The 54,421-nt window shown below is 72.4% G+C and carries 56 protein-coding genes and 4 pseudogenes; 28 read left to right on the top strand and 32 right to left on the bottom strand.

Features of this window, described 5'->3' with window-relative positions:
* Window positions 1–164: 164 nt before the first annotated feature.
* On the top strand, window positions 165–1,385 hold the full coding sequence (gene thrS / locus G3I77_RS11515; RefSeq protein WP_248502842.1) for a threonine--tRNA ligase: 1,221 nt from the start codon (window positions 165–167) through the stop codon (window positions 1,383–1,385).
* 26 nt (window positions 1,386–1,411) lie between these two features.
* Here the strand turns inward: thrS and G3I77_RS11510 are convergent, their stop codons facing one another.
* Window positions 1,412–1,957 (bottom strand): pyridoxamine 5'-phosphate oxidase family protein, encoded by a 546-nt coding sequence (locus G3I77_RS11510; protein ID WP_248502840.1) that lies wholly within the window; start codon window positions 1,955–1,957, stop codon window positions 1,412–1,414.
* Between the two features lie 229 nt (window positions 1,958–2,186).
* Between G3I77_RS11510 and G3I77_RS11505 the strand changes: the two genes are divergently transcribed.
* Together G3I77_RS11505 and G3I77_RS40635 are read left to right on the top strand one after the other, a co-directional pair.
* Window positions 2,187–3,161 carry a nucleoside hydrolase gene (locus tag G3I77_RS11505; RefSeq protein ID WP_248502839.1) on the top strand — a complete coding sequence of 325 codons (975 nt, stop codon included), beginning with the start codon at window positions 2,187–2,189 and terminating at the stop codon, window positions 3,159–3,161.
* A gap of 13 nt (window positions 3,162–3,174) precedes the next feature.
* On the top strand, window positions 3,175–3,303 hold the full coding sequence (locus G3I77_RS40635; RefSeq protein WP_282572819.1) for a hypothetical protein: 129 nt from the start codon (window positions 3,175–3,177) through the stop codon (window positions 3,301–3,303).
* A gap of 75 nt (window positions 3,304–3,378) precedes the next feature.
* On the opposite strand, the gene G3I77_RS11500 is transcribed toward G3I77_RS40635, so the two are convergent.
* Window positions 3,379–4,314 (bottom strand): LAETG motif-containing sortase-dependent surface protein, encoded by a 936-nt coding sequence (locus tag G3I77_RS11500; RefSeq protein ID WP_248502837.1) that lies wholly within the window; start codon window positions 4,312–4,314, stop codon window positions 3,379–3,381.
* 314 nt (window positions 4,315–4,628) lie between these two features.
* On the opposite strand from G3I77_RS11500, the gene G3I77_RS11495 reads away from it, so the two are divergent.
* Complete coding sequence (locus G3I77_RS11495) at window positions 4,629–6,290, top strand: glycoside hydrolase family 13 protein (protein WP_248502835.1); 1,662 nt, start codon at window positions 4,629–4,631, stop codon at window positions 6,288–6,290.
* Window positions 6,291–6,492: 202 nt separating this feature from the next.
* Window positions 6,493–7,212 carry a carboxypeptidase regulatory-like domain-containing protein gene (locus G3I77_RS11490; RefSeq protein WP_248502833.1) on the top strand — a complete coding sequence of 240 codons (720 nt, stop codon included), beginning with the start codon at window positions 6,493–6,495 and terminating at the stop codon, window positions 7,210–7,212.
* On the opposite strand, the gene G3I77_RS11485 is transcribed toward G3I77_RS11490, so the two are convergent.
* Both G3I77_RS11485 and G3I77_RS11480 read right to left on the bottom strand, forming a co-directional pair.
* A complete protein-coding gene (locus G3I77_RS11485; RefSeq protein WP_248502831.1) occupies window positions 7,206–7,691 on the bottom strand; it encodes a hypothetical protein in 486 nt (161 codons plus the stop codon). The two genes, G3I77_RS11490 and G3I77_RS11485, sit on opposite strands and share 7 nt — an antisense overlap.
* A 42-nt stretch (window positions 7,692–7,733) precedes the next feature.
* Window positions 7,734–8,108 carry a DUF6479 family protein gene (locus tag G3I77_RS11480; protein WP_248502829.1) on the bottom strand — a complete coding sequence of 125 codons (375 nt, stop codon included), beginning with the start codon at window positions 8,106–8,108 and terminating at the stop codon, window positions 7,734–7,736.
* A 293-nt stretch (window positions 8,109–8,401) separates the two neighbouring features.
* Between G3I77_RS11480 and G3I77_RS11475 the strand changes: the two genes are divergently transcribed.
* On the top strand, window positions 8,402–8,815 hold the full coding sequence (locus G3I77_RS11475; RefSeq protein WP_248502827.1) for a DUF5994 family protein: 414 nt from the start codon (window positions 8,402–8,404) through the stop codon (window positions 8,813–8,815).
* 1 nt (window position 8,816) lies between these two features.
* On the opposite strand, the gene G3I77_RS11470 is transcribed toward G3I77_RS11475, so the two are convergent.
* On the bottom strand, window positions 8,817–9,179 hold the full coding sequence (locus G3I77_RS11470) for a DUF1304 domain-containing protein (protein ID WP_248502825.1): 363 nt from the start codon (window positions 9,177–9,179) through the stop codon (window positions 8,817–8,819).
* A 996-nt stretch (window positions 9,180–10,175) separates the two neighbouring features.
* On the opposite strand from G3I77_RS11470, the gene G3I77_RS11465 reads away from it, so the two are divergent.
* From G3I77_RS11465 to G3I77_RS11445, 5 genes are all read left to right on the top strand, one after another.
* The gene (locus G3I77_RS11465; RefSeq protein ID WP_248502824.1) at window positions 10,176–11,432 is read left to right on the top strand and encodes a serine hydrolase; all 1,257 of its coding nucleotides are present in this window, start codon (window positions 10,176–10,178) and stop codon (window positions 11,430–11,432) included.
* A gap of 54 nt (window positions 11,433–11,486) precedes the next feature.
* On the top strand, window positions 11,487–11,936 hold the full coding sequence (locus G3I77_RS11460) for a hypothetical protein (RefSeq protein ID WP_248502821.1): 450 nt from the start codon (window positions 11,487–11,489) through the stop codon (window positions 11,934–11,936).
* 178 nt (window positions 11,937–12,114) lie between these two features.
* Entirely contained in the window at window positions 12,115–12,666 is a 552-nt protein-coding gene (locus G3I77_RS11455) for a tellurite resistance TerB family protein (RefSeq protein WP_248502819.1), read from the top strand.
* 239 nt (window positions 12,667–12,905) lie between these two features.
* Window positions 12,906–13,268, top strand: a complete 363-nt coding sequence (locus G3I77_RS11450) for a DUF952 domain-containing protein (protein WP_248502817.1) — start codon at window positions 12,906–12,908, stop codon at window positions 13,266–13,268.
* Between the two features lie 4 nt (window positions 13,269–13,272).
* Window positions 13,273–13,953 carry a DUF4328 domain-containing protein gene (locus G3I77_RS11445; RefSeq protein WP_248502815.1) on the top strand — a complete coding sequence of 227 codons (681 nt, stop codon included), beginning with the start codon at window positions 13,273–13,275 and terminating at the stop codon, window positions 13,951–13,953.
* A 3-nt stretch (window positions 13,954–13,956) separates the two neighbouring features.
* Here the strand turns inward: G3I77_RS11445 and G3I77_RS11440 are convergent, their stop codons facing one another.
* From G3I77_RS11440 to G3I77_RS11420, 5 genes are all read right to left on the bottom strand, one after another.
* The gene (locus G3I77_RS11440; protein WP_248502814.1) at window positions 13,957–14,796 is read right to left on the bottom strand and encodes a putative RNA methyltransferase; all 840 of its coding nucleotides are present in this window, start codon (window positions 14,794–14,796) and stop codon (window positions 13,957–13,959) included.
* A gap of 242 nt (window positions 14,797–15,038) precedes the next feature.
* On the bottom strand, window positions 15,039–15,578 hold the full coding sequence (locus G3I77_RS11435) for a hypothetical protein (protein WP_248502813.1): 540 nt from the start codon (window positions 15,576–15,578) through the stop codon (window positions 15,039–15,041).
* Window positions 15,562–16,053, bottom strand: a complete 492-nt coding sequence (locus G3I77_RS11430; protein WP_107456362.1) for an RNA polymerase sigma factor — start codon at window positions 16,051–16,053, stop codon at window positions 15,562–15,564. The genes G3I77_RS11435 and G3I77_RS11430 overlap by 17 nt, the downstream gene beginning before the upstream one ends.
* Window positions 16,050–16,664 carry a class F sortase gene (locus tag G3I77_RS11425; protein ID WP_248502812.1) on the bottom strand — a complete coding sequence of 205 codons (615 nt, stop codon included), beginning with the start codon at window positions 16,662–16,664 and terminating at the stop codon, window positions 16,050–16,052. The genes G3I77_RS11430 and G3I77_RS11425 overlap by 4 nt, the downstream gene beginning before the upstream one ends.
* A complete protein-coding gene (locus G3I77_RS11420; protein WP_248502811.1) occupies window positions 16,661–17,038 on the bottom strand; it encodes a Tat pathway signal sequence domain protein in 378 nt (125 codons plus the stop codon). Before G3I77_RS11420 ends, G3I77_RS11425 begins: the two co-directional genes overlap by 4 nt.
* A 145-nt stretch (window positions 17,039–17,183) precedes the next feature.
* On the opposite strand from G3I77_RS11420, the pseudogene G3I77_RS11415 reads away from it, so the two are divergent.
* Together G3I77_RS11415 and G3I77_RS11410 are read left to right on the top strand one after the other, a co-directional pair.
* Window positions 17,184–17,609: pseudogene (locus G3I77_RS11415) on the top strand (AAA family ATPase); the annotation flags it as partial.
* Window positions 17,606–18,952 (top strand): VWA-like domain-containing protein, encoded by a 1,347-nt coding sequence (locus G3I77_RS11410; RefSeq protein WP_248502810.1) that lies wholly within the window; start codon window positions 17,606–17,608, stop codon window positions 18,950–18,952. The pseudogene G3I77_RS11415 and the gene G3I77_RS11410, both read left to right, overlap by 4 nt.
* A 105-nt stretch (window positions 18,953–19,057) precedes the next feature.
* Here the strand turns inward: G3I77_RS11410 and G3I77_RS11405 are convergent, their stop codons facing one another.
* Window positions 19,058–19,582 carry a hypothetical protein gene (locus G3I77_RS11405; protein ID WP_248502809.1) on the bottom strand — a complete coding sequence of 175 codons (525 nt, stop codon included), beginning with the start codon at window positions 19,580–19,582 and terminating at the stop codon, window positions 19,058–19,060.
* 119 nt (window positions 19,583–19,701) lie between these two features.
* On the opposite strand from G3I77_RS11405, the gene G3I77_RS11400 reads away from it, so the two are divergent.
* Window positions 19,702–21,042 carry a BTAD domain-containing putative transcriptional regulator gene (locus G3I77_RS11400; protein WP_248502807.1) on the top strand — a complete coding sequence of 447 codons (1,341 nt, stop codon included), beginning with the start codon at window positions 19,702–19,704 and terminating at the stop codon, window positions 21,040–21,042.
* 28 nt (window positions 21,043–21,070) lie between these two features.
* Here the strand turns inward: G3I77_RS11400 and pip are convergent, their stop codons facing one another.
* Window positions 21,071–22,033, bottom strand: coding sequence for a prolyl aminopeptidase (gene pip, locus G3I77_RS11395; protein WP_248502805.1), 963 nt, complete (start codon window positions 22,031–22,033; stop codon window positions 21,071–21,073).
* A 72-nt stretch (window positions 22,034–22,105) separates the two neighbouring features.
* Between pip and G3I77_RS11390 the strand changes: the two genes are divergently transcribed.
* Window positions 22,106–22,585, top strand: coding sequence for a MarR family transcriptional regulator (locus G3I77_RS11390; protein WP_248502803.1), 480 nt, complete (start codon window positions 22,106–22,108; stop codon window positions 22,583–22,585).
* Between the two features lie 107 nt (window positions 22,586–22,692).
* Here G3I77_RS11390 and G3I77_RS11385 read toward each other — a convergent pair whose 3' ends face one another.
* Window positions 22,693–23,679: a LacI family DNA-binding transcriptional regulator gene (locus G3I77_RS11385; protein WP_248502952.1), complete on the bottom strand. Its 987-nt coding sequence runs from the start codon at window positions 23,677–23,679 to the stop codon at window positions 22,693–22,695.
* Window positions 23,680–23,992: 313 nt separating this feature from the next.
* On the opposite strand from G3I77_RS11385, the gene G3I77_RS11380 reads away from it, so the two are divergent.
* Window positions 23,993–26,050 (top strand): glycoside hydrolase, encoded by a 2,058-nt coding sequence (locus G3I77_RS11380; RefSeq protein ID WP_248502801.1) that lies wholly within the window; start codon window positions 23,993–23,995, stop codon window positions 26,048–26,050.
* 396 nt (window positions 26,051–26,446) lie between these two features.
* On the opposite strand, the gene G3I77_RS11370 is transcribed toward G3I77_RS11380, so the two are convergent.
* Window positions 26,447–27,895 (bottom strand): DEAD/DEAH box helicase, encoded by a 1,449-nt coding sequence (locus G3I77_RS11370; RefSeq protein WP_248502799.1) that lies wholly within the window; start codon window positions 27,893–27,895, stop codon window positions 26,447–26,449.
* A 152-nt stretch (window positions 27,896–28,047) separates the two neighbouring features.
* A complete protein-coding gene (locus G3I77_RS11365; protein ID WP_030846597.1) occupies window positions 28,048–28,251 on the bottom strand; it encodes a cold-shock protein in 204 nt (67 codons plus the stop codon).
* A gap of 314 nt (window positions 28,252–28,565) precedes the next feature.
* On the opposite strand from G3I77_RS11365, the pseudogene G3I77_RS11360 reads away from it, so the two are divergent.
* Window positions 28,566–29,231: pseudogene (locus G3I77_RS11360) on the top strand (MMPL family transporter); the annotation flags it as partial.
* Here the strand turns inward: G3I77_RS11360 and G3I77_RS11355 are convergent.
* The 4 genes from G3I77_RS11355 to G3I77_RS11340 all read right to left on the bottom strand — a co-directional run bounded on the left by G3I77_RS11355 (window position 29,211) and on the right by G3I77_RS11340 (window position 32,840).
* Entirely contained in the window at window positions 29,211–30,389 is a 1,179-nt protein-coding gene (locus tag G3I77_RS11355) for a serine hydrolase (protein WP_248502797.1), read from the bottom strand. The pseudogene G3I77_RS11360 and the gene G3I77_RS11355 sit on opposite strands and share 21 nt — an antisense overlap.
* A gap of 97 nt (window positions 30,390–30,486) precedes the next feature.
* Window positions 30,487–31,200, bottom strand: coding sequence for a response regulator transcription factor (locus G3I77_RS11350; RefSeq protein ID WP_248502795.1), 714 nt, complete (start codon window positions 31,198–31,200; stop codon window positions 30,487–30,489).
* Window positions 31,197–32,369, bottom strand: coding sequence for a sensor histidine kinase (locus tag G3I77_RS11345; RefSeq protein WP_248502793.1), 1,173 nt, complete (start codon window positions 32,367–32,369; stop codon window positions 31,197–31,199). Before G3I77_RS11345 ends, G3I77_RS11350 begins: the two co-directional genes overlap by 4 nt.
* Window positions 32,370–32,456: 87 nt before the next feature.
* Window positions 32,457–32,840, bottom strand: a complete 384-nt coding sequence (locus G3I77_RS11340) for a helix-turn-helix transcriptional regulator (protein WP_248502791.1) — start codon at window positions 32,838–32,840, stop codon at window positions 32,457–32,459.
* 98 nt (window positions 32,841–32,938) lie between these two features.
* On the opposite strand from G3I77_RS11340, the gene G3I77_RS11335 reads away from it, so the two are divergent.
* The 4 genes and pseudogenes from G3I77_RS11335 (at window position 32,939) to G3I77_RS11320 (ending at window position 36,152) form a co-directional block, all read left to right on the top strand.
* Window positions 32,939–34,219 (top strand): MFS transporter, encoded by a 1,281-nt coding sequence (locus G3I77_RS11335; RefSeq protein ID WP_248502789.1) that lies wholly within the window; start codon window positions 32,939–32,941, stop codon window positions 34,217–34,219.
* A gap of 48 nt (window positions 34,220–34,267) precedes the next feature.
* Window positions 34,268–35,053 (top strand): annotated as a pseudogene (locus G3I77_RS11330) (acyl-CoA dehydrogenase family protein); the annotation flags it as partial.
* Between the two features lie 142 nt (window positions 35,054–35,195).
* Window positions 35,196–35,354 carry a hypothetical protein gene (locus G3I77_RS11325; RefSeq protein WP_248502788.1) on the top strand — a complete coding sequence of 53 codons (159 nt, stop codon included), beginning with the start codon at window positions 35,196–35,198 and terminating at the stop codon, window positions 35,352–35,354.
* Window positions 35,355–35,597: 243 nt separating this feature from the next.
* Complete coding sequence (locus tag G3I77_RS11320; RefSeq protein ID WP_248502787.1) at window positions 35,598–36,152, top strand: CGNR zinc finger domain-containing protein; 555 nt, start codon at window positions 35,598–35,600, stop codon at window positions 36,150–36,152.
* 17 nt (window positions 36,153–36,169) lie between these two features.
* Here the strand turns inward: G3I77_RS11320 and G3I77_RS11315 are convergent, their stop codons facing one another.
* The 7 genes from G3I77_RS11315 to G3I77_RS11285 form a co-directional block, all read right to left on the bottom strand.
* A complete protein-coding gene (locus tag G3I77_RS11315) occupies window positions 36,170–36,457 on the bottom strand; it encodes a DUF4190 domain-containing protein (RefSeq protein ID WP_248502786.1) in 288 nt (95 codons plus the stop codon).
* A 122-nt stretch (window positions 36,458–36,579) separates the two neighbouring features.
* A complete protein-coding gene (locus G3I77_RS11310) occupies window positions 36,580–37,176 on the bottom strand; it encodes a TetR/AcrR family transcriptional regulator (protein WP_248502785.1) in 597 nt (198 codons plus the stop codon).
* Between the two features lie 19 nt (window positions 37,177–37,195).
* On the bottom strand, window positions 37,196–39,259 hold the full coding sequence (locus G3I77_RS11305; RefSeq protein ID WP_248502784.1) for a discoidin domain-containing protein: 2,064 nt from the start codon (window positions 39,257–39,259) through the stop codon (window positions 37,196–37,198).
* Window positions 39,260–39,537: 278 nt separating this feature from the next.
* A complete protein-coding gene (locus tag G3I77_RS11300) occupies window positions 39,538–39,888 on the bottom strand; it encodes a MerR family transcriptional regulator (protein WP_248502783.1) in 351 nt (116 codons plus the stop codon).
* Window positions 39,889–40,413: 525 nt separating this feature from the next.
* The gene (locus G3I77_RS11295) at window positions 40,414–40,647 is read right to left on the bottom strand and encodes a CBS domain-containing protein (RefSeq protein WP_248502782.1); all 234 of its coding nucleotides are present in this window, start codon (window positions 40,645–40,647) and stop codon (window positions 40,414–40,416) included.
* 47 nt (window positions 40,648–40,694) lie between these two features.
* Window positions 40,695–42,188, bottom strand: coding sequence for a DEAD/DEAH box helicase (locus G3I77_RS11290; RefSeq protein WP_248502781.1), 1,494 nt, complete (start codon window positions 42,186–42,188; stop codon window positions 40,695–40,697).
* 179 nt (window positions 42,189–42,367) lie between these two features.
* Window positions 42,368–42,571 carry a cold-shock protein gene (locus tag G3I77_RS11285; RefSeq protein ID WP_028799214.1) on the bottom strand — a complete coding sequence of 68 codons (204 nt, stop codon included), beginning with the start codon at window positions 42,569–42,571 and terminating at the stop codon, window positions 42,368–42,370.
* 484 nt (window positions 42,572–43,055) lie between these two features.
* Here G3I77_RS11285 and G3I77_RS11280 point away from each other — a divergent pair.
* From G3I77_RS11280 to G3I77_RS11260, 5 genes and pseudogenes are all read left to right on the top strand, one after another.
* Window positions 43,056–43,322, top strand: a pseudogene (locus G3I77_RS11280) (ArsR/SmtB family transcription factor); the annotation flags it as partial.
* A gap of 253 nt (window positions 43,323–43,575) precedes the next feature.
* Window positions 43,576–44,970 carry a phosphatase PAP2 family protein gene (locus G3I77_RS11275; RefSeq protein ID WP_248502780.1) on the top strand — a complete coding sequence of 465 codons (1,395 nt, stop codon included), beginning with the start codon at window positions 43,576–43,578 and terminating at the stop codon, window positions 44,968–44,970.
* A 201-nt stretch (window positions 44,971–45,171) separates the two neighbouring features.
* Complete coding sequence (locus tag G3I77_RS11270; RefSeq protein ID WP_248502778.1) at window positions 45,172–45,768, top strand: DUF5994 family protein; 597 nt, start codon at window positions 45,172–45,174, stop codon at window positions 45,766–45,768.
* Between the two features lie 5 nt (window positions 45,769–45,773).
* Window positions 45,774–46,082, top strand: a complete 309-nt coding sequence (locus G3I77_RS11265) for a hypothetical protein (RefSeq protein ID WP_248502777.1) — start codon at window positions 45,774–45,776, stop codon at window positions 46,080–46,082.
* A 316-nt stretch (window positions 46,083–46,398) separates the two neighbouring features.
* Entirely contained in the window at window positions 46,399–46,770 is a 372-nt protein-coding gene (locus G3I77_RS11260) for an STAS domain-containing protein (RefSeq protein ID WP_248502775.1), read from the top strand.
* 60 nt (window positions 46,771–46,830) lie between these two features.
* Here G3I77_RS11260 and G3I77_RS11255 read toward each other — a convergent pair whose 3' ends face one another.
* Window positions 46,831–48,072 (bottom strand): PP2C family protein-serine/threonine phosphatase, encoded by a 1,242-nt coding sequence (locus G3I77_RS11255; protein WP_248502773.1) that lies wholly within the window; start codon window positions 48,070–48,072, stop codon window positions 46,831–46,833.
* 229 nt (window positions 48,073–48,301) lie between these two features.
* On the opposite strand from G3I77_RS11255, the gene G3I77_RS11250 reads away from it, so the two are divergent.
* Both G3I77_RS11250 and G3I77_RS11245 read left to right on the top strand, forming a co-directional pair.
* A complete protein-coding gene (locus tag G3I77_RS11250; protein WP_248502771.1) occupies window positions 48,302–48,484 on the top strand; it encodes a hypothetical protein in 183 nt (60 codons plus the stop codon).
* 33 nt (window positions 48,485–48,517) lie between these two features.
* Window positions 48,518–48,745 carry a hypothetical protein gene (locus tag G3I77_RS11245; RefSeq protein ID WP_248502769.1) on the top strand — a complete coding sequence of 76 codons (228 nt, stop codon included), beginning with the start codon at window positions 48,518–48,520 and terminating at the stop codon, window positions 48,743–48,745.
* A gap of 334 nt (window positions 48,746–49,079) precedes the next feature.
* On the opposite strand, the gene G3I77_RS11240 is transcribed toward G3I77_RS11245, so the two are convergent.
* The 5 genes from G3I77_RS11240 to G3I77_RS11220 all read right to left on the bottom strand — a co-directional run bounded on the left by G3I77_RS11240 (window position 49,080) and on the right by G3I77_RS11220 (window position 54,365).
* Window positions 49,080–49,994 (bottom strand): MBL fold metallo-hydrolase, encoded by a 915-nt coding sequence (locus G3I77_RS11240; RefSeq protein ID WP_248502768.1) that lies wholly within the window; start codon window positions 49,992–49,994, stop codon window positions 49,080–49,082.
* A gap of 78 nt (window positions 49,995–50,072) precedes the next feature.
* Window positions 50,073–50,705, bottom strand: coding sequence for an ABC transporter permease (locus G3I77_RS11235; RefSeq protein ID WP_248502767.1), 633 nt, complete (start codon window positions 50,703–50,705; stop codon window positions 50,073–50,075).
* Between the two features lie 140 nt (window positions 50,706–50,845).
* Window positions 50,846–52,207, bottom strand: coding sequence for a carotenoid oxygenase family protein (locus G3I77_RS11230; protein ID WP_248502766.1), 1,362 nt, complete (start codon window positions 52,205–52,207; stop codon window positions 50,846–50,848).
* 86 nt (window positions 52,208–52,293) lie between these two features.
* On the bottom strand, window positions 52,294–52,734 hold the full coding sequence (locus tag G3I77_RS11225; protein WP_248502765.1) for an SRPBCC family protein: 441 nt from the start codon (window positions 52,732–52,734) through the stop codon (window positions 52,294–52,296).
* A gap of 65 nt (window positions 52,735–52,799) precedes the next feature.
* Window positions 52,800–54,365: an MFS transporter gene (locus G3I77_RS11220; protein ID WP_248502764.1), complete on the bottom strand. Its 1,566-nt coding sequence runs from the start codon at window positions 54,363–54,365 to the stop codon at window positions 52,800–52,802.
* Window positions 54,366–54,421: the final 56 nt, after the last annotated feature.

Here is a 54,421-nt window from a genome sequence, read left to right as displayed (position 1 = left end):
GTTACGGTCACGCCCATGCAGCGCGCCCAGTCGTTCCCGTCCTCCACGACGACGCCGGAGAGTCTCCCGGCGCGCTGACAGCTGACCCAGATGTCCGAAGCCCCGGGGCGCGTGCCACGGGGCTTCGTCGCGTGGTGCTCGCCTCCCCACCGCGAGGAGTCACCATGTACGACCACCGCCGGCTCGGCCGTGAACTGGACCTGTTCGACACCGATCCGCTGATGGGCGCCGGGCTGCCGTACTGGCTGCCCGACGGCGCGATCGTGCGGCACACCCTGGAGGAGTACATCCGCGACGCCGAACGGCGGGCCGGGTACCGGCACGTGTACTCGCCGGTCCTCGGCAAACGCGAGCTGTACGAGACCTCCGGCCACTGGGACCACTACGGCGACGACATGTTCCCGCCGATGGACGTGGGCGCCGAGCAGGTCCTGCTGCGCCCCAGCCTCTGCCCCCACCACGCCCTGATCTACCGCTCCCGCTCCCACAGCTACCGTGAACTACCCCTAAGAATGGCCGAGTTGGGCGGCATGTACCGCTCGGAGCTGTCCGGCGTCCTCGGCGGCCTGACCCGGGTGCGGTCCATCACCCTCAACGACGCGCACATCTTCTGCACCCTGGAGCAGGCCGTCGAGGAGGCCCGTGCCGCCCTGGAGCTGATCGGCCGCGCGTACGCGGACCTGGGCATCCGCGCGGCCCGATACCGGCTGTCCCTGCCCGGCGAGGGCGGCAAGTACGTGGCCGACCCGGAGCTGTGGCGGCGTGCCACCGCCCTGCTCCGGGAGGTCCTGGACGGCTCCGGCATCCCGTACGAGGCGGCCGAGGGCGAGGCGGCCTTCTACGGCCCCAAGATCGACGTGCAGATCACCGACCCGGCCGGCCGGGAGGCCACCCTCTCCACCGTGCAGATCGACTTCCACCAGCCCGAGCGCTTCGACCTGCACTACATCGGCCCCGACGGGGCGAAACACCGCCCGGTCATGGTGCACCGCAGCATCATCGGCAGCGTGGAGCGTGCGGTCGCCCACCTCCTCGAGGAGCACGGCGGTGCCTTCCCGCCGTGGCTGGCGCCGGTGCAGCTGGCGGTCCTGCCGGTGGCGGAGGAGCAGTGCGATGCCGCCCACGACCTGGCCGGACGCGCGCGCGAACTCGGTCTGCGCGCCGAGGTCGCCGGCCCCGAGCAGGGCACCCTCGCCGCCCGTGTCCGCGCGGCCCGGCTGGTGCCGTACCAGGCGGTGATCGGCGGGCGGGAGGCCGCCGCCGGCCTCGTGGCCCCCCGCCTGCGCGACGGCCGCCGCCCGGACGTCCTGCCCGGCACCGAAATGCTGCGCCGCATCGGCGACCGCGTGGCGGCCCGCGGCACCGCGCTGTGGGACCCGTCGTAGGACGGGTTCACCACGGATCAGGGGGTTCAGAACGTCCAACGCGTGTGGCTGTAGACCCCGTTGTCCCGGCCGAAGCCGTACGCCGTGTCCGGGGCCACCGCGAACACCACCGCCTCGCCGCTGCGGAACGCGTCCCCGATGCCGTGGAAGGTGCCCTCGGGGGAGGTGATGTGCGGCCCGTACTTCGTCTCGTACGCCGTGATCACCTCCTCCAGCAGGGCATCGTCGGCGACCGGCTCGGCCGTGCCCTCGACCACGAGGTCGAACCCGTCGGTGAGGGAGTTCGCCCCGGTGGTCAGCGCGCAGTGCGCGTCGTGCGCGAGGTTCTTCGCCTTCTGCTCCCGACGGCCGGTGGAGAAGTACAGCACCCCGTCGTGCCAGGCGGCGATGCAGGGCGTCACGTGCAGTCGGCCGTCGGGCCGCACCGTGGACACCCAGAAGATCTCGGCGGCCTCCAGCCGCCCCTGCGCCTCGGCCCATTCGGTGGCGGTGACCTCCGAGGCACCCGGGCGGGGGGTGAGTGCGGAGCTGTAGCGGGCGTCGAGCTCGGTCGTCGGTCGCTGTGCGGGCATGGTGGGACTCCTTCCTCGTCTCCTCCCCCGTAACGACCGGCTGCCGGGGCCGGAATCATCGCCGCGTCCGTTCGTGTGGCCGGGGCGGCGCCGCCCGGTCCGCCGTCCAGGGCCGGAGCGCGGAGCTGGGACGCGGACGGCCGGCACGAGCCCGGAACCGGCCGCCGCCGAGGCCGTAGGGTCGCTGCCACGGAGCTTTCCCGCGGAACCACTGGAAGGAGTCCCCGCCGTGACGGACGGTCAGCGCATCCCGGTGATCATCGACTGCGACACCGGCGTCGACGACGCCCTCGCCCTGCTGTTCGCCGTACGGCACCCGGCGCTCGACGTGCGGGCGATCACCTGCGTGGCCGGGAACACGGACGTCGACGGCGTCGTCCGCAACACCCTGACCGTGCTGGAGCAGGCCGGCGCCCCCGACATCCCCGTCGCCCGGGGCGCGGAGCGGCCGCTGATCGAGGCTCCCCGCTCGGCGCGGCACGTGCACGGGCACGACGGCATGGGAGACCTCGGCCTGCCCGAGCCCACGCGCAGGCCGGCCGACGTCGACGCGGTGACGCTGCTGCGGCGTGAGATCCTCGCCTCCCCGCGCCCGGTCACCCTCATCCCCACGGCCCCCCTCACCAACATCGCGCTGCTCCTGCGCACGCATCCGGAGGTGGTCCGGTGCATCGAGCGGATCGTCTTCATGGGCGGCGCGGCGGCCGTCGGGAACGCCACGCCCGTCGCGGAGTTCAACGTCTGGCACGACCCGGAGGCGGCCGCGATCCTGCTCACCGCCGGGGTGCCGGTCACGATGTACGGGCTGGACGTGTTCACGCGGGTCGTGGTCCCCGCGGCGGAGGTGCGCAGGCTGCGCGCGAGCGGTGAGCCGGGGGCGCGGCTGGCGGGGGAGCTGCTCGCCCACCGTCCGGCCCGTCCGGACAGCCGCCCCGACGACCCTTCCGAGACGGCCGGCGGTCTGGGTGACGCGGGTGCGGTTTGCGCGGTCGCCGACCCCGAGGGACTGACCACCCACCGCCTCCCGGTCGACGTCTCCCTCGCGCCCGGACCCACGCGCGGCATGACGATCGTGGACCGCCGCCCCCGGCCCGGCGAGTCGGAACTCCACGAGGGCACACGCGAACAGCCCCTGGTCGACGTGGGGTTGGACGTGGACGTGGAGCGCTACGTGAAGCTGTACCTGGCGACAGTCGAGGCCTGATCCATCGCAGGTCGTGGTCGTACCGGCCGCCGCGACGGCTGCGGTCGCCGTGGGGGCGGCGTTCGCGATGCTGACGGTCGTCATGCGGAGTCTGCTGCGCAAGGCGACGAGCCTGCGGAGCGAGAGGGCTTCGGTGGTCTGACCGCGGGCATGAGAACGCCCGAGGTGCTGTCGCCGCCGGACGGCAGCACCTCGGGCGTCTTCGGATTCCCGCGTCCTACGCGTTGCGCTTGGCCGCGCGGCGCCGGGTCGCGACGACGAGGGCCGCGCCGCCCGCCAGCAGGGCCGCCGCGCCCATGGCGATCGGGCCGGTGCTGCTGTCGGCGCCCGTCTCGGCGAGGTCGCCGCCCCCGCCGTTCGGCTTGGGCGCGGTCGGCGTCGACTCGGAGGCGCTCGGGGTGGGCGTGTCCGTGTCGGAGGACGGCGGCGTCGAGGGCTCCGCCGGCTCGGACGGGGTCGCCGGAGGCGTCGTCTCCTCGGCCGGCTCGGACGGGCTCGCGGGCGGCGTGGAGGCGGGCGGCTCCTCCTCCGCCGGCGGCGGGGTCGTGCAGTCCTTCGTGCCGCCGTTCCAGGCCGCGATCAGCTTGTCCTTGATGACCGGGCGGTCCGGGCCCTTGGGCAGCTCGCCGTGCTCGAAGCCGTCCTTCGCGTCGAGCTCGCCGTCGAACTTCACCGCGCCCCGGTAGAGGTCGATCTGCCCGAAGCAGCCCTTGTCCGGGATGGCGATGTCGAGCGAGTCGGTGCCGCCCGGCTTGACCGTCACCGTGTCGAAGTCGACGAAGACCTGCTCGCCGGAGGTCGCGAACGTCGCGCCGTGGGCGAGGTAGGAGGCGAGGGAGGCCGTGCAGGTGGCCGCGTCACCGGCGGTGCGGACCTTGATGTGGACCTTGCCGTCGTCGGTCGGCTTCAGGTTCTGGTCGTCGACCTGGACCGAGTCGTAGAAGTTCGAGCCGTCGAGCGAGAACTGGCAGCGGTCGGTCCCGGTCTCCGTGCCCGCGCCGGTCCCGGGCTTGTAGGTGCCGCCGGACGACCAGCCGTCGCCACCGGGCGTACCGGTGGCGAAGGCGGTGGTGGCGGAGGCGGCGCAGAGGGCGAGGGCCGCGGCGCCCGTCCCCAGCAGGCGTCGTGCGGTGACACGTCTCGCTATGGACATGGGTATCCCGTTTCTTGGCGTGTGCCGGACCCGGGTGACGGCATGCGGGCAGCGCGCGGCGCACGGCTGCCGGGCCGCACCGGGGGGTGAGTGGTCTGAGAAGCACTGGGCTCATTGGTCACATGCGCCTCAGTGGCACCCATCGTGGCGGCGCCGCAGCACGCTGTCAACCTGCGGTAATGCAAAGGAAGTTACGCTGTCATCACACTTCCATCACAGCAGGAATGGATCACTCCGATCGACGCGTTAGTTCCTTTTTCCGGCATTCTGGACAGATCAATGCTGTCGCCCGTATGCCCTGCGAAGGAGACCGCGTGACCGATCGCTCCACCCTCGACCTGTCGTCCCGGGACCCCGACTGGTGGCGCCAGGCCGTCGTCTACCAGATCTACCCCCGCAGCTTCGCCGACGCCGACGGCGACGGACTCGGTGACCTGCGCGGCATCACCCGCCGCCTCGGTCACCTCGCCGCCCTGGGCGTGGACGCCCTGTGGCTGAGCCCCTTCTACCCGTCCGAGCTCGCCGACGGCGGCTACGACGTCGCCGACCCCAGGGACGTCGACCCGCGCCTGGGCAGCCTCGACGACTTCGACGCCCTGGTCGCCGAGGCCCACCGCCTCGGCCTGAAGGTCATCGTCGACATCGTGCCCAACCACTCCTCGCACCAGCACGTGTGGTTCCAGGAGGCCCTGCACGCCGGCCCCCATTCGGCGGCCCGCGACCGCTACGTCTTCCGGGACGGCCGCGGCGAGCACGGCGAACTCCCGCCCACCGACTGGCAGTCCGTCTTCGGCGGCAGCGCGTGGAAGCGGGTGCCCGACGGCCAGTGGTACCTGCATCTGTTCGCCCCCGAGCAGCCCGACCTCAACTGGGACAACCAGGAGGTCCGCGCCGACTACCGCACCACCCTGCGCTTCTGGTCCGACCGCGGGGTCGACGGCTTCCGCGTCGACGTCGCCCACGCCCTCGCCAAGGACCTGAGCGAACCCCTGCGTGACCTCGGCGCCCCCGAGCTGAGCGGCGAGGAGGCACTCACCGCGATGCCGCCCGGCGCGCACCCCTTCTACGACCGCGACGACGTGCACGAGATCTACCGCGACTGGCGCAAGATCCTCGACGCCTACCGCCCGCCCCGCATGGCCGTCGCCGAGGCGTGGGTGCCCGGCGCCCGGCGTGCGCTGTACGCCCGCCCGGACGAGCTGGGCCAGGCCTTCAACTTCGAGTATCTCCAGGCGGGCTGGGACGCGGAGGAGCTGAGGCAGGTCATCACCGACTCGCTCGCCACCGCCCGGGCGGCGGGCGCCTCGGCCACCTGGGTGCTGTCCAACCACGACGTCGTACGGCACGCCTCCCGCCTGACGCTGCCGCCCGGCACCGACCTCAACGCCTGGCTGCTCGCGGGCGGCCACGCCCCGGCCGTCGACGAGGCGGCCGGGCTGCGCCGGGCCCGGGCGGCCACGCTGCTGATGCTGGCGCTGCCCGGCTCGGCGTACGTCTACCAGGGGGAGGAACTCGGCCTGCCCGAGGTCGCCGACCTGCCCACCGAGGTGCTCCAGGACCCGATCTGGGAGCAGACGGGCCACGTCCGCAAGGGCCGCGACGGCTGCCGCGTGCCGCTGCCGTGGACGACGAGCGGACCGTCGTACGGCTTCGGGCCCGGCGGCGCCTGGCTGCCGCAGCCGCCCGGCTTCGCCGCCTACGCCGTCGAGGCCCAGGACGGGGCCGAGGGCTCCACCCTGGAGCTGTACCGCACGGCCCTGCGGCTGCGCCGCAAACTCCTCGAAGGCGAGGAGCTGACCTGGGCGGCGGACGCCCCGGACGGCGTGCTCCGGTTCGACCGCTGCGAGGGCTGGCGCTGCGTCACGAACCTGTCCGGCGCGCCGGTCGACCTGCCGGCCGGCGAGGTCCTCCTGACCAGCGCACCCCTGGAGGACGGCCGCCTCGGCCCGGACACCACGGTGTGGCTCGGGCGCTGAGTGCTCCGCGGGCAGCGCCGTGGCAGGCCGCCGTCCTCGGTCCGCGGCGCCGTGGTGGCCGGTCGCGCAGTTCCCCGCGTCCCTTCGGGGCGCGGGGCCACTCGCGTGGCCCGGGAGCGCGTGCCCGGTGAAGGGATGCCCGGGACGATCGTCGGCGGAGTGTCTTCTACAGGCCGTGGCCGGACAGGGAGCCCCTCCCGCGATGAACAGGTACAGCAGGACAGCAGCCGTGGCGGCGGGAGTGCTCGCGTTCCCCGGCGCGCCCGCGGCGGCCCGGGACGGCGGGCTGTGGGGGGCCGCGACCATCGCACCCGGCCGGGAGGGCATCGTCGAGGCCGCGGGCGTCCAGGACGCCGCCGAGGGCGCGACGCTGACGCTGACCGCGCCCCGGGACACGCGGGTGACCGGCACACCGCTCGACCTGTCCGGCTACCGCGGCTCGGTCGCCGCCGACGGACGCGGCGCGACGTACACCGTCACCGGCGGCGCGGCCGGGCGGGACCGGGTGTTCCCCTTCGTGCCGGCCGTACCCGCGCACGCCGTTCCGGGCACCAGGCTGCGGGGCTGCTCCCTGTGGGTCACCGACGCCCGGGGCGTGCCGCGGGCCGTCGGCCGGTGTGCCGTGACCGTGGGCCTGGCCGGGCCGACCCTGACCCGTCCGCTGTCCGGCGTACCGCTGGCCGCCCGGCCGGAGATCTCCGGCACCGCCCACCCGGGCGCCCAGGTCACCGTCCGTGACAAGGACGACCGGGAGGTCTGCGCGACCACCACCGCCCCCGACGGCACCTGGACCTGCACCCCTGGCCCCGGCCTCCCGGCGGGCGCCAACCGGCTCCAGGCGGTCGCCACCCTGAACGGGGTGAGCGCGATGAGCGAGCAGATCGACATCTCGGTGACGGAGGAGGCCGGCTCCGGTCAGTAGCGCAGCGCCCGGGCCACCTCGGCCCGGATGTCCGCGGGCAGGTCGTGGGTGCTGCGGGCGGTGGCCGTGGCGTACTCGCCGGCCGGCACGTCGCGCACGATGACGACGGCCGTGTCGAGCAGTTCGCCGCCGGGGTCGGTGAAGTCGACCTGCACCGCGAAGGACCGGGTCGCGTCGTCGGTGTTGCCCACGGTGACCTCGACCCGGGCCCGGTCGTCGGAGCCGACGCCGGGCGTGCCGAGCCGCACGTCGTCCTTCACGTCGATGCCGTCCTTGATGTCGCCGAGCCGGCGACCGGCCTCGGCCGTCGCCGACTCCACCGCCTCGGAGGCCTGTGAGGCGAGCGACCCGACCGCGGACTCCGCCCTGCGGGTGGTGTCCGCCGGTCCGCCGTCGCCGCAGCCCGCGAGCACGACGGCCGCGGGGAACACCACGGCTGCCGCCCCCGACGCCCAGCGCGTCCGGTGGCGGGCAGCCATGTCGTCTCCTTGGTCCTACGGCGGTCCTACGGCCTCACGGCCTCACGTGCGTCCGAGTCCGCCGCCGCCGAAGGATCCGCTGGATCCGGGCGACCAACGGCGCTGTTTCTGGTCCTTCCCGGTCCTGGTGCTCGAGTGGTGGAGCTCATGCGGCATGAGCCGCTGCCCCTCGCGCGTCACGACCGGCATGTCGTCGGGCTCCCGCATCTCCCGCATCTCGCGGACCGGCCCGGTGTCCGGGACGTGCGGCTGCTCCTCCGGTGAGGGGTGATGGGTGTCCTTGTCCATGACCCGCATCCCGACCCGTACGGCCCAGACGAGCGCACCGGCCACGATCAGCCCGCAGACGAAGGCGATGGCCACGGCGACCGCGTGATCTGACGACGCCGCCAGTTCTGCATACGTTGCCGTATTCATGCCCCAAGTATCACCGACGGAATGCGATAAAGCGCCCGGAATGCCCCACCGGCCATGCCGGGCAACCCACCACAGAGCCGCTACCGCCTGTGAGCGAGGGCGGGCGGTGCGGACGGCCCCGGCTCCCGTACCGCCCCGCGGGGTACGGTGGAGGAACCGAGGGTATGTCGCACACCGGTGGCCGAACCGGTCTCGCCCCGGGCGCTCCATGCACGCGCAGGACCTCTCCCTCCACCGGGCTCGCGGCTTCGCCACCTCCTGGCCACGCACCCCACCGCAGCAGGAGCCCCACGATGACGTCCGCTTCTTCGCCCCCGCCGTCCGTCCCCGCGCCGTCCGAGGCCCGGCTGCGGATCGCGGACCAGCCGCGCCAGGGCCGCACGGCCCGCCGTATCGACGGGGCTTGGTGGCCCCGCTCGTACGACCTCGCCGCCGAACTGCCCGGGCTGCTCGGCGGACTGCCGGGTGCCTGGGGCCCGATCAGCAGCGTCCTGGTCAACGGGGACACCTGGCCGGACTGCCCCGAGCGGATGGTCGTCGCGGGCCAGGCGGTGCACGTGGGCCGCACGGACTCGCCGACCGCCCCGCACACCGTCTGCCTGCTCACCCCCGGCCGCGGCCGCTGGGACCTGCTGGTGGTGCCGCCCGCCACCGAGGAGGCGGAGGCCATCCGGCTCATGGAACGGGCCGTCACACAGGGCGTCTGACTCAGCGCGCGAGCAGCACCAGGGCCAGGGCGGCCAGCGCCGGGACGGTCTGGACGAAGAGGATCTTCCGGCTGGCGGTCGCGGCGCCGTAGAGGCCCGCGATCGCGACGCACACCAGGAAGAACACCGAGACCTGGAAGCCCACCGGGTCGGACGCCAGGGCGCCCCACAGCAGACCGGCGGCGAGGAAGCCGTTGTAGAGGCCCTGGTTGGCCGCCAGGGCCTTCGTCTGGGCGGCGAACTCGGCGCTGGTGCCGAAGGCGGCCCGGGCCCTCGGCGTGGTCCACAGGAACATCTCCAGCACCAGGATGTAGGCGTGGAGGGCGGCGAGGGCCAGCACCGCGAGCGTGGCGACGGTCGACATGCGCTCATCATCACAGGTCCGCCCGGCCCGTCCTCGTTCGGGCCTCCCCGGGAGGCGCCGCGGGGCGCCGGGTGGCAGATTGCGCCCAGAGGAAGGCCGGGCCCGGCCGACGCGTCCCCGCGTGTGCCGCTCGGGAGCCGGACCCGGCCTTCCCGCATGCCGCACCCGGTGACAGGGCTGGAGGCCCGTCCCGTACTCGCACCTCCGCCGGTGCGGCGCCGCTCGCCCTCGCGGATCCGCAGGCGTCCATCGATCACGTGACGCTGCCCGCGCCCGATGCCGGGTGGTCGGTGATCCCTCCACTGCCCGGTTGTCTGCTTGCGGCTCACGTGCCCGGAGGCCGACTGACTGCCGCCGGGGTGGTGCCCCGGCTTCGTTCCGCCCGGTGCCGGGTCGCCGGCGACCGTTCCGTTGCCCGGGTCGCCTGCTCGTGGCCTGGTGCCCGTAGAACGCGTTGTCCGCCCAACCTCTTGGAGGCGGCGCCGCCGCCGTGGTCGCCGGTGGTGACTGCCGCCGGGGTGGTGGCCCGGCTTCGGCCGGCCCGTTGCCGCCGGCGGCCGGCCGCTGTCCGGCTGCTCGCCGCTCTCGTGTCGCCGCTCCCCCGCCCGCGCGCCCGAGGGTCGCGCCGCCGCTGTGGCCGCGCGCCGGTGGCTGCCGTTGGCATGGCGACCCCGGCTTCCTGCCCGGTGCGGGGCCGCCCACGACCGGCCGTTGCCGGGTTGTCTGCCCGCGGTCCGGGTGCCCACATGCCGCGTCGTCCGCCCACGTGCCGCAGACCGCGCCACCGTCGCGGTGGGCCCTCTCACCTGCCCGGGGGGTCCTGGCCCTCCCGTTCAGCCGCGGCCGCACCCCGGCGGCTGCACCCCCGCGGCCGGTTTTCGATCATCCCTCGGAAGGATGTAAGGACCGTTCCTCGCCCAAGACGATGATCCCGACCTGTTCGAACACACGTAGTCGAAAACCGACGTACTCGAACACCAAGGAAGGGACAAGCAGTTGCGCATCGCCCGGCTCCTGGGAACCGTCCTGGGCACCACCTTGCTGACGACCACCGCCTTACTCACCACCCCCGCGCACGCCGGCATCGCCGCCGCCCGGGACGACGTGTCCCTGGACGGACCCGCCCTCCGCGACTCGCTGGACGCCGTCCACGAGGCGGGCATGTACGGCGTCTTCTCGTCCGTCCGGGACGGCGGCGAGCGGTGGACCGGCGCCTCGGGGCTGGCCGACGTGGCCACCGGACGGCCCGTCACGCCGGACATGCGGCAGCGGGTTGGCAGCATCAGCAAGACCTTCACCGCCGTGGGCATCCTGCAGCAGGTGGAACGCGGCCGGATCCGGCTCGACGCGCCCGTCGGCGACTACCTCCCGGACCTGATACCCGGGGAGCGCGGCCGGGAGATCACCGTCCGCATGCTCCTGAACCACACCAGCGGCATCGGCGACTACATCGCGGGCGCCTTCCCCTCCCTCACCCGGAACTCACCGGCCAGCCTGGAAGAGGAACGCTTCCGCTCCATACGCCCCGCGGAACTGGTCCGGACGGGCCTCGCGGCCCCCGCCACCGGACGCCCCGGCTCGGTGCCGGGCTCGTACTCCAACACCAACTACGTCATCGCCGGGCTGCTGCTGGAGAAGGTCACCGGCCAGAAGGCCGGCCCCTACCTCACCCGCCACGTCATCGACCGGGCCGGACTGCGCCACACGTACCTCCCGCGCACCCCGCACATCAAGGGTCCGCACCCGCGGATGTACGAGTCGTGGTTCGGCCTGCTCGACCCGCCCCGCGACTTCAGCGTCTACGACATGTCGTGGGCCTCCACCGCGGGCTCGGTCGTCTCCACCACCGACGACCTGAACCGCTTCTACCGCGCCCTGCTCGGCGGGAAGCTGGTCAACAAGGCGTCCCTCGACGAGATGACGCGCACGGTCCCCGTCTCCGGCGTGGACTACGGCCTCGGCATCTACTCCCTCGAACTGCGCGGCTGCGGCCGCTTCTGGGGCCACGACGGGGCGGTCTTCGGCGCCGGCACGATCGCGCTGTCCAGCCGTGACGGCAAGCACCAGGTCGCCGTCGCGCAGAACCTGATGAAGTACCAGGAACTCGACGAGAACGGCCGCCCGAAGCAGCACCCGATCGACACCGCCATCGCGGCGCATGTCGTCCGCGCGCTCTGCGCGGATGCCCCGGCGTCCGGAATCAACCATTCTCGGTTGACCAAGAGTCTCAGGTTTGATCAGCTGTCCCACTAGTCGTGTTCGATTCTGATCGAGCAGTTCAGGGCTCCCGGGGGGAGCTTGTGACAAGTGGGGGAGATCCTTGATGCATCACGGTTCCGCCGTGCCGCGCCGCGCCAGGTTCCGGCGCTGACCGCCGGTGAGGGCACGGGCACGTACACCGTGGCCGCGTCGGTCGGTGACGCCATGACCCGGTTCGCGGTCGAGGTCGTCCCCGGTGAGGACGGCTCCGAGGAGCCCGGCCCCGGTGACGCGTCAGGCTCCCCGTCCCCGATCCCCACGACCGACCCGGGCCCCACGACCGACCCGAGCCCTTCCGCCGAGCCGAGCCCGTCCGCCGACGACGGCACCTCGACCACGGGCGGCACGTCCACCGACCTCGACGGCGGCAGCCTCGCCTCCACCGGCGCGGGCGGCATGGGCCTCCTCCTCGCGGCGGCAGCGGGACTGGCCGCGGTGGGCTTCGCGGCGTTCCGCTTCGCGCCGCGCCTGAAGCCGCGCTCACGCGACGACGCCTGACCTTCCGTCACGGTCTCGTCCGGGCTTCCGTCACGGAGACCGCCCGCACCCGCCATTCGGGTGCGGGCGGTCTCCGTTTCGCCTTTGCGGAACCTTTGCCTGCGGGGCGGGCGTTGGGTGGGTGTGCGCGCGTGAGCGGGTGCGCCGGCTGATACCGACTAGTACCGAGGTGACCTCAATGGCAGTGTGGGACCGGCTCAAGGACCAGGCCAAGGCTTTCCAGCAGGGACAGGGCGGGCGGGGCACGACGACCGGTGGGCACAGCGGCGGGACGAGGTCCGGCGGTGGCGGCAAGGCCCAGCTGGTCGGTCTGCTGAAGACGCAGCTCGGGTCGTTGAAGAACGAGTTGAAGAGCGGCGCGTACCGGGACGCGAGCATGGCGATGTGCGCGCTGGTCGCTGCGGCCGACGGGAATGTGGACCCGGCCGAGCGCCAGCAGGTCGAGTCGATGATCCTCAGCAACGACGTCCTGCAGAACTTCCCGCCGGAGCAGTTGCGCACGCGTTTCAACAAGCATGTGGACCAGCTGACCGCCAACTTCCAGCACGGCAAGTCGGAGGCCATGCAGGAGATCGCCAAGGCCGCCAAGAAGCCCACCGAGGCCAAGGCAGTGATCCAGACCGGCATGGTCATCGCCGGTGCGGACGGTCACTTCTCCCAGGCCGAGGCGACGGTCCTGCGCGAGGCCTGTGCGGCGCTGGGGGTGAATCCCGCCGAGTTCCAGCTCTGATCGGCGAGAGCCGGCCGCTCAGGGAGCGCGCAGGGCGTCCACGGCCAGGCGGGCCGCCGTGCCGATGACGGCGTCGGCGGCGGGCAGCAGCGCGGCGGTGCGGGCACCTTCCACCAGCCCTCGCTCACCTCAGGCAACGAGCACAAGACCCGCACCACGCCGCTACCGCGGGGCGTCGTCACCGAGCCGTCCGCCGCCCTGAAACTCCCGGGGCTCCCGTCGGCGTCTATAACGGGGCCATGATCTATCACGTCGTACCGCTCACCGTCTGGACCACCGCCACCGACCGGGCGTACGCACCCGCGTCCCTCGCCGGGGAGGGCTTCGTGCACTGCTCCCCGGACGAGGCGACCACGCTGGCCGTCGTCAACGCCTTCTACCGGGACGCGCCCCGGCCCCTGCTGGTGCTCGCCCTCGACGAGGCGCGCCTCTCCGCCAGGGTGGAGTGGGAGGCGGCGGCCCCCGCCCCGCCGCCCGGCGTCTCCGGGGACACCCTGTTCCCGCACGTGTTCGGCCCCCTCGACCGGGACGCCGTCGACCACGTCCTCGAGGTGCGGTTCGACGAGGGGGGCCGGGCCTCGGAACTGCGTACGACAGGATGACCGTGTGACCGAACAGAAGACCACCCCTTCCGCCCCAGCCCCCGCCCCGCGCCCCGTCGGAGGAGCGGCCCGCTGCGCCGTCGCGGCCCTCGCCCTCGCCGGAGTCGCCTGGCTGGCCCGGGCGGTCTGGCACCTCCGGCTCGCCGCCGCGGGAGAGCCGGCGTCCGGCCCGCCCGACCAGGGCGGCGGCGTGCACCGTCCGCTCAACGCCCTGGAGGACTCCTACCACTTGGTCGACTCCTTGGGCAGCGCCGTCACGGTGCTCTGCGCGATCGCGTTCCTGTTCTGGCTGGACCGGGTGCGGGACAACGCAAAGGCCCTGTCGGGCCTGGAACCGCGCTACGGCTACCCCTGGCTCTGGCTGGGCTGGGTCGTGCCCGTCGTGAACCTGTGGATACCCCGGGGCGTCGTCGCGGACGTCCACCGCTCGGTCTTCCCCGAGCGGCGGCTGCCCGCGGTCGTGAACTGGTGGTGGGGCCTGTGGCTGGCCGGTCTGGTCGGCGGCGTGGGGCTCATCTACGCCGACGACACGGACGAGGTCATCGCCCGTGCCTACAGCGGTGTCCTGCCCCTGCTCGCCGCCGACCTGGTGATCGTGGCCGCGGCCGGGGCCGCCGCCCTCATGGTCCACACGCTCACGACGGACCAGCAGCGGCGCATGGCCGAGCCCGGCCGGGCCGCCTAGGAGTCAGCGAGGCCGGTACACCGACGCGACGAACGAGGCGGTCACCCGCACCGGTGTCACCAACTCCGCGACCCGGCGGCGCAGTTCCGAGGCATCGACGTGATGCGCGGCCGGACTCATGGCCACCAGGGCGGCGACCTCCCCGGCCGTGAGGCGCATGGCGTACTCCAGCGGCTCGGTTCGCTCGTGCCGGAAGTGCGCCGTCAGAGTCCGGTGCAGGCGGTCCTCCTTGGCGGGGTCGACGGCCAGCAGCCCCACGGACGCCCGCAGTTCGCGCAGATGCCGGGCGGTGGGGATGACGACGAGCAGCGCGCCGTCCGGGCGGAGGACGCGGTGGAACTCGGGTCCGTTGCGAGGTGCGAAGACGTTGAGCACGAGGTCGGCGCAGCCGGTGCGCACGGGCCACGGCTGCCACACGTCCCAGCCCGCGGCCTCCGCCCGGGCATGCGCGCGGGCCGCCGCGCGCAGGGCGGGCACGGAACTGTCCAGCCCCAGCCCCAGGGCCCGGGGGAGGGCGTCCAGGACCGCCGCGAGGTAGTGGCCGGTGCCGGCCCCGGCGTCCAGGACGGTGGCGTCGGGCGGGGCCAGTTCCCTGGCGAGGTCCGCGAGGGTGCGGGCGAGCGGGTCGTAGTGCCCGGCGCCGAGGAACGCGGCGCGGCAGCGGACCATGTCGGGGGAATCCGCGCTCGGGGCCCGCCGGTGGCCGGTCAGCAGGCTGACGTAGCCGTGGCGGGCGATGTCGAAGGTGTGCCGGCCTGCGCACCGCAGGGCGCCGCCGGTGTGTTCGAGGGCGGCCGGGCACAGGGGGCAGGTCAGGACGGACAGGAGTCGCTCGGAAGGCATGGGTGCTCCTCGGAACGCGGAGCGCCGCGGCGAGGCGGCACGTCGCGTGCGGGCGGCGGACGGCGAGAGGTCGGCGCCCGCCGGCCGGCTGCCGTGAACCGGCGTCCGGGGGCGGGTACGCCGAGGACGGCGACGTGAGCGACTCACGTCGCCGTCCTCACCGCGGCGTCAGAGGAAGCAGTGGGGCAGGGCGGTGCATGCCAGTGCCATACGGCCAGGCTACCGGGCCCCGCCGGAGCCGGTCAGCGGCTGCCGTCCGTCGCCCTCAGCTCCGTGCTCGGGCGGGCCGCCGACGGGACGGGCCGCGGCGAGGTGGGTGTGGCCGACGGGGCGCGGGACACGGCCGTCGGGCCGGTCGCCTCGTCGGAGGCGCGGGTGCCGGGGCCGGACGTGCGCGGGCCGTCGGTGCCCGGGCGGGGTGTGCCCGGGGGTGATACGCGGGGCTGGGACGGGGACCGGGACGGCGCCGGGGTGGGGGACTCCGAGGGCGTGGGCGGTGCCGTCCGCGAGGTGGGCGGGGCCATCGGGATCGTCGGAGTCGTGGGGCGCTCGGGCGCCGTGTGGCGCAGGGGGAGCGCGATGAGGACGGCCGCGACACAGCACAGGCCCGCCCCGGCCGCGGTGCGCAGCAGACGGCGGCGGGTCGCCCGGCGCCGGATCGTCTCGTACTGGCCGGGGGGCGCGCCCAGATAGTCCGGGGAGGAGGGGCGCAGGATCACGGCGAGCGGGTCGTCGGGGGCGAACTCGGCGTCGCCCGGGTCGCCGTCAAGGCGTGTGGTCAAGGCTTCTCCTCAGGTGGACGCGGAGCAGTTCCCGGGCCGCGTGCAGGTCGGCCTTGACGGTTCCTTCCTTGCGCCCGGTCAGTGCGGACACCTCCCGGATCGGCATGTCAGCGTAGTAGTGGAGGAGGATCGGGACGCGGAGTCGTTCCGGCAGCGACTGCACGAGCAGCCGCACCGACGGGTCGGCCTGTTCGGGGTGGGGGCGTACGGCGGCTTCCGAGGTGACGCGGTGCAGGGCACGCCGCTCGCGCTCCAGCTTGCGCCAGTGGTCCCGGACCAGGTTGGCGGCGGTGACGTAGAGGAACCCGCGCGGCTCCTCCACGGACGTCCAGCGGGCCCAGAGCCGGGTGAACGCCTCCGAGGCGATCTCGTGGGCCGTCCCGTCGTCGTCGACGAGCCGGCGGCACCAGCCGGCGAGGCGCGGGTAGAGGGCGGCGAACAGCTCGGAGGCCGCTTTCTCGCGGGACCGTTTCAACGCTCTCCAGGGGTGGGGGAGTCGGTGCCGCTCAGCGCCGCGAACACGATCACGTTGTCCGCGTAGCCGTCGCCGGTCCGCGCTCCGCCGCACGTGATCAGCCGCAGCTCCGGGCGGTCCACGTTCCCGTAGACGTCGTCCGCCGGGAAGTCGGTTTTCGGGACGGTCCGTACGGCCGTGACGGCGAACTCCGCCGCCGTGCCGTTCTCCAGGCGCGCGACGATCGTCTCGCCCCGGTGCAGCCGGGCGAGATGGCGGAAGACGCCGTCGCCGTACGGGGCGACCGTGACATGGCCGAGGATCACCGACGGGCCTCTCGCGCCGGGCGTCGGCGAGTGCCGGTACCAGCCCGCCCGGTCGTGGGCCGTGACCGGCGGCACCCGCACCGTGCCGTCGGCCGCCAGACCCAGCCGGATGACCGGGGTGTCGACGCCGATCGCCGGGATCAGCAGCCGGACCGGGACCGAACGGCCGAGGGGGCGCGCCCCTTTGACCGGACCCGGCCGGGACGGAGTCTCCGCCCGTGGTGCGGTGGTTGCGTGGCCCCCGCACGCCGTCAGCAGGGACGCGAGCGCCCCGGCCGTGAACGCGCGCCTGGAGAACGAGCTCATGCCCCGGTGGCCCGGCGGCGGCGTACGACGAGGACCGTGCCGCCGCCCAGGGCGAGCACCGCGGCGGCGCCCGCGCCGATCGCCGTGCCGCCCGTCCCGGAGGCCGCGGACGCCGCCACACCGGTGTCGGGCGCGCCGCTCGGCACGACGGAGACCTGGTCCTCGGCCGGCGCCCGGGTCGGCTCCGCGCTGGGCGCCGGGCGGGTCGGCTCGGGCGCCCTGGTCGGTTCGGCACTCTCCTCCGGCCGGGGGGTGGGCGCGTCGGACGCCGGGACCGGACTCGGGGTCGCCGCCCCGTCGGCGAACGCGGGCCCCGCGCCCATCAGTACGGCGATGCCCGTGAGGGCCAGGGCGCTGAGGACAGTTCGGCGCATGGAAATCGCACTCCTTCGTCGGTCCGCCCGACGGTCGGCGGGCTGGGTGACAGATCGTGCGGAGAGACGAGGCGGAGCCGGGACAGGTTGTAAAGAGATGGCAAAGTCATCGGAGGGGGGCGGACACCGTCCGGCCCGTCGGCGCCGGAGGCCCCTCTCCCTGCTGGTCCGGGGCACCGTCGGGGACGGGCCCGGTCTCGAACTGCTGGCGAGCCTGGACCGGATGGACCTGCCGGACCCCGAGACACTGCTGGCCGACCCGGCCGGTGCGGTGCTGCCCGAGCGGGGGGATCTGCGCCAGGCCGCGCTGGACGGTGTCGTGGTCGCGGTCCGCAACCGCCCGGAGCGGTCCCGCTGGGACGCGGCCTGGGCGCTGCTGGTCAAGGCCCTGGAGACCGGCCCCCCGGACGTGGTGGTCGTCCCCGCGACCACACTGGCCTCCCTGCGCCGCGACGACTGGGACGTCCCGGCGTCGATCGAGCGCCTGGCGGGAGTGGTGGCCCTGTCCAGGCGGGCGGACCGGACCACGACCGCGGTCGCGGCAGCGACAGCGGCGAAGGCGGGCCGATGACGACGGCCGGCCGGGGTCGCGGCCTGGGCGAGGGCGGGCCGACGACCCCAGGCGGTGGCGGTCGCGAGGTCGGCGAGGGCGGGCCTGCGGAGACGGGCGAGACGGGCGCACCCGAGCCCGTCCCCGGGTCCCTCGACCGGGACAAGCTCTTCACGGCCCGCCTGCACGCCGCCCGCGTCCGCCCCTACCTCGCGACGGCCCTCTTCGCCCTGCACGTCGTCGAGTCGCGGCGCGTGCCGACGATGGGCGTCGACCGGTACTGGCGGTGCTACGTGTCGCCGGGGTTCGTGGACCGCACGCCCGTCGAGGAGTTGGCGGGCGTGTGGGTGCACGAGGTGTCACACCTGCTGCGCGACCACCACCGGCGCAGCGACCGGGTCGCGAGGGAGCGCGGCCTGAACGGCCCGGGGGAGCGGCTGCGGATGAACATCGCCGCCGACTTCGAGATCAACGACGACGTCTACGGCGACGGCCTGACCCGCCCGGAGGGAGTCGTTCAGCCGGGTGATCTCGGCCTGTCCGAGAACGAGTTGATGGAGGAGTACCTGCGGCAGTTCAGCCTGGGCCCGCGGTCGCAGGACCTGGCCTGGCTGGACTGCGGCAGCGGCGCCGACGGCCTGGACCGGGAGTGGGAACTGGGCCCGGACGGCGCGCACGGCCTGAGCGAGCAGGAGCGGGACGCGGTCCGCTTCCGGGTGGCGCAGGGCATCACCGGCCGCCCCGGCAACGCCCCGCAGGGCTGGCGGCGCTGGGCCGAAGAGGCCTTCCACCCGCCCCAGCCGTGGCGGGAGCTGCTGGGCGCGGCGGTCCGCTCGGCGGCGTCCGGCCCCGGCGCGGGCGAGGACTACACCTACGGCCGGCCCGCCCGGCGTTCCACCGCACTGCCCGGCACGGTCCTGCCGAGCCTGCGCCGCCGCCCGCCCCGCGTGTCCGTCGTCATCGACACCTCCGGCTCGGTCAGCGACGCCGAACTGGGCAGCGCGCTCCTGGAGGTCGCCGCGATCGCCCGGGCCGTGGGCGGGCGCCGCGACCTGGTCACCGTGGTGCCCTGCGACGCCTCGGCCGGGACCGCCCGCCGACTGTGCAGCGCGGAGGGCATCCCGCTCACGGGCGGCGGCGGCACGGACCTCCGCGCCGGCTTCACCCGCGCCCTGCGCAGCCGTCCGTCCCCCGACGTCATCGTCGCCCTCACCGACGGCCAGACCCCCTGGCCGGGCACCCGGCCCCCGTGCCGCACGGTGGTGGGCCTGTTCCCCCGCGGCCACCAGAACTACGACGAGTCCAGCCCCGAGTACGTCCCGGACTCACCCCCGGAGTGGGCCCGGGTGGTGGACATCGGCTGAACGGGCCGTCAGCTCGGCTTCGGGCGCGCGCCCGGCGTGGCGTCGGCGGCGGTGTGGGACGTCCAGGGCCGGGCAGGGGCGAGCGGGTGCGCTCCTCGGGCGGTGTCAGTCGATGCGGGCGCACAGGTCGTCGGTCGTCCCGTGGACGAGGTGCACGGTCTTGTATCCGCCGGCGCCGATCTCCATCGTGTAGACGCCGTCGACGATGTACAGGCCGCGCGGCAGACTGCCCTGGCCCGCCCCCACGCCGACCAGCACCGGTCCGCGCACCGCCCAGAACTGGGAGCCGTCAGGCCGGTACTCGACGACGGCCGAGCCGCTCACGTCGGCGTCGAAGGAGGCGCGGGTCTCGGTGTTCGTGACGCGTACGACGAGATCGCCCCGGTAGGCCACCCGCCGCACGGAACCGTCGGGGTGGGTGCTCAGCACCCGCCGCACCACCTCGTCGACGACGGGCTCGCCGTGGACGGGGAAGTCGCACCGCACCCCGGCGCCGACGTCCCACGGCGCGGAGGGCGCGGGCTCCCAGCCGGGCGCGGACTCCCCGTCGGGCGAGGTCGCGGCGGACGCGGGCTGTGTGCCGAGGAGCACGGCCACAAGTGCCAGTGGGGCGAGGGCGGTTCGGCGCATGATTCTCCCTGGGCAGAGGGGCGGAAGGAAGCTGCGCCGAAGTCTCGCCCCTGTCCCTGACCAAAGCCTCACCACTCCCGGCCGCTGCCCCGGCCGCACGGCTACGCTGCCGGGCAGCCATGGATTTCCAGTTGCTCGGTCCGTTCGCCGCCCGTCACCAGGGGCGGCCCGTGCTGCTCGGCAGCCGCCGTCAGGAGCGGTGCCTGCTGGCGGTCCTGCTGCTGCACCCGGGCCGCGCCGTCCCGACCGACCGCCTCATCGACCTCCTGTGGGACGCCGACCCGCCCGCCTCGGCCCGTGCCACCGTCCACACCTACGTCGGCCGGCTCCGCGCCGCGCTCCGGCCCTACGAGGTGTCCGTCGAGACCCGGCACGAGGGCTACGCCGTGGAGCAGGGCCCGCACCGGATCGACGCGCAGGAGTTCACCGCGCTCGTCGGGCAGGCGGCCGACGCCCGTAGTCCGGTGGAGCGGACCGGCCTCTACGACCGTGCCCTCGCGCTCTGGCAGGGCCCGCTGCTCGCGGATGTCGCCGACGACCGGCTGCGTGCACGTCTCGACGGCCGGCTCGGCGAACTGCGGCTGTCGGCGGTGGAACAACGGGCACAGACCCAGCTCGGCATGGGTCTGCACGAGCGGGTGGTCGCGGACCTGACACCGGTGCTCCAGGAGCACCCGACCCGCGAACGGCTGGTCGCCGCGCAGATGACCGCCCTGCACCGCGCGGGCCGCCAGGCCGAAGCGCTCCGGCTGTACGGCCGTACGCGCGCCCTCCTCGCGACCGACCTCGGCATCGAGCCGAACCCCGAACTGCGCACCCTGCACGAGCGGATGCTGAGCGGCGACCCCCGGCTGGACCGGGCGCCCGGGCCGGTCTACGCGGTACGGGTCGACGACCAGTGGCTGCCCTGGAGCACCAGCGGGCACCCCGCGCTGGAGTTCTGCAACACCTACGCCGGGTGGGAAGGGGACCGGCTGCCCGGGTCGGAGTGGCTGCTCGAGTACGCCACGCTCGCCGTGTGGGCCGGGCACGTGGACCTGATCGAGGAGCGGCAGGCCGCCCGGCTGCGGGAGCAGGCCCTGGACCGGCCGGACGAGGCCGCCGCCGCTCTCGACGAGGCCCGGCGGTTCCGTACGGACCTGTACGCCTGCCTGACCGACCCGCAGGACGGCAGGGCCTTCAAGGCGGTCGCCGCCGTGGTGGAGGAGGCCGCGAGAGGCTCGGTCTTCACCCGGCGCGAGGACGGCCTGGGATGCTGGCGGCCCTCCCCCTCGGCAGGCCTGCGCCTTCCCCTGCACGCGGTGGCCCGCACGGCGGCCGAACTGCTCGCCGACCCGCGCCGCTTCACCGTCCGCGGCTGCCCCAGCCGTGACTGCGGCTGGCTGTTCCTCGACGAGAGCGGCCGCCGCAGGTGGTGCAGCCTGGGGACGTGCGGGGCGAGGCGGGCGGGCGGCAGCTGACGGTGTACCGGTCCGGGCCCAGCCCCTGTCACACGCCCCGGAAGCGGTCCGTCGCCGCCAGGACGGCCGCCGTCGTGGAGCTCCCCGACAGCCCGTGCCCCTCGTCGCCGATCAGGACGAGTTCCGCGTCCGGCCAGGCCCGGGCCAGCCACCACGCGATGTCCGCGGGCCCGCTGATGTCCATCCGGCCGTGGATCAGCACGCCGGGGATGCCGGCCAGCTTCCCGGCGTCGCGCAGCAGCGCCCCGTCCTCCAGGAAGGCGGCGTGCCGCCAGTAGTGCGTGACGAGACGGGCGAAGCGCATCCGGAAGAGCGGGTCCTCGTAGCGGGGGTCGGGCCGGTGCCCCGGCAGGGTGGAGACGTGTACGTCCTCCCACCGGCACCACTCCCGCGCGGCCCGCTCCCGTACGGCCGGATCGGGGTCGGCGAGCATCCGGGCGTAGGCGTCCACCAGACTCCCGTCGCGCTCCGCCTCCGGTACGGCGTCCCGGAACCGGGCCCACTCCTCGGGGAAGATCCGCCCCATGTCCCGGGTGACCCACTCCACCTCGCGGCGCGTGGTGCTGGTGACGCTGAAGAGGACCAGCTCGGACACGGACGCGGGGTGCTGCTCGGCGTAGGCCAGCGCGAGCGTCACGCCCCACGAGCCGCCGAGGACCAGCCACGCCTCGATGCCGAGGTGCTGCCGCAGCTGCTCGATGTCGGCGATCAGACGGGGCGTGGTGTTGGCGGCGAGCGAGGTCCGCGGATCGGCGGCGTCGGGCGTACTCCGCCCGCATCCGCGCTGGTCGAGGAGCACGATGCGGTACGCCGCCGGGTCGAACAGCCGCCGCCAGGACGGCCCCGCCCCCGACCCCGGCCCGCCGTGCAGCACGAGAGCGGGCTTGCCCGCGGGATTCCCGCAGGTCTCCCAGTACACGCGGTTGCCGTCGCCGACGTCGAGCATGCCGTGCGCGTACGGCTCGATGCCGGCGGGATAGAGCTCGGCCATGCGAGAGGTCCTCTCCTGACCTGCCTGCCTCGGATGAACAGCGTGATGTAACAGCGCTGTTAGATTAACAGGGTGAGGAATCAACCGGATCCGGAAGCCGTGGGGACGCTGCTCCGTCACGTCCTGGAACTGCTCGACGGAGATGTGGCCAAGGTCTACGAGGAGCAGGGACTCGCCGAGTACCGCCCCCGCTTCTCCCCGGCCGTCCGTGCTCTCCTGGCCGAAGGGCCGCTCTCCGTGCGTGACTTGGCCGCGGCGATCGGCGTCACGCACTCGGCCGCGAGCCAGACGGCGGCCCAGATGGCCCGCGCGGGCCTGGTCACCCACACCCCCGACCCGCTGGACGCCCGCCGCCGACTGGTCGGCCTCACGCCCAAGGCCCGGGCGCTGCTGCCGCGGATCGAGGCGGAGTGGGAGGCGACGAAGGCGGCGATGGCGGAGCTGGACGCGGAACTGTCCATGCCGCTGGGGGAGTTGCTGACGGAGGTGGCCCGGGCGGTGGACCGGCGGCCGTTCGCGGAGCGGGTGGCGGCCGCACGCACGGCTATTTGATCTTGGTCCAGCCCGCCGGGGTCAGCCTGCGGTGGTCCCGGTCGTCGGTGTCCTCCCGTGCCGGCCCGGTGTGCCGGATCGTCCCCGCGTCCCGCGGCCCGCGTCCCTCAACCCGGCTTCCGCGCCGTGCTCGCCCGCCGCACCAACCGCGTGGGCACCAACGTCGTCCCGTGTTCCGCCCCGTCCGCCCGCATCTTGCTGAGCACCCCCTCCACGCACAGCCGCCCCACCTCCGCGAAGTCCTGGTGGATCGTGGTCAGCGGTGGGAGGAAGGACGCGGACTCGGGGATGTCGTCGAAGCCGATGACGCTGACGTCGTCGGGAACGCGGCGGCCGCGTTCGTTCAGGGCGCGGAGCAGGCCGAGCGCCATCTGGTCGTTGGCCGTGAACACCGCCGTGCAGTCCGGCTCGTCGGCCAGCCGCAGACCGGCCCGGTAGCCGGATTCGGCCGACCAGTCGCCGCGCACCAGGGGCGGTGGGGTGCGGCCCGCCTCGGTGAGGGTGGTGCGCCAGGCGTTGGCGCGGCGCTGGGCGGCGAAGGAGCCCTCCGGGCCGGCCAGGTGCCAGACCGTGTCGTGGCCGAGGTCCAGGAGGTGCCGTACGGCGTCACGGGCGCCGCCCGCCTGGTCGGTGTCGACGACGGTGTAGCGGTCGCCGGCGTCGGAATCGGCCACCACGACCTGCACCCCGGGCGGGAGGGAGACCGTCGCCGCGTCGAGCAGGTGGATCTCCATGATGACGATGACCGCGTCCACGGCGAGCTCACCCAGCCGGGAGAAGGCGCCGTTCACCTCGTCCTGGGTGGGGACGGCCACGGGCAGCAGGGTGACGGCGTACCCGTGCTCGGCGGCGGAGGTGGCGATGGCCTCCAGGGTGCGGATGTTGCCCATGGTGGAGAGCGAGAAGGTGATCACGCCGAGGGTGCGGAACTCGCCCCGGCGCAGCGCCCGGGCCGCGCTGTTGGGTCGGTAGCCCAGCTCCCGCATGGCCGCCAGGACCTGCGCGCGGGTGTCCTCGGTGACGCCCGGGAAGCCGTTCGAGACGCGGGAGACCGTCTGGGACGACACTCCGGCGAGCTGCGCGACGTCCGCCATGGACGCGCCCTGGCGGGGCCGGGCCGCACGCCTTCTCGTACGGCTCGTGCCCCTCGACTCGCTCTCGCCCTCCACGGTGCCCATCTGCCCCTCGTTCCCCTCGCCGCGCACCCGGCGCAATTTTCGGTCCGGAACGAGTCCTTGACCCCTGAGATTCGGACAGTGTAGACATCCCGCCAACGGATGTTTACGTAAACATTCCCTAGTCGAAATCGTACGAGAAGGCGCCAGATCCGCACCAGTCGCACCACGTAGGCCCCGATCTCTGCGTCCGCCGGGACGCGCGGCACGCAGAAGAGCTGGAGTACTCGAGATGGCACACCGCACCCGCAAGAGAAGGCTCCTCGGGGCCGTCGGCGTCACCTTGGCGACCGGAACCGTCCTGGCCACCGCCACCCTGCCCGCCGCGCACGCCGAGACGGACGCTGCCGGTGCCGCCGCGGCCGGCGTCACCGTCCGGCCCGACCCCTCCTACTCGGGTGAGAAGTTCGAGGGCTGGGGCACGAGCCTGGTCTGGTTCGCCAACGCCACCGGCGACTACCCGCCCGCGGTGCGCGAGAAGCTCTACAAGCTCCTCTTCGGCGACGACGGTCTGAACCTGAACATCGCCCGCTACAACATCGGCGGCGGCAACGCCCCCGACGTCAAGGACTACCTGCGGGCCGGCGGCGCGGTCGAGGGCTGGTGGAAGGCCCCGGCGGGCACCACCCGCGAGGACGTCGACTGGTGGAACGCGGACGACCCGGCGGACTGGAACAAGAACGCCGACAAGACGCAGCGCTGGTGGGTCGACCGCATCAAGAAGGACATCACCCACTGGGAGACCTTCAGCAACTCCCCGCCCTGGTTCATGACCGAGAGCGGCTACGTCTCCGGGAACTTCGACGCGGGCAAGGACCAGCTCAAGCCGGAGTCCGTGGAGGACTTCGCCAAGTACCTGGTGGGCGCGACCGAGCGGCTGGAGAAGGCGCACGGCATCAAGGTCGACACCCTGGACCCGTTCAACGAGCCGAACACCAACTACTGGGGCACCAAGCTCGGCCCGGACGGCGAGCCGACCGGCGGCCGCCAGGAGGGCGCCCACATCGGCCCGGAACTCCAGCAGAAGGTGATCCGCGCGCTGGCCCCGGTCCTGAAGAAGTCCCGGTCGGACGCGGACATATCCGCGATGGACGAGACGAACCCAGGCACGTTCGCCACGAACTGGAACTCCTACCCCCAGGAGGTGCGTGACCTCGTCGGCCAGATGAACGTCCACACCTACGGCACCGGCCAGCGCACCACCGTCCGCGACCTGGCCAAGGCCGCCGACAAGCCGCTGTGGATGAGCGAGGTCGAGGGCGACTGGGGCGACGGCCAGAGCTTCACGGACATGCGGCCGGGCCTGGGCCTCGCCCAGCGCATGGTCGACGACCTGCGGGAACTGGAGCCCAAGGCCTGGGTGTTCTGGCAGCCCGTCGAGGACTACGACAACATGAAGCCGGGCGGGGAGTCCGCCAAGGGCGGCAACTGGGGCGAGATCCAGCTTCCGTTCAGCTGCACCTCGAAGGACACCCTGAAGTCCTGCCCGATCTACACCAACACCAAGTTCGACACGGCCCGCAACTTCACGCACTTCATCAAGCCCGGCGACCGGCTGATCAAGACGAACGACACGTCCAGCACCGCGGCGGTCTCCCGCAAGGGCGACGCGGCGACCGTCGTCCACGTCAACAGCGCCACCGAGGCGCGTGAGGTCACGCTCGACCTGTCGAAGTTCGGCCGGGTCTCCTCCCGTGCCACGGTCACCCCGGTGGTGACCAGCGCCGACGGCAAGCTGGAGAAGCAGAAGCCCGTCCGCGTCACCGGCAAGCAGGCCACGCTCTCGGTGCCCGCGCAGTCGGTGACGTCGTTCCTCGTCAAGGGCGTCTCCGGTGTCGCCAAGGACGCGGCGGAACTGCGCAAGGGGCACACCTACCGCCTGACCGGTGTCCAGAGCGGCAAGGACCTCACCCTCGCCGGCAACGGCACGGGCCTGGTCATCAAGACCCCGAACGCGTCCGACCCCAGTGGTCAGCAGTGGCGGGTGGAGCAGATCCGCGGTGAGGACAACCGCAAGCGCTACGTCCTCACCGAGACCGGCGCGGACAAGCGCCTGGCCATCCGCGACGGCGCCCTGGTCGCCGAACCCGACGAGGGCCGCCGCGACGACGCCGCGCAGTGGATCGCGTCCTCGACCGGCGACGGCACATGGACGCTCGTGAACGCGGCGACCGGCCAACTCCCTGATGTCGGAGGCCAGTCCACGAACGACGGCGCCCCGGTGGGCGTCTGGCAGCCGAACTCGGGCTCCAACCAGCGCTGGAAGATCACCGACGTGACGGGCAGCTGACGTCCCGCCCAGCCCTCGACGCCCCCGGCACCGCTGCCCAACCGGCCGCGAAGCCGGGGGCGCCGCGCGCCGCCCGGTCTCTCCCTGGACGCCCCGCAGGGCCTCGCCGTCCACGGCGACGACCTGTTCACCGTGGACACCGAGCACCGCAGACTCTGGTCGGTGTCCCTGACCACGGGCGAGCGCCGCGTCGAAGCCGAGGACCTGGCGGTGGGCCTGCCGCCGGGCGTCGACCACCGCCCCGATCCGGCCCTCTTCGCCCACGGCGGCCCCGGCCTGGCGCCTCGCTTCGCGGGCCTCGCCGCGGCACCGGACGGCTCCCTGCTCGTCTCGTCGAACGGGGAGGGCACGGTGCTGCGGCTGTCGCCGGGCCATAGCCAGGGCTCGGCGGCCGGTTCAGCGGCGGCGGCCCCGGGACGGCCTGCCCCGCCGTGCGTTCGGGGCGGAACCCGTGCGCGCGGGGGGCTTCTCGGCGGCCGGCGGGGTGAGGACGACGGGCACGCCCGAGGGCTCCTGCGCCCCGGTGATGCGGCTCAGTTCGTCCTCGCCCGAGCGGACCCGGGTGACCTGCGGGGTGATGCCGGCGTCGGCCATCAGCCGGGTCATCTCGCGGCGCTGGTGGGGCAGGACGAGCGTGACCACGGTGCCGGACTCGCCGGCCCGCGCGGTACGGCCGCCGCGGTGCAGGTAGTCCTTGTGGTCGCCGGGCGGGTCCACGTTGACGACGAGGTCGAGGTTGTCGACGTGGATGCCGCGGGCGGCGACGTTGGTGGCCACCAGGACCGAGACCTGACCGTCCTTGAAGCGGGCCAGGGTCCTGGTCCGCTGGGACTGGGACTTGCCGCCGTGCAGGGCCATCGCGCGCACGCCGACGGCCAGCAGCTTCTTGGCCAGCCGGTCGGCGGCGTGCTTGGTGTCCAGGAACATGATCACGCGTCCGTCGCGGGCGGCGATCCGGGTCGTGGTGGCGTGCTTGTCGTCGTCCTCCACGTGCAGCAGGTGGTGCTCCATCGTGGTGACGGCGCCCGCGGAGGGGTCGACGGAGTGGACCACCGGGTCGTGCAGGTAGGTGCGGACCAGCCGGTCGACGTTGCGGTCCAGGGTGGCCGAGAACAGCATCCGCTGGCCGCCGGGGCGCACCTGGTCGAGCAGGGCGGTGACCTGCGGCATGAAGCCCATGTCGGTCATCTGGTCGGCCTCGTCGAGGACGGTGATGTCGACGTGGTCCAGGCGGCAGTCGCCTCGGTCTATGAGGTCCTTGAGCCGGCCGGGCGTCGCGACGACGACCTCGGCGCCGGTGCGCAGCGCGTTCGCCTGCCGGCCGATCGGCATGCCGCCGACCACCGTGGCGAGCCGCAGCCGCAGCGCGCGGGCGAAGGGGGTGAGGGCGTCGGTGACCTGCTGGGCCAGCTCGCGCGTGGGCACGAGGACGAGGGCCAGGGGCTGCCGGGCCTCGGCGCGCTGCCCGTCGACGCGGGCCAGCAGGGCGAGGCCGAAGGCCAGGGTCTTGCCGGAGCCGGTGCGGCCACGGCCGAGGACGTCCCGGCCGGCCAGTGAGTTCGGCAGCGTCGCCGCCTGGATCGGGAACGGCGCGGTCAGCCCCTCGGCGCGCAGCGCGGCCAGCAGCCGCTCGGGCAGGTCGAGGTCGTCGAACGCCTCGACGGCCGGCAGCGCCGGGGTGACGGTGACGGGCGGTGTGAATTCCCGGCTGGGGGCGGGGCGGCGCCCACCGCGGCCGCCGCCCGCCGGACGGGAAGCGGTGCTCCCGCCGCCCGACTTACGGGACCGGAACCCGTTGCCACGGGAGTGGGAGGAGTTGTTGTTCTTGCGAGCAGTGCGGTCCAAGAGGAACCTTCCTCGATGCGGCACGCGTCGAGGAATGCGCGGCGGCGCCGAAGAGCCGCAGGATTCGCAAGAGTTGAGCCGGAGCAGAGCAAAACGAGCCGGGGCCCGCACCGCGAGGGTGCAGGCCCCGGTTCAGGGCATTCGCGTACGCGTCAGGCGGGAACGATGTTCTCGGCCTGCGGGCCCTTCTGGCCCTGCGTGACGTCGAAGGTAACCTTCTGGCCTTCCTGAAGCTCGCGGAAGCCGGAGGTGGCGATGTTCGAGTAGTGGGCGAACACGTCCGGGCCGCCACCCTCCTGCTCGATGAAGCCGAAGCCCTTTTCCGCGTTGAACCACTTCACGGTGCCAGTTGCCATGTGTATCTCCCTTGGGGGGCAGTACCCGAGATCCGCACTTTGCGGATTCGGGGTCGCTGTGATGATCACCCTCCGGAGAGATCCGAAAATCCTCGGAAACAAAAAGAGTGCTCGTCGACAAAGGTCGATAGAGCACTCGAAGTCTCTGGGAACCAAAACTGCAACACCAGCCAAGGTAGCACAGGCGGCGTCGGATGGCTCGGGAATCTCATACCCGAGATGGAGACGCCCCTCCGTTCGGACTGCGTATCCGAGTACCGCGGAATGTCGGCAGGCGCACGACGACGGGACCGCCCGCCCACGGACAGGCTTGGCGCACGGCGAGCGCCGTCGCCCCGTTCCGGGCGAAGACGATCAGCGAGGACGGCACGACGGCCTTCGCGACGGTCACCTACACGGTCGGCGCCCATGACCTCACCGCCGCCTGCCGCAGCCATCTGGAGCTGGCCGTCGACCAGGCCCGGGACGCCGGGCTGACCGTCGAGGCGGGCGGTACCGCGCCGGCCGCCGAGGGCGGGCCGGGCGGCACGGCCGAGGTGATCGGCGTCGCGATCGCCGCCGTCGTGCTCCTGGTCACGTTCGGCTCGCCGGCCGCCGCCGGGCTGCCCCGGCTGACGGCCGTGGTCGGTGTCGGCGTCAGCATGGCCACGATCCTCGCCCTGTCCAGTGCTCTGGGCCTGTCCACGACCACCGGCACCCTGGCGATGATGCTGGGCCTCGCCGTCGGCATCGACTGCGCGCTGTTCGTCGTCTCCCGCTACCGGGAGGAGCGCGCCAGGGGCCGTACGCCGCAGGAGGCGACCGGGACCGCCGTCGGTACGGCCGGTTCCGCGGTCGTGTTCGCCGGGCTCACCGTCGTGATCGCGCTGGCCGGGCTCGCCGTGGTCGGCATCCCGATGCTCACCAAGATGGGGCCGGCAGCGGCGGGCGCGGTCGTCGTCGCCGTACTGATCGCCGGCCTACGGCCTGCCGTAGGTGGCCACCATGAGGGCCTCGGCGGTCCTGTTCATGTCCTGGCCCTTGGCGTCGGTGGAGTTGACGCTGTAGACGAGGGTGCGGGAGCCGTCACGGGTGGAGGCGATGGCGGCGTTGTAGCCCCAGCGCCCGCCCGTCTTGCCCCAGACCTCGCGCCCGCCCAGCACCTTCATGGACAGACCGGCGGAGTAGGCGGCCGGCTTCCCGGTCCTGAAGTCGGTCACCTCCGGCAGTGTGAACATCTCCTGGAGCAGCGGCCCGCGCACGATCCGCCCCCGGAACAGGGCGCCGGTGAACCGCTCCAGGTCCGCGGTGGTCGAGACGATGTTCCCGGCCGCCCACGCGTCCGTGGACCCCCACGCGGAGACGTCCCGGAGACCGGTCGTGCCGTCGTCGAGCCGCATGGTCTGGTAGCCGTGGTTGTGCGGCCCGGCGATGCGCGGGTTCGTCCCCGGGAAGGAGGTGCCCCGCAGCCCCAGGGGCCCGAGCACCCGCCGGGCGAGCTGACGCTCGTACGAGTCGCGGGTGGCGCGCTCGATGACCAGACCGGCGACGGTGTATCCGATATTGAGGTAGTGCTGCCGCTCGCCCGGCGCGAACTCGGGCTTCTTCGACGTCGCCGAGCGGACCATGTCCCGGGGGTCGTGGACGCGGAAGCGGTTCGCGTACCACTCCTCGACGGTGGTGCCGGGGAAGTCCGGGGCCGGGATGCCGTGCGTGTGGTTGAGGAGCTGCCGGACGGTGACGCCCCCGTACGAGGCGGGAATCAGCTCCGGCAGGTACGAGCGGGCGCTGCGGTCGAGGTCCAGCCGTCCCTCCTCGGCCAGTTGCAGGGCGACCGCGGCGGTGAAGACCTTGGTCACGGATCCGGCGCGGAAGCGGCCGGCCGGATCTGCGGGCCGGCCGGTCCGCAGATCGTGCACGCCCGAACTGCCGTGCCAGCTGCCCTCCGTGCCGCCGACCCGGACGAGCGCGGCGGTGGCGTCGGAGGTGGGCAGTCCGGCGATGGCGGCTTCGAGGGCGGGGTTCGGGGACTGCCCCGTGGCCGGTCGCGCGGCGGTGGACGCGGCCGGGGCGGAAGCGGCCGCCGGGAGGACGGACGGCCCCACGGCGACTCCCACGACGAGGGCGGCGGCGGTCAGGAGGCTGGTGCGGGTCTTCATGGCGAACTCCGGTGAGGCGATCCGACGTTGAGGTGACGGCTTCATCCTCCGCAGCTGCGCCGTTCCGCGGATCGCCCCCGCCGGTGGTCCTGCGGCGTCACTTCCTCGCCGACGCGGGGGAGGAACCGGCCCGGACCGCTCCCCCGGGCGGGGGATCCCCGGCCGCGACGAGTCCGGTCTCGTAGGCGCAGATCACGGCCTGGATCCGGTCCCTGAGGCCCAGCTTCGAGAGCACGTTGCCGACATGCGTCTTGACGGTGTGGTCGCTGACCACCAGCTCGGCGGCGATCTCGGCGTTCGACAGGCCGCGCGCGAGCAGCAGCAGCGTCTCGCGCTCCCGGGCGGTCAGGGCGTCCAGCCGGGGATCGGGCCGACGGGCCCGGGCGGCTGCGGGCCGGGTGTACTGCTCCACCAGACGCCGGGCGACGGAGGGGGCGAGCAGCGAGTCGCCCCGGGCGACGACCCGCACGGCGTGCACGAGGTCGTCCCGGCGGACGTCCTTGAGCAGGAAGCCGCTCGCGCCCGCGTGCAGCGCGTCGTACACGTACTCGTCGGAGTCGAAGGTCGTCAGCATCACCGTCCGGCACCGGCTCGCCGCGCTGATCGCGCGGCAGGCCTCGATGCCGTCCGTGCGGGGCATCCGGATGTCGAGCAGCGCCACATCGGGCGTGTGCCGCCGTACCGCGTCGACGGCCTCGCCGCCGTCGCCCGCCTCGGCGACGACCTCGATGTCCGGCTGCGCGTCCAGGATCATCGCGAAGCCGCTGCGCACGAGCTCCTGGTCGTCGGCGACCACGACACGGATCGTCACGACCCCACCTCCGCGGTCGGGGAGAAGGGAATCCGCACCCGCACCTCGAACCCGCGCCCGCCCGCTCCCGGTCCGGCGACCGCGCTGCCCCCGTGGGTCCCGGCCCGCTCACGGATCCCGACGAGCCCGTGTCCGCCGCGACGGGACACGGATCGCGGCCTGCTCCCGTCATCGCTCACGCAGACCTCCAACTCACGATCTGTGTAGGTCAATTGCACCTGTACGCTACGCGCGTCCGCATGCTTGAGGGTATTGGTCAGGGCCTCCTGGACCACCCGGAAGACGGTGGCCCCGACGGCTTCCGAAACGGGCCGGGCCTCCCCCACGGCCCGGTACGCCACGTCGAGCCCGCTGCCGCGCACCCGGTCGAGAAGTCGGGGCAACGCGGCGAGCCCGGGCTGCGGCTCGCGCGGGGCGGTGCCGTCGTTCGGGTCACCGTCCTCCCGCAGTACCCCCAGCATGTGACGCAACTGCGCCATGGCGTCCCGCCCGGTCGCGGAGATGGCGTCGAAGGCGGCCTCGGCCCGCTCGGGCGCGGTCCGCACGGCCACCGGACCGGCCTCGGCCTGCACGACCATCAGGCTCACGGCGTGGGACAGGATGTCGTGCATCTCCCGTGCGATCCGGGCCCGTTCGAGCGCCGCGGCCTGTTCGGCCTCGACACGGTGGGTCCGCTGCCGGGCATCGGTCAGCCGCCCGAACACATAGGCGGCGGTGAACACGAAGAGCGAGAAGGTCAGTTCCCGCGCCGACCGGGTGTTGAGCCACACCCCCACCGGCACGGCGACCGCCAGCACGAGCCCGGTGAGGAGCCGTTTGCGCGGGGCGGACAGCGCGGCGATGGTGTAGGCGACGACCAGCCCGGTGTAGGGCAACGGCTGCCCGGGCCCGTCGACGGTCAGCCGGTACAGCGCGTTGGCGGCCAGCACCGCGAACAGCACGGCGACGGGAGCGCGCCTGCGCCAGACCAGGGGCACGACGGTGAGGGTGCTCAGCCCGTACGCGGCCCAGGTCGCCGGCGGCAGCCCCGGCGCGCGCGGCACGAGGAACGGCATGGTCATCGCGCCCTGGACGAGCAGCGCGACACCGATGTCGACCAGGAGCGGATGCTCCGCCGTGAGTACCCGCCCCCGCTCCCACCGCCCGCGTACTTCCCCGCGTATGCCCATGGCGACGTAGGACCCCCGTCTCGTGCTGCCCGACCCCGGAACCGTAGCGGGGAGGCGGCCTCACGCGCCGGGAGAACAAGCCCTGGTTCAGGGCGTGTCCGGCGGTGTCCAGGCCGCCACCAGGTCCACCAGCCCGGGGAACCGGGCGTTGAGGTCGTCCACGCGGACGTGGCTGCGGCGTTCCAGGCCGTACTGGCGCTGGCGGGTGACGCCGGCCTCGCGCAGGGCCTTGAAGTGGTGGGTGAGGGAGGACTTGGGGCGGTCGAGGCCGAACCAGCCGCAGGAGTGGTCGAACGCCTCCGCCTCGAGCAGGAGTTTGCGCACGATCCGCAGCCGCAGCGGGTCGCTCAGCGCGCCCAGCACGGTCTCCAGCCGCAGCTCCCCGACCGCCGGCTCGGGCAGCGGTTCCGGCAGGTTCTCCGGCTCCGGCACCACCTTGATGACCGGCGCCTGTCGGACCGTCGCGGACATAGCCAGCTCCCTGTAACCGAAATCCTATGTACGAGTTCAATCGTACTGCCTGCTAAGTTCGAACGGACTCGTACTGAGCTTGCCGGAGGGAGCAACCCATGTCGGAGAGTCGGACCCTGTCCGCCGAGACGGTGGACGAACAGCAGGCCGCACCGCCGGAGCCGGCCACGCCCGCACCGCCGGAGCCGGCCGCGGCCCGCACGCCCACCTGGTGGGTGTGGCTGGCGGCCTGGCCGGTGACCGCCGTCTTCGTGCTGTCCAACGCGGCGACCCCGCTGTACGTGCTGTGGCAGCGCGACATCGGGTTCTCCAAGGGCACCCTGACCGTCGTCTTCGCGGTCTACATCGTCGGACTGCTCGGCTCGCTGCTCGTGTCGGGCGTCGTCTCCGACCGGCTGGGACGCAAGCCCGTGCTGCTGCCCGCCCTCGCGCTCGCCCTGGCCGCCTGCGTGATCTTCGCGACCGCCACGACGGTCGTCGCACTGATCGTCGCCCGGCTGTTCACCGGCATCGCCGTCGGCGCGGTCGTCTCCGCCGGCATGGCCGCCGTGACGGACGTGGCAGGCCCGGAGCGGAAGCGGCTGGCCGCGCTGCTCGCCTCCTGCGCGATGGTCTTCGGGGCCGGCCTCGGCCCGCTGCTCGCCGGCCTGCTGTCCGAGGCGCTCCCGGCCCCCATCGTCACCGTCTTCGTCGTCGAGGCGGTCCTGCTGCTCACGGCCGTCCTCGCCGTGCTGCGCATGCCGGTACGCAGTCCCGCCGCCCGCGGCAAGGGCGCCTGGGTGCGCGTGCCCGGCGTACCGCACGGCAACGGCATCCATCTCGCCCTGGGCATCGCGGTGTTCGCCCCCGGCATCACCGCCACGTCCTTCGTGCTGTCGCTCGGCCCCACCCTCCTGACCGAACTGCTCGGCACCACCAGCCGGATCGTCGCCGGAGCCATGGCGTTCGTCATGTTCCTCGCCGCCACCGGCGTCCAGTTCGCCGTGCGGAAGCTGCCCCGGCGCACCATCCTGACCGCCGGTGCGATCAGCACCACCCTCAGCATGGCCGCGCTGATCGCCGCCGTGCACGCCTCGTCGGTCGCGCTGCTCGTCGCCTCCGCCCTGCTCGCCGGGGCCGGCCAGGGCATGGGCCAGCTCGGCGGTCTGTCGCTGCTCAACGCCACCGTCCCGGCGCGGCGCCTCGCCGAGGCCAACGCCGCGCTGAACGTGGGCGGTTACATCCCGGCCGGCCTCCTGCCGGTGTCCACGGGCTACCTCATGGACGCGGTGGGCCTGCCCACCGGCGCGACGCTCTTCGGTACCGTCCTGACGGGCCTCGCCGTCGTCGGCGGACTCGTCGTGCTCTCCGGCCACCGCCGGGTGTCCGAGCCGGTGTGACAGGTCGGCGCGACCAGGACCGACTCGACGGCGATGCTCCTCACGATCGCCCAGACCAGGCCTTCGGGCGATTCCCGGGGTGACAAGGGCGGCGAGGCCATGCGCACCACCGCCCGGCGCGAGGGCGACACCTGGGTCCTGAGCGGCGCCAAGAAGTGGATCGGCAACGCCACCTTCGCCGACTACGTCGTGGTGTGGGCCCGGGACGTCGACGACAACCACGTCAAGGGGTTCGTCGTCGAGAAGGACATGCCCGGCTTCGACCCGGTGAAGATCGAGAACAAGCTCGCCTTCCGGATCGTGGAGAACGCCGAGATCACCCTGACCGACGTCCGGGTGCCGGAGGCGAACCGCCTGCTGAACATCAACTCCTTCCGGGACGTCGCCGAGATCCTGCGCGCGACCCGCGCCGGGGTGGCCTGGCAGGCCCTCGGTGTCATGGTCGGCGCCTGCGAACTGGCCCTGGACTACGCCCGGGAGCGCCGCCAGTTCGGCCGCCCGATCGGCGGCTTCCAGCTCGTGCAGGACCTGCTGGTCAAGAGCCTCGGCAACATCACCGCGTCCGGGGGGATGCTGGTGCAGCTCGCCCGGCTCCAGGACGCCGGCATCTTCCGCGACGAACACTCCGCCCTGGCCAAGGCGTTCGTCACCTCCCGGATGCGGGAGGTCGTGGCCTGGAGCCGTGAGATCTTCGGCGGCAACGGCATCCTCCTCGACCACGACATCGCCCGCTTCTTCGCCGACGCCGAGGCCGTCTACTCCTTCGAGGGCACCCGTGAGATGAACACCCTGATCGTCGGCAAGTCGATCACGGGCGAGAGCGCCTTCGTCTGACCACCACCCGCACACCAGGACGGAACCAACCCCGGGTCACGACCCGGGGTTTCGTTCTGCCGGGCGGCATATTGACTGGCCGGCGAGGACCGGGCCGCGTACGGTCGGCGCGATGAGCAGGAGACGCTACGTGGCCAGGTGAGTGCCCGGCGGCCACCGCATCTGGGACAACCGGGGGCGCCGCTGGTGGGGCGACTTCTACGAGTTGTGCCCGGACGACCTCCTTACCGAACTCAACGGCCAGGCGGACCAGGCGCGGATCACCGCGCTGATGAGGCGCTACCGGGCGCAGAAGCGGTAGACGATCCCTGACGCGGGGCTGCGAGAACCGAAGGGGCGTCAGACGTGGGCCGAGGGTCGTTGGCCTGACTGCCCTCCCATGTGTCACCGGTTCAAGCGGTGGCTTGGTGGGTGCAGTACTTCGCATTGCCAGTCGATAGGCGCCCGCCGTCTACGCGCCCGCCGCCTACGCGCGGGCCGCCGTCGTCGACGCCGATCACCTCTGAGGCTTGCCGGAGGTATGGTCACTGGTCAGAATGGTGACGTGAACCCCGGCCATGTCTTCGTCTGCGGAAACCCGGCCCTCGACTTCGCCGCCACGCTCCGAGCCCGCCGTTCGGCGCGCTTCGAGATGCTCGTGTCGCCGGACCGGCTGACCGCGTGGTACGTGGAGTCCGGCCTGGTCGACGCGGTCTCCCCCGGCCAGGCGGCCGACGTCGAGCGGGCGAGGGCCGTACGGGAAGCGGTCTACCAGCTGGTCACCGCCCGCCGGCTCGGGGAGGAGTACGACGGGGCGGCGCTGACCGTCGTGAACAACGCGGCCCGCACGCCGCCCGCGGTGCCCCAGCTCACTCCGGCGGCGCGATGGACGCAGGCGACGCCGGACGAGGCCCTCTCCCTGGTGGCGCGCCACGCCGTCGAGCTCCTGAGCGGCCCGGACGTGCCCCTGCTCAAGGAGTGCGGGAACCCGGAGTGCACCCGCACCTACATCGACCGCTCGCGGGGCCTGCGGCGGCAGTGGTGCGGGATGGACTCCTGCGGCAACAAGATCAAGGCAGCCGCGTACCGCGCCCGCAAGAGGACCACGACGGCCCCCTGACCGGACGTCAGGCCGTCCTAGCCCCCGACGTACCAGCTGAAGCCGCCGTTGCTGGTGGCCACGGCCAGGAGTACGAGCCACAGGACCACGTCGACGATGCCGAGGATGATGCCGGCCTTCGCCATTCCGGCGCCGTTCCTGACCGACGCCTGCCGGCGGGCGACGGCACCGAAGACGATGGCCAGCGGGCCGAGAACGATGTTCAGGAAGAACAGGCCGATGATGCCGCAGCACAGGCTCGCGATCGCCAGGCCGTTGGTGCGCGAACCGGAGGACGCAGCAGAGGAACCGCCGTAACTCGCCATGGGGAACTCCCAGTTGTCGATGGCACGGACCGAACGGGCCGTACTCTCCTCACTTTCGACTTGTTTTGTTCGAATGCCCCTCAGGGGCGTTCCCATGACAACCAATTCGGGAGAGGCTCCCGTCAGTTCTCGTGCACCAGCCCGGCGACGTGCGCGGTGACGGTGTCGAGGATGCCCGCCCAGGCCGAGTCGTCGCCGAGGACCAGGTAGTTGAGCGTCAGGCCGTCGGTCATGGCGGCCAGGTAACGGGCCAGGACGGGAACGGGTACCCGAAGGCGCAGGCCCATGGTCTGCCGCAACTGGTCGATGAGCTCGGTGTACGCCTCGGCGTACAGCTCGTACTGACGGCGTGCCAGATGTTCGAAACCGGGCTGGCGCAGGGCGTACTGCGTGAGCTCGTAGGTGAGCATGTGCTCGTCCGGGTGGGCGCGGACGTGGTCCCAGTACGCCTGGAAGCCGGCCCGGACGGTCTCCTCGAGGGTGGCTCTGGGCCGTATGGCCTCCTTCACCACCGTCACGTAGTGCCCGGTGATGGTGGTGATGACGGACTCGATCAGCTGTTGCTTGGAGTCGAAGCAGTAGTGGAAGACGCTCAGCGAGACGCCCGCCTCGGCGGCGATGGACCGGGTCGTCGTCCTGGGGACGCCGTCCCGGGCCATCGCCCTGATCGCCGCTTCGGTGAGCTGTCGCCGCCGCTCGGCGGACGGCAACCGTGCCATGGAGCCCCTCTCGTGGGTGTCAGCGGCTGTGGACGCCGACCTCGTGGAGGGAGTAGCCCCAGCCGGTGCCGCGCTCCAGCCCGTGGACGCGGACGTACCTGGCCGCCGTGCCGGCGAAGCGCGCCGTGTCCAGGCCGCCGTCACCGGCGGTCGTGGACCAGGCGGTCCGCCAGTTCACGCCGTCGGTGGAGAGTTCGATCCGGTACGACTTCGCGTACGCGCGCTCCCAGTCGAGGGTGACCCGCTGGACGGTCTGGCTGGAGCCGAGGTCGACCTGGTACCACTGGTCGTCGCTCCAGTCGCTGGCCCAGCGGGTGCGGCGGTCGCCGTCGACGGCCCGGTGCGGCTGGTAGCTCGTGAACAGGCTCCACTCCGAGGAACTGGCCGATGTGCTCGCGCCGCGCGCGAGGTTCGCCCCGGCCTCGTGCTGCTCGGAGGCCGCCCAGGTGTCGAGGTAGGACTCGGCGCCCCGGAACAGGTCGTCGACCACGTCCTGGCCGCCGACCCGGCGGATGTCCTCGATCCAGTCCGGGACGAGGCCGTAGTGGGCGGCGCCGTCGGTGTTCAGGTCCCAGGTGCGCTCGCCGGTGGTCTGCCGGTCGATGACCGAGCCGCCGTCGACGCTCTTGAACGGGTATGTGACCTTGTTCGGCGCGTCCGCCCCGCGCGGTCCCGGCCAGCCGCCGACGCCGTTCATGTCGGTGCCGTAGCCGTAGCCCACGCCGTACTTGTCCCGCAGCCCCTCCGTGCGCTTCGCCTCCGCGACGAAGCCCTCGGAGCCGTGCATGTACTGGGCGATGAAGCCGCCGAGGCCGTAGACGCGCTCGGTCCAGTCCATGTCCATCCAGCTGTGCGAGGAGAGCACGCCGGGGTAGGACTCGGCCTCGAAGATGTCGAGCACCCGGCCGGTGGCCTTGACGCTCATGTGGTCGATCTCCAGCATCATGCCGCGCTTCATCATGCCGCGTACGGCGTACTCGCCGAGGTCGGTGAGTCCCCGGACGTTGCACTGCGCGTCGGCGCTGTACGACGGGACCTCCTCGCCCGCGGGGAGCTTCTCCTCGGCCGCGGCCGCCGGGGCGTCGCCGATGGGGTTGTCGCGTTGCGGGCCGGTGCACTTCTCGGTCTTCCAGTACGTGCCGGTCGACAGGAACTGCCCGACGTTGATGGCCGTTCCGAGCGAGCCCGAGTCGAAACGCACCCCGCACAGGGCGTTGTCGAACTTGTGGCACAGGAACATGCTGCGCACGCCCAGCGCGTGCAGCTCGTCCAGGCCCTTGTCGATGTCCGCCTTGCTGCACTGCGCGATGTCCAGGACCTGCTTGCAGCCGAAGGGCTCGGAGGTCTCGACGCCCATGATCACCGCCAGCTTGCCCTGCTCGATGACCTCGCGGGCCTGTGCGCTGTCGGTGACGACCCGGAACCAGCCCTTGCCGGGCCCGCCGTACATCCTGTCGACGAAGGCCTGCATGTCGTACGTCAGCTTGGCCTGGAGCCGGATGGACGTCATCTCGTCGCAGGAGCGGTCCTTGAAGAAGTACACGGAGCAGATCACGCCGTTGGTGACGAGGTCGTTGACCAGCACCCGCTGCCCGCCGCGCCAGGCCCGCTCGATCCAGGCGTAGTAGTTCTGCTGGTGGGTCAGCGAGTCGTGCGCGGGCCAGTCCTTGAAGGTGGGCCAGCCGTTCGGGTCGTGCTTGCCGTCGCCGCCGTTGGTGATGAAGTCGAAGATCGCGAGCGAGCCGTCCGGGTAGTGCTCGGGGCAGTCCTTGAGCGCGTCGGCCACACCCTGCTCGGAGAACGCCTTTCCGCAGATCAGACGCCCGCCGAAGGCCTCGTTGGAGAAGATGTGGTCGTGCGCGTCGACGAACCCGCGCACCTCGCCCTCGGCGTTCGTGCCGGTGAAGGGCTCGCCCGTGACGTTGATCCGGGAGTCCGGCGCGGGCCGTGCCGTCGGGTCCCACCAGTCGTTCCCGGCTGCCGCACTCGGTGTGGGCCCGAGCGCGATCGACAGCACGAGCAGGAGCAGCGACACAACGGTGACGTTCTTGCGTCGGCGGTACGGGCGTCCGGAACTGGTCACAGCCACGTCCCTCGGTCGGCGGGTCGCGCGGTCGGTGAACCGGGTGCGCCGGGACCGGGAGCCGGCCCCGCGGGTGCCTTGTCATGACCTCGCAAAGTGTGCGACGAGAATCGCCACTACCGCCTTACGAGTCAAGAGTCCGGGACGGTTGACCTGATGACGCAAGGGGCCGGTTCACCCCGGGTGGCTTCCGCACCGGCCGGGGCGACAACGAACCCCAGGTCGCCGACCTGGGGTTTTCAGGGAGCGGGTGACGGGCCCCGCCTGCTTCGACGTGATCAGCTCGAAACGGGAGCGGAACCACCGGAGGCTTCGTTCGCGGCACGGCGGTACTCGGCGTTGATGCGCTGAGCTTCCTCGAGCTGGTCCTCGAGGATGACGATGCGGCAGGCGGCCTCGATCGGGGTCCCCCTGTCGACGAGCTCGCGGGCGCGCGCGGCGATCCGCAGCTGGTAGCGGGAGTACCGGCGGTGCCCGCCCTCCGAGCGCAGCGGCGTGATCAGACGGGCCTCACCGATGGCTCGCAGGAAGCCGGGGGTGGTGCCGAGCATCTCGGCGGCCCGGCCCATGGTGTAGGCCGGGTAGTCATCGTCGTCCAGACGATTGCTGAGCGGGGTATCTGCTGCCATGTCACCTCGTAGTACAACGCGTCGAGGGGCCCTGGTGCCGTACGGCACCAGGGCCCCGAAGGAAATTCAACACCATCTGTCGGCCCTTATGCAGTGCCGACCTTCTGTTTCCGCTGCCCGGCCCGACTTCGGGAGGGGTGCGGGGATCGCGGCTGCGTGACCGGGGACCACCATCCAATCCGGGGTCTTGCGGTACCCGGACCGAGCGCTGCCGGGCCGGGCGATCCTGATGGCGTCTGCTCCTCCGTCCTTCCTCGGGTCTCCTCTGACCATGTCTACGAGAAGAAGACTAACCACGGCGAGAGCCAATGTCTACCCTGGCAAAGGTAGATTTTGGAGCCCGGTGGGCACAGGCATCCTGTGGCTCGGATCACGTGCGGGCGCGAGGACGAGCTCGTGGACGAGTCCACGGATGGACCAGTCGTCACACGGGTGGCGCGGCGACACGACACGACAGTGAGGGCCCTGCCGACGCGCGTCGGCAGGGCCCTCACTGATTCCCGGTGGCGGTCACCCGCCGGTGTTTCACCCCTCGGGGATGTCCCGGAGACGGACTCGGTCCGTGTAGGTGGGGGCGTCCCGGAGGAGGCTGAGCCGGGCCAGGGTGATCAGGCCCGTGCTCTGGTCGTCCCCGTCGCACAGGACGAGGTGGTCGACCCGGGCGCCGGCCATGAGCGACAGCGCCACCTCGACCGTCATGTCGTCACGGATCCGAGGTGCGTGGGCCGTGGCGTGGTGCTGCGTCAGAACCGGCGTCATGGGTGTCTCCTGCCGAGAGGGGATGGCCGGCGGGCGCAGGGCTCTGCCTACGCGGCCGAGCCGAAGCCGGTCCGCCGCTGCGCCCTCGGGCGCGCCGCCTCTCCGGCGGGACGGCCCTGGCCGGCGGGACGGCGGCCCCGGCGGCCCCGGGGCGAGGCAGACCCGCCGCGAGGGCGTTCCGCGCGCGGCGCGGTGATGACGACCGGGACGCCGGAAGGGGCCTGGGCACCGGTGATGCGGCTCAGCTCCGCCTCGCCGGAACGCACCTGGGCGATCTGGGGGGTGATGCCCGCCGACGTCATCAGCCTGCTCATACCGCGACGCTGGGCCGGGGTCACCAGGGTGACCACGCTGCCGGACTCGCCGGCGCGGGCCGTACGGCCGCCGCGGTGCAGGTAGTCCTTGTGGTCGCTGGGCGGGTCCACGTTGACGACGAGGTCGAGGTTGTCGACGTGGATCCCGCGCGCGGCGACGTTCGTCGCCACCAGGACCGTCACGTCCCCGCTCTTGAACTGGGCGAGGGTCCGAGTCCGCTGGGGCTGGGACTTGCCGCCGTGCAGGGCCGCGGCGCGGACACCGCTGCTCAGCAGGTGCGTCGTCAGCCGGTCCACCGCGTGCTTGGTGTCGAGGAACATGATCACTCGGCCGTCGCGCGCCGCGATCTCGGTGGTCGTCCGGTGCTTGTCCGCGTCGTGCACGTGGAGAACGTGGTGCTCCATCGTGGTGACGGCGCCCGCGGAGGGGTCGACGGAGTGGACCACCGGGTCGTGCAGGTAGGTGCGGACCAGCCGGTCGACGTTGCGGTCCAGGGTGGCCGAGAACAGCATCCGCTGGCCGCCGGGGCGCACCTGGTCGAGCAGGGCGGTGACCTGCGGCATGAAGCCCATGTCGGCCATCTGGTCGGCCTCGTCGAGGACCGTGATGCCGACGCCGTCCAGCCGGCAGTCGCCCCGGTCGATGAGGTCCTTGAGCCGCCCGGGCGTCGCGACGACGACCTCGGCGCCGCCGCGCAGCGCACTGGCCTGCCGGCCGATGGACATTCCGCCGACGACGGTGGCGAGCCGCAGGCTCACGGAGCGGGCGTACGGAGTGAGCGCGTCGGTGACCTGCTGGGCCAGCTCGCGGGTCGGCACGAGCACGAGGGCGAGCGGCTGCCGCGGCTCGGCACGCTGTCCTGCCGTCCGGGCCAGTACGGCGAGGCCGAAGGCCAGGGTCTTGCCGGAGCCGGTGCGGCCACGGCCGAGGACGTCCCGGCCGGCCAGGGAGTTCGGCAGGGTCGCCGCCTGGATCGGGAACGGCGCGGTCACGCCCTCGCGGCCGAGCGTGGCCAACAGCCGCGCGGGCATGTCGAGATCGGCGAACGACTCGACGGCGGGCAGCGGGGGTGTGATCGTCTTCGGCGGGGCGAACTCGCCCTGGACGGCTCGTCCGGTCGGCCGGTTTCCGTAACCCCCGGAGCGGCGCGGACCACCGGAGCGGCGGTTGGCGCCGTCGCCTCCTCCGAAGCGGTCACGGGTACGGGATGTGTGGGCACGCTTCATGCGGGACCTTCCTTGACGGGCACGTAGCAAGGAAATCCCGCAGCAGAGGAGCGGCGCAGAGAATCTCGAGACGAGCCGGAGTAGATGCGGCCGGTCGGACCGGCGGGGAAAAGCAGCGAGCTGGGGCCCGCACCCCAGAGGTGCGGGCCCCAGCTGCGAAATATGCGCGAGCGCTGTTGTCAGGCAGGCACGATGTTCTCGGCCGTCGGGCCCTTCTGGCCCTGCGCGATGTCGAACGACACCTTCTGGCCTTCCAGCAGCTCGCGGAAGCCCTGGGTGGCGATGTTCGAGTAGTGGGCGAAGACGTCAGCGCCGCCGCCGTCCTGCTCGATGAAGCCGAAGCCCTTTTCCGCGTTGAACCACTTCACGGTGCCAGTAGCCATTTTGTTTCTCCTTCGGAGGCGGTTTCAGGAATTCACCCTTCGTGAATTCCGTGTCGCCGTGATGATTACCCCGTAGGAAATGAACCTTTTGGCAACCACACCTGCAACTGAGATCGACAGTAGCACGGTGCGATCGGGCCCGCACCGATCGGAAATTCCGGTCCGGGCGGCGGTCGAGGAATATTCGGCGGGCCCCGCTTCTATTTCTCATTTTGCCGGCACAGATATTGACCTCTGCGGGCACGGACCTTCCTGTCACACCCTCGCGCCCCAGCCCTGTGACCTCCGCCGACGGGAGATGCGCCGCTGCCCCGGCCGTCGACGGACGGCACGGCGGCGGAGGTGCCGCAACGCCCCTCCCGCGACGAAGGTCACATCCACGCGCAGGCCGCGTCCAGCGACAGATGCGTGGACATGTCACTGACCTGCCCGACCCCGGTATATTCCTGACGGGAATATTCGTCGTCAGGAATTCTCGTCATCCATGGACGCACTGCTCACCGCACTGGCCGACCCGGCACGCTGGCGGCTGGTGAACCTGCTGGCCGAGCGGCCCCGCCCGGTCGGTGTGCTCGCCCGGCTCGCCGAGGCGCGCCAGCCGCAGACGACCAAGCACCCGCAGACGCTCGAGCGCGCGGGCGTCGTCGCGTCGCAGCGCACCGGCCAGCGCCGCGTCTACGCACTCCACTCCGCTCCCTTGCGGGAGGCGGCGGCCGCGCTGAGCCGGCTCGCCGACACCGCGGAGCGGGCGTAAGTGGACGCTCACCCGTCAGGAGACCGGCGAGCCGGGCGAGCTCGCCATGGTCCACGACCGAGTCCGCCGACCCGGCTCGCCGGCGCACTCGTCGCCGGGCGGCAGGCACAGCCGTCGAGTCACGACACTCCGATAGCATGTTCGAACTCGCGGTGGTCCCGCCATCGCCCTCCAACTGCCCAGCCATTCGGATGAATCGGCCAAAAGATTGATAGCCAGAGCATCGCGGGTGTTTTCGCGAATAAGCGGCATGACTTCGTGGGGCGCTCGGCGCCGCCGGCGCGCGATGCTGTGGGCCGCGGCGGGTGTGGTGGCGTGCGGATTCCTCGTCGTGCTGGAGATCGCCGCACGCCGCTACGGTGAACCGGGGCCGATCACCAACCAGGTGAAGGCCCTGGTCCTCGCCCCCAAGCCGGGGCCGCTGTACGGCGGTCTGGCGTTGATGATGGTGGTGCTCACCTGGCGGCAGCGGTTCGTCGCGGCCGGCGCCGCGATCGGTATCGACGTCGTCCTTCTGTTGGTGCGCTGGGCTGTCGACGCCAGGATGACCGGCGGCCACGCCTTCGGCACCGGTGCGCTGTGGGTGATGCTGGGCTTCGCGGTCGTCGCCGTCACGCGCCGCACCGGCAATGAACGCGTCCTGCTGCTGAAGGGCGTCGGGCTGGGCCTGTTGATGGTGGCCGCCCGCAAGACCGGCGACACCTGGCTGTTCATCACGGCGAAGACCCGCCCGACGGTGCTCGACCCGTACGTGGCGACCGCCGACCACGCGCTGGGCAACCCCTCGTGGCTGGCGGGCCGGATCGTCAAGGCCACCGACCCGTTCAGCAGCCACCTTCTCCAACTGGTCTACGGCCAGCTCGCGGTGGCCGCGGTGGTCGTCGCCTTCTACCAACTGCGCAACGTGGTGGTCGAGCGCCGCTTCCCGAGTCATCACCTGGTGCGCACCTTCCTGGTGATCGGCCTTCTCGGGCCGGGCATCTACATGCTCTTCCCGGTGGTCGGACCGGTCTTCGCCTACGGCCCGGGCGCCTCCGGCACCGGCGGCGTGGAGTGGGCGGCGGCCAACCTGTGGCCGCACACGTGGCCGTCGATCACCACCCCGCACCCGATGACGTACGACGGGATCACCCCCCGCAACTGCATGCCCAGCCTGCACACGGCGTGGGCCGTCGCGATCTACATCCATTCCCGCAGGGCCCCACGGCTGCTGCGGTACGCGGGCACGTTCTGGCTGATCGCCACCCTCGCCGCGACGCTGGGGTTCGGCTACCACTACGGCGTGGACCTCGTCGCCGGCGTGGTGTTCGTGCTCACCATCGAGGCGGCACTGCGCTCGCTCGAACGCGGCTGGGACCGGCCGGGAATCCAGCTGGTCGTCTACGGCACCACGGTCTTCATCGCGCTCCTGCTGTCGTACCGCTATCTGCCGATGGAGATGGCCCGGTATCCGGAGGTGTCCGGGCCCCTTCTCATCCTGGTGATGACCTCGGTGATCTACGGCTACGTACGGACCACCCGGATCCCCGCTCAGCGGTCGGGAAGCCCCCCGGCCCCGGAAGCGGACGCCGCGCGGGGCGGCGCCATCGCCGGAGAACACGAAGGACCTGCTCCCACGGCCACTCCTGCACCGGAGCTGCGCTGACCTCTCGCTTGCCGGTCCGGGGAACGCTTCCGGGCCCGGCCCCGGCTGTCAGACCCGCGGCGCACCCGGGTCCGTCGGGCCGGGGGAGGAGTACGCTGGAATCACCGAGGATATTTCGAACACCGGCTTTCAGGCTCGTGTCGTTTTCGGCGATTCAATATTCCGGGCCGACCGAGGTCGGCCCGGGGCAGGGTTCGCGTCATGACTGCGACCATCTCCCCACCGCCGACGACCGAAGCCGATGACCGGCTCTCCCCGCTCTCTCCGCGTCTGTCGCTGGCTCCCGTCGGCTCCGCACCGGCACTGCTGGACGGCGCCTGGTGGCCCCGCTCCCGCGATCTCGGGGCGGAACTCCCGTCCTTGACCGCCGTACTGGATCCGCTGTGGGGCCGCATCACCCGGGTCACGGTGAATCCCGCCCAGTGGCCGGTCATCCCGCGCAAGGTGCCCGTCGCCGGGCACGTCGTGAACGTGGGCTGGTTCCTGGCCGAGCAGGACCCGCATGAACTGCTCTTGCTCTCCTACCACGTGGGCCGCTGGAACCTCTTGGTCGTCCCGCCTGATACGGCTCCCGACACGGCCGCCTGGCTGATGGCCGCCGCGGGTGACCCACGCCGCATGTCGACCGCGAGCCGGTTGATGGAGGAGGCGGCGCGCCGGCGGGTGCTGCGCGACGCCGACCGGGCCGTGGAAGCGGTCTGGGACTCCGAAGGAGGGCATGAGCCCCGCGACGTGGCCGCACCTCCACCGCTGCCGGCCATGACCGGTGCGATGCCGCAACAGACGACGGGAAGGTGAGGACGGTGGAGACCTTCGTGACCGTGGCCGCGATCCTGGGAATGATCGTGATCGGGGCGCTCCTCATCCGGCTGCTGAACTCGCAGCACGGCGAGCGCATGGCCGGCGTCCACTACGGCCGTACCGGGATGCCTGTCGCGGGACCGGCTCCGTCGGCTCGGCGCAAGGCCCGCAGCAGGGCGGCGACGAGCGGCGCCGGCCGCCGCGAGACCGGGCCCGGCGTACGCGGGCGACTCCGCCCGCGCGCGCGTGAGGGAGCGAGCCCCACCCTTCCGCCAGGCTCGCCCGGCCCGTCACCCGACGGGCGGAACTGACCGCACCGACAGCACAGTCCGCAGTCCGGGACCCCGGCCGCAGCCGCGCACACGACAGGCCGGGGCCCACCCGCATCCGGTGTCGGAAGACCGGGGCGGCCGTCGCTCCAGTGCACGATGCCCGCCGGGCGTGGACCTTCCGTCCGGCTTCGTGCGGCACCCGTACGGCCGGTCCACCACGCATGACCTCAACTCGGGCTCGTGGAAAGGCCGTTCACTCGCCACCCCGCACACCCCCGTATCGGCGGCACGTCGCGAGAGCCGGACCCGGTCCGGCCACGCCGGATCTCCGACGGGCACTCCGAACCGAGGAGCCATGCCCCTTCCACGGCTGAACGTCCACCGGCACGACCACACCACCCGCACGCTGATCACCCTCGCGGGAGAGATCGACCTGGCCACCGCACCGCTCGTGCGCACCGCGCTGGCCGAGTGCCTGAACGACGGCATGGGCATCACGGACGTCGATCTCACGGAGGTCACCTTCTGCGACGCCAGCGGACTCAACGCCTTCCTCACGGCATCGGGGCTCGCCACCGAAGCCGGAACGATCCTCCGACTGCACCATCCGCCACCGATCATGATCCGCATCATCGAGATCACCGGCTCCGGTTTCCTGCTCCACGAGGTCCCCACCGGTCGGCCACCCTCACGTCGGTTTCCCTCTGCCTCGGGCGGTGCGCCGTGACGGCCCCGCTCCGCCGGGAGCCTGGTGAGCGCCCCGGCCCGGCGCGCCGTCACCGCGGGCTCAGTCGACGACCGTGAGGTGGTCGGCGCCGCCGCCTCGCCACTCGACGAGGAAGATGGTCGCGTCGTCGGTCGTGGTGCCGCCCCGTTCGTGTTTCAGGGCGTGCGAGAGCGCTCGCACCACCGCCCGTACCTCGGTGCGGTCGCGGAGGATCCGGTTGGTCCACTCGATGAGCTGCTCCTCACCGAACTGTTGCCCGCCGGTCTGGTGCTCCTCGATCAGACCGTCGGTGAAGCACAGCAGCCGATCGCCGGGTCGCAGCATCCGCTCGCTGACCACCGGCTCCTCGCCGCCGAAGCCGACGGGCAGGGTGGTGGGGCTCTCCAGCCGGTCCACGACGGCGCGATCACGGATCAGGAGCGGAGCCGGGTGGCCGGCGTTGACCCACTGCAGCCGGCCTGTGGTGATGTCCAGGATCATCATCTGTGCGGTGACGAAGTGGTCGTGGCCGAACTGGTCGTTGATGGCCCGGTCCATGAACGCGTACACCTGGGACAGGTCGGTATGGGCCCGTCGAGTGTGACGGTAGGCGCCGACGGCCACCGTCGCCATGGTCGCCGCGTCCAGCCCGTGGCCCATCGCGTCGAGCATGGCCACGTGAAGGATGTCGCCGTTGAGGGCGTAGTCGAAGCTGTCGCCGGCCACGTCGTAGGCGGGCTCCAGGATTCCGGCCACCTCGACCTGCGGAACGGTCATCGACAGCGGGGGCAGCAACGACCACTGGATCTCCGCGGCCACGCTCATCGGAGCGCTGCGGCGGGCCTGGAAGAACAGGTCGGTGTAGGCGTCCTTGGTGACGATCATGTCGGCGACCAGGCCGGCGAGTCTGCGCAACAGCCGCCGGTCGTCGTCATCGACGCTGTCCAGGGTGACGGCCATCACGCCGATCTGGTCGCTGCCGTCCAGCAGGGGCAGGTACATCCGCACACTGCCGCCCTGCGGCACCTCCACCGTTCTGAGGGTCAGGAACGCCTCGCCGGCGGGGGAGTTCTCGACCGGCTCGGGGCCGCCGACCGCCAGCCTCCGGCCCGGCAGCGGCACCAGCAGCACCTGTTCGTAGTCCTGAAGGAGGATGGAGACCTCCCGCCCCCCGACTCTGGCCACCTCTTCCGCGACCAGGGGGGCGATCAGGTCCGGCGGCATCTCGTGGGCACGGTCCAGCAGCACACCCAGCAGTCGTTCGCCGAACCCCTCCGACCGGTCCACCCCGAGCCTGTCCGGCTGCCGCCCACCGTCCGTCATCGCTGCTCGCTTCCCTTCGTCCCGGGGGTATGGCGAGCCGATCGCGCCTCCTTCAGGGCCGGTGTGCAACGGTCCCGGCGTTTGCACACCGGGACCGCCCTTCCGGGCCTTGGCACGTGAGAGTGCACTGACCCATTTGCCATCCTAGGCCTTATTGCACCATTTCATCCGGAATTGTTTACAAACCGGACGGGAAGGGGTCAGAGTCGAATGGGGGCAGGAGGCAACCATGACCGTCCTCGCGGCGTTTCTTCTCGTCATCGGGACGATATTGATCCTGGTGGGGGCGATGTTGATCTCGGTCGGGACGATCCTGATCATCCTCGGGGCACTGCTGATCCTCATAGGGATTGCTCTGGTCGCTGTCGCCGCCTTCCTGCTCATACGGAGAGCGCTGAGGCGGGAACAGTAGGAACGGCCGGGCCGGAGCGTGAAGGAGCGCGCGATGAGCAGGGGCGTGGTGGGTTTGATCGCGGGAATGGCGCTGGGGTTCGCCGCGTATTTCGGTGACTTCTGGGCCTTCCTGCTGGTGCTGGGGCTGGGCATCGTCGGTCTCGTGATCGGGCGGCTCGTGGACGGTGATCTCGAGCCGGGCGACTTCATCCGCCGCCGGGACCGGCAGGACCGGATCCGCGATGACCGGCGACGGGCCAGGGGAGACCGGCTGCGGTGACCGCACCGTCACCGACGACGGTCGCGGAGATCCGCGGAACGCCCGTCCCCACGGCGGAGATCGCCGGAACGCCCGTCCCCGCGCGCCCCACGCGGGAACCCGGTCGTTGCGGAGCGGTGCTCCGGCCTGATGGAGACTGACGAGGGCCAGCCGGTAAGAGGTGATCAGCCCGGTCTCCACGTAGTCCGGCGGGCAACCACCGAGGGCGCGGCCGCCCCCCGGTTCTGGCCTGTGAGTTCCGCCGCGGAGGCGAAGGCACCGACGACGGCCCCCTTGCCGAAACCCTCGGAGGAAACGACCTTCGGCTCCGCCTCCGTCGTCGAGTCGGTGCGAGTCAGGGCGAGTCGGTGGGGAGGGGCGAGAAGCGGTAGGCGCCGTTGTGGGTGACGACGCGGCCTGCGGTGGGGGGCGAGAAGTGGGTGCCCAGGACCAGGGTGTCCGTGTCGGAGAGTGAGTCGAGCAGTGTGCGGCGCGAGGCTTCGGACTGCTCGGGGTCGATGTCGACACAGGCGCCGATGGCGGGGTGGGCGAACTGGACAGGGTGGTGGAGGCAGTCGCCGGTGATCAGAGCCGTCCGGCCACGGCTGGTCAGCTCTACGGCGACGTGGCCGGGGGTGTGACCGGGCGTGGGGAGCAGACGCAGGCCCGGGACGACGTCGATGCCCTCGGCGGGGATGTCGACGAGGTCGAGCAGTCCGGCCTGTTCGACCGGGATCACGGAGTCGCAGAACATCTGCCGACGCGCCTCGTCCATGCCGTAGCCGGCCCAGAACTCCCGCTCGGCGCGGGAGGTCAAGTAGCGGGCGTAGGGAAAGGTGGGAATCCACTCACCGTCCACGCCCCGCGTGTTCCAGCCGACGTGGTCGGCGTGCAGGTGGGTGAGAATCACCAGGTCGACCACGTCCGGTGGGAATCCGGCGGAAGCGAGGCGCGAGAGATAACCGGTGTCCAGGTCGTGCCAAGCGGGGTTGGCCCGTTCCTTGCCGTTGCCGATGCCGGTGTCGACCAGGACACGCAGGCCGTCCAGGGTGAACGCGAAGCTGTGGCTGTTGATGTAGAGGGTGCCCTCGTCGTCGGCGAAGTGGGGGCGCAGCCAGTCCTGTGCGGCGACGAGGTCCGGGGTGGCGTCGGGCAGCAGCCAGGGTCCGGTGACGGGCGGCAGGAGGATCTCGTCGATGCGGTGGACGGTGACCTCGCCCACCGTCCAGGAGGGGGCGGTGGTCAGGTCGGTGGTCGATACGGTGCTCATGGTCGGTCGGAACCTCCGGGTCTCGTTACGGAAGGCCGTCGTGGGCTTTGCAGGCGGCCCTCCTTCAGGGCCGGGCTGTCAGAGCCGGGGAGATTGCGCGAGGGAGCGAAGGCGGCGGTGTTCGAGGGGCGCGGCGAGGGCATAGGCACCGCCGCCCGCGACGGCGAGGACCCAGAAGAGGCCGGGGGACGCGAACGAGAGTGCCGCGGTGGAGACCAGGGCGAGCCAGGCGCCGAGACCGTAGTGCAGCAGGTTGCGGCGTACGGAGCCTTCGGCGAGGTAGAGCAACCCGACGATCAGGCCGGAGCCGGCGGGCCAAAGGACGCTTTGGAGTTCCGGCTCGTCGAGGACTGACGTGAAGCCCGTGATGGCGAGGAACAGGGCAGCGAACGCGACGATCCAGGCGGCGCCGAGCAGTTTGCCGGACAGCGCGTCCGGGGCGGCCGCCCCGCGCTGGGCCCGCAGGGCGGCGAGGGTGGCCAGGACGATGCCGGTCACGAGCCCGGTGCCGAGGAGCGTCATAGGCAGCCAGCCGGGCAGGGCGATCAAGGGGGTGTCGCCTCCGGAGGCCGCGGCGGCGCCGTGACCGAGCACGTAGGCGAGCCCGAAACTGACGTAAGCCGCGCGGTTGTCGACCCCGCGGGCAGAAGGCGCTTGAGGCGCCGGAAGGTCCGGGGCGACGGGCGGCGGTGCGGTGGGGGCACTGGTCACGGGGCGTCCTTCGAGGTCAGGAAGTGCGGGTACGGGCACATGCGGGTTCGTGATGGGCCGGGGTGTGGTGGGGTTGCCGGGTCTTTGAACCGGCAACCCCAGCCGTGGCCGCGCCCCCGGCGGGTGCGGCCACGGCTACGTCAGGGCTGGAGACCGTCCAGGGCATCGTCGGGGATCCAGGAACCGTGGATACCTGCGGTGACCCGACGGGGCAGGTGGACGGTGGCGACCCTGTCGAGCCCGGAGGCGTCCAGGACCAGGAGCTGTGAGGCGTCCTGCTTGAGGTCTGAGACGACGGTCAGGAGGTAGCCCTCGTCCTCGTTGACCGCGCCTGCCGCAGGGACGAAGACGGCCTCGCTGGGCAGCCGCGCGTCACCGACCTGGTGGATGCGGCGGGCGCCGGTGACCCGGTCGTACTTGACCACGCCGTACCCGCCGAAGCCCTCCTGGTCGGGGAAGGACACCGCGTACTGGTAGCGGTGCTCGGCGCCCAGGAAGTTCTCGTTGAGCGTGGGGAACTCCACCGCGAGGTCGTCGATGATCTGCTCGTCGACGGTGCCGGCGGCCATGTCGATCACCCAGCGGCGGGTGTAGGAACGGGCGTTGGGCTCGGCACCGCGCCCCGGCGCGCCCACCCACCAGTTCCAGGAGAGCCGGAACCCCTCGCGGTCGACGGTGGGGCCTTCCAGGACGATCCGGCCCTGGCCGTCCTCGTAGGCGTTGCCGACGTGCAGCATGTTGCCGGGTTCGATGGAGAACCACCGGATGTGCCGGGCCCCGTCCCTGCCCCGGGGCATGACGCCGATGCGGGAGGGCTGCGTGTCGCTCCAGCCGTAGGGAATGCCGGAGTGCTCGGCCGGGTCGAAGGTGACGTTGCCCTCGATGAAGACGACGTGGCGGCGGGTGAGGGCGAAGTCGTGCTTGAGGGAGGCGGTCGCCCCCGGGATCTCCGCGCTGTGGACGAGCGCGCCCTTGGCGTCGGAGACGTGGTAGGTCAGGAACGGGGGGAACGGGGAGGAGCCGAAGAAGTGGAGTTCCCCGGTGGCCGGGTCCTCCTTGGGATGGGCGGTCATGGCGGTGCGCAGCCGGCCGTCGAAGTCGTGGGCGCCCACGGTCTCCAGGTCGGCGGTGAGCTCGAAGGGCAGGTTGGCCTCGCAGAGGGCGAGGAGGCGTCCGGCGTGTTCGATGACGTGGGTGCCTGCGGTGCTGGCGGTGAGGTCGGGACCCTTGTCCGTCATGTAGGGGGCGCCGTCGAGGGCGGGGGTGTGGACCCAGCGGTTGCGGTACCACTCGGCGCGGCCTTCGCGCAGGCGGATGCCGTGGACCATGCCGCTGCCCTTGAACCAGTGGGAGGGGGTGATGCCGGGCTTGGGGTTGTGGCTGTTGCGGATCAGACGGCCGGTCAGTTCAGGGGGCAGGCTGCCCTCGACGGTGAGGCCGGTGGCGGTGATCTCGTCGGCGACGGGGGTGTAGTGGCCGGTCAGAAACGGCGGAGTCGTCATCGTCGTTCTCGTTCCTCGGATCGCTTCGGTCGTGGGTGTTGTCGTGAGTGGCTGTGGTACGGGGGTGTTACGCGTGGGGTGCGAGGTCAGGCGGGCTGCTCGGCGCGTGCCTTGAGGCAGTCGAGCCAGCTCCGCAGGGAGGTCTTCAGAGCCGTCGTGAGTTCCTCGACGACCGCATCGACGGGCTCGCCGCTCCAGGACTCCTCGGTGTGGACGACGGTCCCGGCATCGGTCTGCTCGAACGTCCACACGTGGATGCCGACGATCCCCTGGACGGTCCCTCCCCAGACAATCCGCTGTCCTGGGACCAGCTCGACGATCGTGGAGGTGATGTCCAGCCCGTGGGTGAGCCAGGTGAAGCTGGTGCCGGTCACCAGCGGGCCGTGGAGCCGCGCTCGGTCGATCCCGGTGTTCCAGGCAGGCCAGTTGCCGATGTCGGTGTGCAGCGACCAGACGCCGGCGGCCGGGGCGTCGATCAGCGTGGTCAGACTGACCACGACGGGGGCGGTGGAGTCGATGGTGTGCATGCGGTGTCCCTGTCGGTCGGTGGTGAGGGGGTGAAGGGGTGAAGGACCGGGCGCGGGAATCCGGATCAGGTGGCAGGTGTGCGGTCGGTGTCCTGGCACCGCCGGGGCGGTGCGGGGGCATCCGTCTCGAGGGGCGGGAGGGATGCGTGGGAGGGGAGGGCTGTATGGGGTGGGAGGGGGCATGCGGCGTCACCGGCCCCACTGGCTGTGCCCGTACGGCGGCCCGGGCGCGTCAGGAGCGGAGCGAGCAGCGCGGTGACCGCCAGGATCGCCGCGGAGACCGCGAAGGCGGCCCGGTAGCCGGCGGTCAGGGCCTCCGGGACGGACGCGTGGCCCGAGACTTCGGCCGTCACGGATCCGGCCAGGGTGGCGAGACAAGCCAGCCCGATCACCCCGCCGATCTGGCGGGTGGTGTTCACCAGTCCGCCGGCCAGGCCCGCGTCGCGTTCCGGGACGCCGTCCACGGCGAGCGCCGTGAGCTGGACGAAAGCGACGCTGAGACCGAGGCCGGCCAGGACGATCGGCCCGAGGATTTCGACGGCGTAGCTTCCGCCGGAGTCGATGCGTGACAGCCACAGCAGTCCCGCGCCTTCGCAGAGGAGGCCCGCGGTCAGCGTCACGGTGACACCGATTCGGCGGGCGAGGCGTGGCGCCGCGAGTGCGCCCAGCATGTTGGCCGCGGCGAAGGGGAGTTGGCCCGCGCCGGTGGCCAGAGCGCTCATGCCGAGCACCTGTTGCTGGTAGAGCGGTAGGAAGAAGAACAGCGCGATCCATACGGAGCCCAGGAGCGCCATCAGCAGGTTGCCCGCCGCGACGCGGCCGGTGGCGAACAACCGGGGCGGTACCAGGGCGTCCGGCCGACGGCACTCGATGACGGCGAAGACCGCGAACAGCGACAGGGCGCCGAGGAGGGCACCGAGCACTCCGGGGTCCGTCCAGCCTGCCCCCCGCGCACTGGTCAGCGCCCAGACCAGGAAGGTCAGGGCCAGGGTGACGGTGACGGTACCCGGCAGGTCGAACCGTCCGGTCCCGCGGCCGCTGCCCCCGGGCACCAGCACCGCCACCGCGAGGAGGACCAGCGCCGTTCCGAGTGCGACGGCGTGGAAGATCCACGGCCAGCCCCACGCCTGGGTGAGGATGCCGCCCAGGAGGACGCCCGCCGCTCCTCCCGCGCCGGAGACGGCACCCCACACCCCCAGGGCCCGGCCCCGGGCGGGGCCGGGCGGGAACAGGTCGATCGTCAGGGCGAGTGCGGCGGGGGCTATGGCGGCGGCGCCGAGACCCTGCGCGGTGCGGGCGGCGATCAGCACGCCCGGTGAGGACGCCAGGCCGGCGGCCAGCGAGGCGCCCGTGAACAGCACGAGGCCCGCGACCAGCACCCGGCGGCGGCCGAGCAGGTCGCCCGCCCGGCCTCCGGCCAGGAGCAGTGCCCCGAATGCCAGGCTGTAGGCGTTGACCACCCATGTGGTGCCCTGGTCCGACAGGCCCGCCCCGTCGCGGATCTGCGGGAGTGCCACGTTCACGATCGAGGTGGCGAGCATGACGGTGAACTGCGCTGCCGCGAGCGCCGCGAGCGCGGCTCCCGGGCGAGGCGCGGCGGTCGGCCCGTCCTTTGTTCGTCCAAGGTTCATGACACGCAGCCTCGGGCCGGGAGGTGTCCACATTCCATGCCCGGCGGGGGCCACGG

The organism is Streptomyces sp. D2-8 (assembly GCF_023184515.1).
In the GTDB taxonomy this organism is placed as follows: Bacteria; Actinomycetota; Actinomycetes; order Streptomycetales; family Streptomycetaceae; genus Streptomyces.
The sequence above is the reverse complement of the archived record's forward strand: the minus strand, read 5'-3'. Positions and strand labels throughout refer to the sequence as shown.

Coding starts and splice junctions, on each gene's coding strand:
- thrS (WP_248502842.1), top strand. CDS start 165: ATGTACGACCACCGCCGGCTCGGCCGTGAACTGGACCTGTTCGACACC.
- G3I77_RS11510 (WP_248502840.1), bottom strand. CDS start 1,957: ATGCCCGCACAGCGACCGACGACCGAGCTCGACGCCCGCTACAGCTCC.
- G3I77_RS11500 (WP_248502837.1), bottom strand. CDS start 4,314: ATGTCCATAGCGAGACGTGTCACCGCACGACGCCTGCTGGGGACGGGC.
- G3I77_RS11490 (WP_248502833.1), top strand. CDS start 6,493: ATGAACAGGTACAGCAGGACAGCAGCCGTGGCGGCGGGAGTGCTCGCG.
- G3I77_RS11485 (WP_248502831.1), bottom strand. CDS start 7,691: ATGGCTGCCCGCCACCGGACGCGCTGGGCGTCGGGGGCGGCAGCCGTG.
- G3I77_RS11480 (WP_248502829.1), bottom strand. CDS start 8,108: ATGAATACGGCAACGTATGCAGAACTGGCGGCGTCGTCAGATCACGCG.
- G3I77_RS11475 (WP_248502827.1), top strand. CDS start 8,402: ATGACGTCCGCTTCTTCGCCCCCGCCGTCCGTCCCCGCGCCGTCCGAG.
- G3I77_RS11470 (WP_248502825.1), bottom strand. CDS start 9,179: ATGTCGACCGTCGCCACGCTCGCGGTGCTGGCCCTCGCCGCCCTCCAC.
- G3I77_RS11455 (WP_248502819.1), top strand. CDS start 12,115: ATGGCAGTGTGGGACCGGCTCAAGGACCAGGCCAAGGCTTTCCAGCAG.
- G3I77_RS11450 (WP_248502817.1), top strand. CDS start 12,906: ATGATCTATCACGTCGTACCGCTCACCGTCTGGACCACCGCCACCGAC.
- G3I77_RS11440 (WP_248502814.1), bottom strand. CDS start 14,796: ATGCCTTCCGAGCGACTCCTGTCCGTCCTGACCTGCCCCCTGTGCCCG.
- G3I77_RS11425 (WP_248502812.1), bottom strand. CDS start 16,664: ATGAGCTCGTTCTCCAGGCGCGCGTTCACGGCCGGGGCGCTCGCGTCC.
- G3I77_RS11420 (WP_248502811.1), bottom strand. CDS start 17,038: ATGCGCCGAACTGTCCTCAGCGCCCTGGCCCTCACGGGCATCGCCGTA.
- G3I77_RS11410 (WP_248502810.1), top strand. CDS start 17,606: ATGACGACGGCCGGCCGGGGTCGCGGCCTGGGCGAGGGCGGGCCGACG.
- G3I77_RS11405 (WP_248502809.1), bottom strand. CDS start 19,582: ATGCGCCGAACCGCCCTCGCCCCACTGGCACTTGTGGCCGTGCTCCTC.
- G3I77_RS11400 (WP_248502807.1), top strand. CDS start 19,702: ATGGATTTCCAGTTGCTCGGTCCGTTCGCCGCCCGTCACCAGGGGCGG.
- pip (WP_248502805.1), bottom strand. CDS start 22,033: ATGGCCGAGCTCTATCCCGCCGGCATCGAGCCGTACGCGCACGGCATG.
- G3I77_RS11385 (WP_248502952.1), bottom strand. CDS start 23,679: ATGGCGGACGTCGCGCAGCTCGCCGGAGTGTCGTCCCAGACGGTCTCC.
- G3I77_RS11380 (WP_248502801.1), top strand. CDS start 23,993: ATGGCACACCGCACCCGCAAGAGAAGGCTCCTCGGGGCCGTCGGCGTC.
- G3I77_RS11365 (WP_030846597.1), bottom strand. CDS start 28,251: ATGGCAACTGGCACCGTGAAGTGGTTCAACGCGGAAAAGGGCTTCGGC.
- G3I77_RS11355 (WP_248502797.1), bottom strand. CDS start 30,389: ATGAAGACCCGCACCAGCCTCCTGACCGCCGCCGCCCTCGTCGTGGGA.
- G3I77_RS11345 (WP_248502793.1), bottom strand. CDS start 32,369: ATGGGCATACGCGGGGAAGTACGCGGGCGGTGGGAGCGGGGGCGGGTA.
- G3I77_RS11340 (WP_248502791.1), bottom strand. CDS start 32,840: ATGTCCGCGACGGTCCGACAGGCGCCGGTCATCAAGGTGGTGCCGGAG.
- G3I77_RS11335 (WP_248502789.1), top strand. CDS start 32,939: ATGTCGGAGAGTCGGACCCTGTCCGCCGAGACGGTGGACGAACAGCAG.
- G3I77_RS11315 (WP_248502786.1), bottom strand. CDS start 36,457: ATGGCGAGTTACGGCGGTTCCTCTGCTGCGTCCTCCGGTTCGCGCACC.
- G3I77_RS11310 (WP_248502785.1), bottom strand. CDS start 37,176: ATGGCACGGTTGCCGTCCGCCGAGCGGCGGCGACAGCTCACCGAAGCG.
- G3I77_RS11300 (WP_248502783.1), bottom strand. CDS start 39,888: ATGGCAGCAGATACCCCGCTCAGCAATCGTCTGGACGACGATGACTAC.
- G3I77_RS11295 (WP_248502782.1), bottom strand. CDS start 40,647: ATGACGCCGGTTCTGACGCAGCACCACGCCACGGCCCACGCACCTCGG.
- G3I77_RS11290 (WP_248502781.1), bottom strand. CDS start 42,188: ATGAAGCGTGCCCACACATCCCGTACCCGTGACCGCTTCGGAGGAGGC.
- G3I77_RS11285 (WP_028799214.1), bottom strand. CDS start 42,571: ATGGCTACTGGCACCGTGAAGTGGTTCAACGCGGAAAAGGGCTTCGGC.
- G3I77_RS11275 (WP_248502780.1), top strand. CDS start 43,576: ATGACTTCGTGGGGCGCTCGGCGCCGCCGGCGCGCGATGCTGTGGGCC.
- G3I77_RS11270 (WP_248502778.1), top strand. CDS start 45,172: ATGACTGCGACCATCTCCCCACCGCCGACGACCGAAGCCGATGACCGG.
- G3I77_RS11260 (WP_248502775.1), top strand. CDS start 46,399: ATGCCCCTTCCACGGCTGAACGTCCACCGGCACGACCACACCACCCGC.
- G3I77_RS11255 (WP_248502773.1), bottom strand. CDS start 48,072: ATGACGGACGGTGGGCGGCAGCCGGACAGGCTCGGGGTGGACCGGTCG.
- G3I77_RS11250 (WP_248502771.1), top strand. CDS start 48,302: ATGACCGTCCTCGCGGCGTTTCTTCTCGTCATCGGGACGATATTGATC.
- G3I77_RS11245 (WP_248502769.1), top strand. CDS start 48,518: ATGAGCAGGGGCGTGGTGGGTTTGATCGCGGGAATGGCGCTGGGGTTC.
- G3I77_RS11240 (WP_248502768.1), bottom strand. CDS start 49,994: ATGAGCACCGTATCGACCACCGACCTGACCACCGCCCCCTCCTGGACG.
- G3I77_RS11230 (WP_248502766.1), bottom strand. CDS start 52,207: ATGACGACTCCGCCGTTTCTGACCGGCCACTACACCCCCGTCGCCGAC.
- G3I77_RS11225 (WP_248502765.1), bottom strand. CDS start 52,734: ATGCACACCATCGACTCCACCGCCCCCGTCGTGGTCAGTCTGACCACG.
- G3I77_RS11220 (WP_248502764.1), bottom strand. CDS start 54,365: ATGAACCTTGGACGAACAAAGGACGGGCCGACCGCCGCGCCTCGCCCG.